General features: G+C 60.5%; 53 protein-coding genes (1 of these 53 running past the window's edge). 15 read left to right on the top strand and 38 right to left on the bottom strand.

Annotated elements, in window-relative coordinates; translation table 11 throughout:
* Positions 1-123 precede the first annotated feature (123 nt).
* Positions 124-1,086, bottom strand: coding sequence for a LysR family transcriptional regulator (locus HB676_RS15045; protein ID WP_213738617.1), 963 nt, complete (start codon positions 1,084-1,086; stop codon positions 124-126).
* Between the two features lie 181 nt (positions 1,087-1,267).
* Between HB676_RS15045 and HB676_RS15050 the strand changes: the two genes are divergently transcribed.
* Genes HB676_RS15050 through HB676_RS15065 form a run of 4 tightly spaced genes read left to right on the top strand, consistent with a single transcriptional unit; the run spans position 1,268 to position 5,939 of the window.
* Positions 1,268-2,983 carry an FAD-binding protein gene (locus HB676_RS15050; protein ID WP_213738618.1) on the top strand — a complete coding sequence of 572 codons (1,716 nt, stop codon included), beginning with the start codon at positions 1,268-1,270 and terminating at the stop codon, positions 2,981-2,983.
* Entirely contained in the window at positions 2,983-4,011 is a 1,029-nt protein-coding gene (locus HB676_RS15055; RefSeq protein WP_213738619.1) for a 2Fe-2S iron-sulfur cluster-binding protein, read from the top strand. The genes HB676_RS15050 and HB676_RS15055 overlap by 1 nt, the downstream gene beginning before the upstream one ends.
* Positions 4,008-4,886, top strand: coding sequence for a CoB--CoM heterodisulfide reductase iron-sulfur subunit B family protein (locus tag HB676_RS15060; RefSeq protein WP_213738620.1), 879 nt, complete (start codon positions 4,008-4,010; stop codon positions 4,884-4,886). The genes HB676_RS15055 and HB676_RS15060 overlap by 4 nt, the downstream gene beginning before the upstream one ends.
* A 27-nt stretch (positions 4,887-4,913) precedes the next feature.
* A complete protein-coding gene (locus HB676_RS15065; RefSeq protein WP_213738621.1) occupies positions 4,914-5,939 on the top strand; it encodes a carbon-nitrogen hydrolase family protein in 1,026 nt (341 codons plus the stop codon).
* Between the two features lie 134 nt (positions 5,940-6,073).
* Here HB676_RS15065 and HB676_RS15070 read toward each other — a convergent pair whose 3' ends face one another.
* Positions 6,074-6,361 carry a DUF1330 domain-containing protein gene (locus HB676_RS15070; protein WP_213738622.1) on the bottom strand — a complete coding sequence of 96 codons (288 nt, stop codon included), beginning with the start codon at positions 6,359-6,361 and terminating at the stop codon, positions 6,074-6,076.
* A gap of 75 nt (positions 6,362-6,436) precedes the next feature.
* On the bottom strand, positions 6,437-6,736 hold the full coding sequence (locus HB676_RS15075) for an HU family DNA-binding protein (protein WP_213738623.1): 300 nt from the start codon (positions 6,734-6,736) through the stop codon (positions 6,437-6,439).
* Positions 6,737-7,114: 378 nt separating this feature from the next.
* Here HB676_RS15075 and HB676_RS15080 point away from each other — a divergent pair, with 378 nt between their 5' ends.
* Positions 7,115-7,648 (top strand): MarR family winged helix-turn-helix transcriptional regulator, encoded by a 534-nt coding sequence (locus tag HB676_RS15080; protein WP_213738624.1) that lies wholly within the window; start codon positions 7,115-7,117, stop codon positions 7,646-7,648.
* A gap of 57 nt (positions 7,649-7,705) precedes the next feature.
* Here the strand turns inward: HB676_RS15080 and HB676_RS15085 are convergent, their stop codons facing one another.
* From HB676_RS15085 to HB676_RS15135, 11 genes are all read right to left on the bottom strand, one after another.
* Entirely contained in the window at positions 7,706-9,430 is a 1,725-nt protein-coding gene (locus HB676_RS15085; RefSeq protein WP_213738625.1) for a GMC family oxidoreductase N-terminal domain-containing protein, read from the bottom strand.
* The gene (locus tag HB676_RS15090) at positions 9,430-10,761 is read right to left on the bottom strand and encodes an MFS transporter (RefSeq protein WP_213738626.1); all 1,332 of its coding nucleotides are present in this window, start codon (positions 10,759-10,761) and stop codon (positions 9,430-9,432) included. Before HB676_RS15090 ends, HB676_RS15085 begins: the two co-directional genes overlap by 1 nt.
* Positions 10,762-10,794: 33 nt before the next feature.
* Positions 10,795-11,601, bottom strand: coding sequence for an enoyl-CoA hydratase/isomerase family protein (locus tag HB676_RS15095; protein ID WP_213738627.1), 807 nt, complete (start codon positions 11,599-11,601; stop codon positions 10,795-10,797).
* Between the two features lie 29 nt (positions 11,602-11,630).
* On the bottom strand, positions 11,631-13,178 hold the full coding sequence (locus HB676_RS15100; RefSeq protein WP_213738628.1) for an AMP-binding protein: 1,548 nt from the start codon (positions 13,176-13,178) through the stop codon (positions 11,631-11,633).
* Complete coding sequence (locus tag HB676_RS15105; RefSeq protein ID WP_213738629.1) at positions 13,171-13,689, bottom strand: (2Fe-2S)-binding protein; 519 nt, start codon at positions 13,687-13,689, stop codon at positions 13,171-13,173. The genes HB676_RS15100 and HB676_RS15105 overlap by 8 nt, the downstream gene beginning before the upstream one ends.
* Positions 13,686-14,498 (bottom strand): FAD binding domain-containing protein, encoded by an 813-nt coding sequence (locus tag HB676_RS15110; protein WP_213738630.1) that lies wholly within the window; start codon positions 14,496-14,498, stop codon positions 13,686-13,688. Before HB676_RS15110 ends, HB676_RS15105 begins: the two co-directional genes overlap by 4 nt.
* Entirely contained in the window at positions 14,495-17,509 is a 3,015-nt protein-coding gene (locus HB676_RS15115) for a molybdopterin cofactor-binding domain-containing protein (protein ID WP_213738631.1), read from the bottom strand. The genes HB676_RS15110 and HB676_RS15115 overlap by 4 nt, the downstream gene beginning before the upstream one ends.
* A 130-nt stretch (positions 17,510-17,639) precedes the next feature.
* Positions 17,640-18,482, bottom strand: coding sequence for an AraC family transcriptional regulator (locus tag HB676_RS15120; protein WP_213738632.1), 843 nt, complete (start codon positions 18,480-18,482; stop codon positions 17,640-17,642).
* Positions 18,483-18,600: 118 nt separating this feature from the next.
* Positions 18,601-20,019: a UbiD family decarboxylase gene (locus HB676_RS15125; protein ID WP_213738633.1), complete on the bottom strand. Its 1,419-nt coding sequence runs from the start codon at positions 20,017-20,019 to the stop codon at positions 18,601-18,603.
* Positions 20,020-20,118: 99 nt separating this feature from the next.
* Positions 20,119-20,958, bottom strand: coding sequence for an AraC family transcriptional regulator (locus HB676_RS34245; protein WP_213738634.1), 840 nt, complete (start codon positions 20,956-20,958; stop codon positions 20,119-20,121).
* Positions 20,959-21,082: 124 nt separating this feature from the next.
* Entirely contained in the window at positions 21,083-21,721 is a 639-nt protein-coding gene (locus tag HB676_RS15135; RefSeq protein ID WP_213738635.1) for a DUF1989 domain-containing protein, read from the bottom strand.
* Between the two features lie 258 nt (positions 21,722-21,979).
* Here HB676_RS15135 and HB676_RS15140 point away from each other — a divergent pair, with 258 nt between their 5' ends.
* Positions 21,980-22,798 (top strand): sterol desaturase family protein, encoded by an 819-nt coding sequence (locus tag HB676_RS15140; protein ID WP_213738636.1) that lies wholly within the window; start codon positions 21,980-21,982, stop codon positions 22,796-22,798.
* A 286-nt stretch (positions 22,799-23,084) separates the two neighbouring features.
* Here the strand turns inward: HB676_RS15140 and HB676_RS15145 are convergent, their stop codons facing one another.
* The 5 genes from HB676_RS15145 to HB676_RS15160 form a co-directional block, all read right to left on the bottom strand.
* Positions 23,085-23,558 carry a VOC family protein gene (locus HB676_RS15145; RefSeq protein WP_213738637.1) on the bottom strand — a complete coding sequence of 158 codons (474 nt, stop codon included), beginning with the start codon at positions 23,556-23,558 and terminating at the stop codon, positions 23,085-23,087.
* A gap of 201 nt (positions 23,559-23,759) precedes the next feature.
* Positions 23,760-23,882 (bottom strand): hypothetical protein, encoded by a 123-nt coding sequence (locus HB676_RS34085; RefSeq protein WP_275944943.1) that lies wholly within the window; start codon positions 23,880-23,882, stop codon positions 23,760-23,762.
* A 206-nt stretch (positions 23,883-24,088) separates the two neighbouring features.
* Complete coding sequence (gene xoxF5, locus HB676_RS15150; protein WP_213738638.1) at positions 24,089-25,909, bottom strand: lanthanide-dependent methanol dehydrogenase XoxF5; 1,821 nt, start codon at positions 25,907-25,909, stop codon at positions 24,089-24,091.
* 222 nt (positions 25,910-26,131) lie between these two features.
* Complete coding sequence (locus HB676_RS15155; RefSeq protein WP_213738927.1) at positions 26,132-26,383, bottom strand: hypothetical protein; 252 nt, start codon at positions 26,381-26,383, stop codon at positions 26,132-26,134.
* Between the two features lie 40 nt (positions 26,384-26,423).
* A complete protein-coding gene (locus HB676_RS15160) occupies positions 26,424-26,690 on the bottom strand; it encodes a hypothetical protein (protein WP_213738639.1) in 267 nt (88 codons plus the stop codon).
* Positions 26,691-26,749: 59 nt separating this feature from the next.
* Here HB676_RS15160 and HB676_RS15165 point away from each other — a divergent pair, with 59 nt between their 5' ends.
* From HB676_RS15165 to HB676_RS15175, 3 genes are all read left to right on the top strand, one after another.
* On the top strand, positions 26,750-26,926 hold the full coding sequence (locus HB676_RS15165; RefSeq protein ID WP_249780260.1) for a DUF3072 domain-containing protein: 177 nt from the start codon (positions 26,750-26,752) through the stop codon (positions 26,924-26,926).
* A 113-nt stretch (positions 26,927-27,039) separates the two neighbouring features.
* Positions 27,040-27,306 (top strand): hypothetical protein, encoded by a 267-nt coding sequence (locus HB676_RS15170; RefSeq protein ID WP_213738640.1) that lies wholly within the window; start codon positions 27,040-27,042, stop codon positions 27,304-27,306.
* Between the two features lie 230 nt (positions 27,307-27,536).
* Complete coding sequence (locus HB676_RS15175; RefSeq protein ID WP_213738641.1) at positions 27,537-28,793, top strand: MFS transporter; 1,257 nt, start codon at positions 27,537-27,539, stop codon at positions 28,791-28,793.
* Between the two features lie 115 nt (positions 28,794-28,908).
* On the opposite strand, the gene HB676_RS15180 is transcribed toward HB676_RS15175, so the two are convergent.
* From HB676_RS15180 to HB676_RS15195, 4 genes are all read right to left on the bottom strand, one after another.
* Entirely contained in the window at positions 28,909-29,595 is a 687-nt protein-coding gene (locus HB676_RS15180) for a hypothetical protein (RefSeq protein WP_213738642.1), read from the bottom strand.
* Positions 29,596-29,794: 199 nt separating this feature from the next.
* A complete protein-coding gene (locus HB676_RS15185) occupies positions 29,795-31,045 on the bottom strand; it encodes a PAS domain-containing sensor histidine kinase (RefSeq protein ID WP_346347341.1) in 1,251 nt (416 codons plus the stop codon).
* Between the two features lie 170 nt (positions 31,046-31,215).
* Positions 31,216-32,205 carry a DUF1254 domain-containing protein gene (locus tag HB676_RS15190; protein ID WP_249780274.1) on the bottom strand — a complete coding sequence of 330 codons (990 nt, stop codon included), beginning with the start codon at positions 32,203-32,205 and terminating at the stop codon, positions 31,216-31,218.
* 67 nt (positions 32,206-32,272) lie between these two features.
* On the bottom strand, positions 32,273-33,562 hold the full coding sequence (locus HB676_RS15195) for a DUF1214 domain-containing protein (RefSeq protein WP_213738644.1): 1,290 nt from the start codon (positions 33,560-33,562) through the stop codon (positions 32,273-32,275).
* Between the two features lie 355 nt (positions 33,563-33,917).
* On the opposite strand from HB676_RS15195, the gene HB676_RS15200 reads away from it, so the two are divergent.
* Positions 33,918-34,280: a hypothetical protein gene (locus HB676_RS15200; RefSeq protein WP_213738645.1), complete on the top strand. Its 363-nt coding sequence runs from the start codon at positions 33,918-33,920 to the stop codon at positions 34,278-34,280.
* 56 nt (positions 34,281-34,336) lie between these two features.
* On the opposite strand, the gene HB676_RS15205 is transcribed toward HB676_RS15200, so the two are convergent.
* The 13 genes from HB676_RS15205 to HB676_RS33660 form a co-directional block, all read right to left on the bottom strand.
* Positions 34,337-35,362 carry an AraC family transcriptional regulator gene (locus HB676_RS15205; protein ID WP_213738646.1) on the bottom strand — a complete coding sequence of 342 codons (1,026 nt, stop codon included), beginning with the start codon at positions 35,360-35,362 and terminating at the stop codon, positions 34,337-34,339.
* A 179-nt stretch (positions 35,363-35,541) separates the two neighbouring features.
* Positions 35,542-36,483 carry an efflux RND transporter periplasmic adaptor subunit gene (locus tag HB676_RS15210; RefSeq protein WP_213738647.1) on the bottom strand — a complete coding sequence of 314 codons (942 nt, stop codon included), beginning with the start codon at positions 36,481-36,483 and terminating at the stop codon, positions 35,542-35,544.
* Entirely contained in the window at positions 36,480-36,725 is a 246-nt protein-coding gene (locus HB676_RS15215) for a DUF3302 domain-containing protein (RefSeq protein ID WP_213738648.1), read from the bottom strand. The genes HB676_RS15210 and HB676_RS15215 overlap by 4 nt, the downstream gene beginning before the upstream one ends.
* Before the next feature lie 11 nt (positions 36,726-36,736).
* A complete protein-coding gene (locus tag HB676_RS15220; protein WP_213738649.1) occupies positions 36,737-37,768 on the bottom strand; it encodes a DUF1254 domain-containing protein in 1,032 nt (343 codons plus the stop codon).
* A gap of 13 nt (positions 37,769-37,781) precedes the next feature.
* Positions 37,782-39,299 carry a DUF1254 domain-containing protein gene (locus tag HB676_RS15225; RefSeq protein WP_213738650.1) on the bottom strand — a complete coding sequence of 506 codons (1,518 nt, stop codon included), beginning with the start codon at positions 39,297-39,299 and terminating at the stop codon, positions 37,782-37,784.
* A 29-nt stretch (positions 39,300-39,328) separates the two neighbouring features.
* The gene (locus HB676_RS15230; RefSeq protein WP_249780261.1) at positions 39,329-40,717 is read right to left on the bottom strand and encodes a DUF1254 domain-containing protein; all 1,389 of its coding nucleotides are present in this window, start codon (positions 40,715-40,717) and stop codon (positions 39,329-39,331) included.
* Positions 40,718-40,750: 33 nt separating this feature from the next.
* Positions 40,751-41,773, bottom strand: a complete 1,023-nt coding sequence (locus HB676_RS15235) for an HAD family hydrolase (RefSeq protein WP_213738652.1) — start codon at positions 41,771-41,773, stop codon at positions 40,751-40,753.
* A 55-nt stretch (positions 41,774-41,828) separates the two neighbouring features.
* Complete coding sequence (locus HB676_RS15240; protein ID WP_213738653.1) at positions 41,829-43,544, bottom strand: arylsulfatase; 1,716 nt, start codon at positions 43,542-43,544, stop codon at positions 41,829-41,831.
* Between the two features lie 75 nt (positions 43,545-43,619).
* The gene (locus tag HB676_RS15245; RefSeq protein ID WP_213738654.1) at positions 43,620-44,627 is read right to left on the bottom strand and encodes a transporter; all 1,008 of its coding nucleotides are present in this window, start codon (positions 44,625-44,627) and stop codon (positions 43,620-43,622) included.
* 94 nt (positions 44,628-44,721) lie between these two features.
* Positions 44,722-46,566, bottom strand: coding sequence for an arylsulfatase (locus HB676_RS15250; protein ID WP_213738655.1), 1,845 nt, complete (start codon positions 46,564-46,566; stop codon positions 44,722-44,724).
* A 133-nt stretch (positions 46,567-46,699) separates the two neighbouring features.
* A complete protein-coding gene (locus tag HB676_RS15255; RefSeq protein WP_213738656.1) occupies positions 46,700-48,388 on the bottom strand; it encodes an arylsulfatase in 1,689 nt (562 codons plus the stop codon).
* A 37-nt stretch (positions 48,389-48,425) separates the two neighbouring features.
* Complete coding sequence (locus HB676_RS15260) at positions 48,426-49,406, bottom strand: formylglycine-generating enzyme family protein (RefSeq protein ID WP_213738912.1); 981 nt, start codon at positions 49,404-49,406, stop codon at positions 48,426-48,428.
* Between the two features lie 52 nt (positions 49,407-49,458).
* Positions 49,459-49,890, bottom strand: coding sequence for a hypothetical protein (locus tag HB676_RS33660; RefSeq protein ID WP_218625763.1), 432 nt, complete (start codon positions 49,888-49,890; stop codon positions 49,459-49,461).
* A 618-nt stretch (positions 49,891-50,508) separates the two neighbouring features.
* On the opposite strand from HB676_RS33660, the gene HB676_RS15270 reads away from it, so the two are divergent.
* Positions 50,509-50,856 (top strand): HdeA/HdeB family chaperone, encoded by a 348-nt coding sequence (locus tag HB676_RS15270; RefSeq protein ID WP_213738657.1) that lies wholly within the window; start codon positions 50,509-50,511, stop codon positions 50,854-50,856.
* Between the two features lie 70 nt (positions 50,857-50,926).
* Here the strand turns inward: HB676_RS15270 and HB676_RS15275 are convergent, their stop codons facing one another.
* A complete protein-coding gene (locus HB676_RS15275) occupies positions 50,927-52,123 on the bottom strand; it encodes a radical SAM protein (RefSeq protein WP_213738658.1) in 1,197 nt (398 codons plus the stop codon).
* Positions 52,124-52,167: 44 nt separating this feature from the next.
* Positions 52,168-52,419 (bottom strand): hypothetical protein, encoded by a 252-nt coding sequence (locus HB676_RS15280; protein ID WP_213738659.1) that lies wholly within the window; start codon positions 52,417-52,419, stop codon positions 52,168-52,170.
* A 447-nt stretch (positions 52,420-52,866) separates the two neighbouring features.
* Here HB676_RS15280 and HB676_RS15285 point away from each other — a divergent pair, with 447 nt between their 5' ends.
* The 4 genes from HB676_RS15285 to HB676_RS15300 form a co-directional block, all read left to right on the top strand.
* A complete protein-coding gene (locus tag HB676_RS15285; protein WP_213738660.1) occupies positions 52,867-53,871 on the top strand; it encodes a transporter in 1,005 nt (334 codons plus the stop codon).
* A 119-nt stretch (positions 53,872-53,990) separates the two neighbouring features.
* Positions 53,991-55,058: a helix-turn-helix domain-containing protein gene (locus HB676_RS15290; protein ID WP_213738661.1), complete on the top strand. Its 1,068-nt coding sequence runs from the start codon at positions 53,991-53,993 to the stop codon at positions 55,056-55,058.
* Positions 55,059-55,391: 333 nt separating this feature from the next.
* Positions 55,392-56,978, top strand: coding sequence for a hypothetical protein (locus tag HB676_RS15295; RefSeq protein ID WP_213738662.1), 1,587 nt, complete (start codon positions 55,392-55,394; stop codon positions 56,976-56,978).
* 62 nt (positions 56,979-57,040) lie between these two features.
* Positions 57,041-57,671 carry the 5' portion of a hypothetical protein gene (locus HB676_RS15300; RefSeq protein ID WP_213738663.1) on the top strand. The gene runs 89 nt beyond the window's last position, so 631 of the gene's 720 nt are visible here — the first part of the coding sequence; its start codon is at positions 57,041-57,043; its stop codon lies off the right edge, out of view.

Here is a 57,671-nt window from a genome sequence, read left to right on the forward strand (position 1 = left end):
GGTCTATCGATAGTCCGTAACCCCTCACCCGAAATTCCCGCTGCGCGCGAATTTCGACCTCTCCCACAAGGGGAGAGGTGAGTGAACCCGTTGACAGGCCGATTCAACCAAAAACCTAACGCTTTAGCTAGGCCTCGTCAGCGCGTGGGCGCGGAGCAAGCGCACATCAGGCGAGTCAGCGCCACCGAGCAGGAATTCGCGGTCGGCTTCAAAGATACGCGCAATCGCCTTGGCGGTCTGCTTGATGGTCTTGAGCAGATGCTGCTCAAGCCCGACCGACATCCACACCGGCCGCAGGATGCGGATATCCTCCGGCATAATGCGAAACAGTGCCGGGCTTTCGTCGCCGACGAAAGCCGGCAGCACAACAAGTCCCGTCCCCGCCACGGCCGCGCTTCGCTGGGCAATCACGCTGTTGCTGCAGAACGTCACATTCGGTTCCGGCACGATCTCTTCCAGCCACCGCACCGAGTCGATCGAGATCATCTCGGGGATATAGCCGACGTAACGATGCGCGGCGAGTTCATCGCGCGATTGCGGCAGGCCGTGCTTGAGACGGTAGGGTTCGGAGCCATAGAGATAGATCGCGATCTCGCCGATCTGTTCACTGACGAGGCCCGCGATCCCGGGATCGAAAAAGCTAAGAAAGATATCGGTCTCCTTTTTCAGGAGGTCCACGATATGGGGATTGCTGAACAGTTCGATCCGCAGCGAGGGGTCGCCGAGCGTCATCTCCTCGACCCGGCGGGCAAGATAGCCGCTCGACAGGCCCTCCATGGTCGCCACGCGCACGGTTCGGGTGCGGTTTTCGGTGCCGAGCCCGATGGCCTCATGCATCGCGGCCGCATGGACTTCCATCATCTGGATATGCTTGAGCAGTTCCTCGGTGTCCGGCCGCGCCCGGATGCCGCGGCTGGAGCGGTCGAACAGCCGGCGCTCGAGCATCAGTTCGACATGCGCGACGCGGCGGGTCACGGTCGAATGATCGACTTTCAGGACCTTCGCCGCGCCATAGATGCTGCCCTGGCGCGCCACTTCCAGCACGACCCGAAGATCGTCCCACGCCAGTTTCGGCCGCTCCGCCATCCCGTTCCTTCCGCCTCATCCGGGTCCAAACACATCCCAGATAAGCACCTGCCTGTGCAAAAACCCCTAGTGCCGACTATACGAGGCCATACTAGGTTGCCGCAAGGTTTCGCGGTGCGTGCACCACGCTTGAAAACCCCTTTAGACACAGGCCTTATTCCGTGAACGGGATGACTGACACATGCGGATCCTGACCACGGATGTCGTGATCGTCGGCGGCGGCGCGGCCGGCTGTTACGCCGCGCTGGAACTGTCGAAGAAGCAAATCAAATCGATCATCGTCTGCAAGGGCCTGGTCGGCAAAAGCGGCGCCTCGATCTTTGCCGGCAATCTCGTGCTCGGCGGCGCCCTGCTTGGCAATACGCCGGAGCAGGCGCGCAACACCGCCGAATATCTCGTCAAATATCACAACCAGTTCCTGATCGATCAGAACTGGGCGCGCCGATGCGGGCAATGGATCGAGAAGGTTTACTACCCCGAGCTTGAAGAGGCCGGGTTGTATTTCCGCAGGGATGACGAAGGCAATGTCGTCACCAGCCCCGGCGCGGTGCGCAGCGTCGCCGCCAACGTGCAGGGTAATTCCGGCGTGCCTTTCATGGACCTGCGCCGCAAGCAGGTGATGAGGGCCGGCATCCAGCGCATCGAAGAGACCGTCGTCACGCGTCTTTTGAAACGCGAAGACGGCAGCGTGTGCGGCGTGTTCGCGATCGACTGCATGAGCGGCGAACACATCGCCTTGCTCGGCCGCGCCGTGATCCTCGCAACCGGATATGCCGACCGGCTGCACACCCGCTCGACCGGCACCCGCGAAATGTCCGGCGACGGCCTCGCGATGGCGTGGCGGGCTGGTGCGACGCTGGTCAATCTGGAAATGCAGTGGTGGCACACCAATGACGTCGCGCATCCGCCGAGCTGGCAGCGGATGCAGATCTATCCCAATCCCGTACTCGGCTCGGAAGCCTCGGCGCGGATGGTGAACGCCGAAGGCAAGGAATTCTTCAACCAGCAGGTTGACGATCCCCTGGCATTCGGACCCTACACCGTGCAACTCAAGGCGCTGGTTAAACAGGTCCGCGCCGGCAAGGCGCGCTACGATGGCGGTTACTTTGCCGGGTTCGACAACATGGACCCCGGAGAAGTCGACGCCTACACGACCTATGGCAAACCCTTCAATCAGCTCGGCATCGATCCCGACAAGCGGCTATTGGAAACCGCGGTTTCTGCGCATTACCGGCAAGGCGGCGTTCTCGTCGACAACACCACGATGCGCTCATCGGTCGCCGGACTTTACGTGGCCGGCGGTCTCGGCGGCCATAGCAACGGCCTGATTGCGCTCGCGACCTTCGACGGCAAGACGGTGGCCGATGGAATTTTGGCCGGCTGGGACAAGCTCAAGCCCGGCGAACTTCCAAAGGATGAAGTCGCGGCCGAGCAAAACCGCCTCGAAGCGCTGCTGGCAATGCGGCAGAAGGGTCCCTCGCCCGCCGAGATCAAGACCAAAATTCGTAGCGTGATGTGGCAAAAGGTCGGCGTCGAAAAAAGTGCGACGAGCCTTTCCAGCGCGCTGGAAGATCTTGCCCATATCCGGACCACGTTATTGCCGACCATGAGCCTGCGCAGCGGGACGCGCACGGCGAATTATGAATGGCTCGATGCGATCGACGTCCACAACATGATCGATTCCGCCGAGCTGATCATTCACTCCTCGATCGAACGCCGCGAAAGCCGCGGCCCCTTCATGCGGCTGGATTTCCCGGAAACCGACAATGACGCCTGGCTCGCCGCCAATATCATGATCAAGACCGACAACGGCTTCCGGTTTGAACGAACCCGCTACGAAACGCCGTTTTTCGAGCCCGGCTTTGCCAGGCGCGACAATCTGTCGGTGGCTTGGTGATGAACGATACCGTGATGAACAAGCCCGTGGACGCCAGAAGCATCGGCAAGGCCGAGAATTTCGACAGTCTCACCGCGCGCAACCACCGGCTCGCTGCCGGCGATCCGGTTCGCCTGCGCATCCGCCGGGCCGGTGGCGATCTCGGCGAAGAAATCCGCTTCGACAGTTTCGAGGTTCCCTACCAGCAATCGATGCGCGTGCTCGATGCATTAATTTATGTCGCGGACAATCTCGCGCCCGATCTCGCCTATCGCTGGTTCTGCGGCTCGAAAATGTGCGGCACCTGCGGCGTCAGAATGAACGGCCGCGAAGTGCTCGCCTGCTGGGAAAGCGTCGAGCCCGAGATGACGCTGGAGCCGCTGCGCAACCTGCCTGTCGTGCGCGATCTCGTCGTCGACCGTGCACCCTATGAGGCGCGGGTGGCGGCGTTCGAGCCATGGCTGGTGCGCGATCATGATTATGTTGGTTTTCCCGAGCCGCTGACCCACAAGGAGATGAAGCACGCCTCCAAGGCGCTGGACTGCATTAGCTGCATGGCGTGCTTTTCGGCATGTCCCGTCATCGGCCTTGGCAATCTGACGGATTTCGCAGGGCCGGCGCCATTGGTCCAACTTGCCCAGACCGCGCTCGATTCCCGCAACGACCCGGACAAAGTGGCAAGCGCGCTGGAGCGCGCCGGAATCTTCAACTGCGTCTCCTGTTACAAATGCGAGGAAGCCTGTCCGGCGAAAATTCCGATCGTATCGCACGTGATCGAGCCGCTGAAGGCGAAGACGGCGGCGCTACGGCCACAGCTCGCAAAACATTCGCTGACCTTCACCTCGATCATCGCCTCGCGGGGCAAGATCGATCCGACCGAACTGGTGCTGCGGGTTCAGGGCCTCAAAGCCGTTCACAACATGGCGCGCGCATTGCGACTATTGATCGCCGGCAAGATCAAGCCGCTGCGGACCCTGTTCAAGAAAAGAACCAGCGCGATCGCCGCGGCGCGACGTCTGCTCAGCCAAAGGGATACAGGACCATCATGAAATTCGCCTATTACCCCGGCTGTTCCGCCAAAAGCTCCTGCGCCGAGCTGAACGAAGCGATGCGCAATGTCGCGCCGAAACTCGATCTCCAGCTTGCCGAAATCGAGTCGGCCACCTGCACCGGCGCCCGCGAAATCAGGGCCGTCGATCCCATCGGCTTCCTCGCGCTCAATGTCAGGATTCTCGCGCTGGCGGAGCGCGACGCGCTGCCGCTGATGACGATCTGCAACACCTGCACGCTCAATCTGATCGACGCCAATGCGCGCTTTCTCGAAGACGAGGACATCGCGCGCCAGGTCAATGAGCGGCTGGCGCCGGAAGGCTTGCACTACAACGGCACCACGCGCGTGACGCATTTCCTGTGGGTGCTGTTCGAAGACGTCGGCATGGACCATCTGCGCACGCTGATCGTGAACCCGCTCAACGGCTTTTCGGTCGCGGCGTTTTACGGCTGCCACATCACGCGGCCGCCCGGCAAATACGGTTTCATCGACTCCCGCAACAACCGCTCGCTCGAACAGCTCTCCGAATTGCTGGGCTGCAAGCCGATCGACTATACCGGCCGCACCGAATGCTGCGGCTTCCACACCGCCGCGCATGACGAGCGGATCGCGATCAAGCTGACGGGGCAGCACATCGAGTCTGCCAAGACCAACGGCGCACAGGCTTTGGTGACGCCCTGCCCGCTGTGCCACACCGTGCTCGACAGTTTCCAGAAGGAAATCGAAGTCGACATCGGCCGAAAGCTCGACATGCCCGTGCTGCATCTGCCGCAGCTCGTTGGCCTCGCTTTGGGGATGTCACGCGCGGAATTACGCCTCGACAAGCATCTGGTCTCGACGGCCTCGATCAGACAACACGAGGCACACGTGTAACATATCGATAATCTTCAGGGTTCGCCGATGTCTTCCTCCGTTAAAGTAGCGGCCGTGCATGCCGCGCCGATTTTTCTGGATCGGGCCGCCACGACCGCGAAAGCGATCTCGATCGTCCGGGAAGCCGCGAAGGCCGGAGCGGGCCTGATCGCCTTCCCCGAGACCTACATCCCGGCCTTTCCGGTCTGGGCGGCGCTGTGGGCGCCGATCGAGAACCACGACCTGTTCGTGCGGATGGCCGAGCAGTCGGTTTTACTACAGGGGCCAGAGATCGCGCTGCTGCGCGACGAAGCCAAAACGCTCGGCGTCACGATTTCGATGGGGATCAGCGAAAGCTCGCCGGCCAGCGTCGGGCTGATCTGGAACAGCAACGTCCTGATCGGTCCCACCGGCGAAATTCTCAACCATCACCGCAAGCTGGTGCCGACCTTCTACGAAAAGCTGGTCTGGGCCGCGGGCGATGGCGCCGGGCTTCAGGTCGTCGATACGCCGGTCGGGCGTGTCGGCAATCTGATTTGCGGCGAGAACACCAATCCGCTGGCGCGTTACGCGCTGATGGCGCAGGCGGAACAGATCCATATCTCGAGCTGGCCGCCGATGTGGCCGACACGACGGCCCGATGCCGGCGGCAATTTCAATAACGTCGCGGCGAACCGCATCCGCGCCAGCGCTCATTCGTTCGAGGCGAAGGCGTTCGGCATCGTCACCGCCGGCTATATGGATAAGGCGATGCGCGACTTTTTGATTGCGCGCGATTCTTCGGTGACTGAGGTGATCGACCGCACTCCACGCGCCGCGAGCTTCTTTGTCGACCCCACCGGCGAAACAATCGGCGATGCGTTGCAGGATGAAGAAGGCATCGCCTATGCCGAATTCGATTTGCAGCGCTGTATCGAGCCCAAGCAGTTTCACGACGTCGTCGGCTATTACAACCGCTTCGATGTGTTCGAGCTGACCGTCAATCGGAAACGTCTGGTACCGGCGATCTTTGTCGATACGGATGCAGCGCCTCAGGCCTTTATGGGCGCCTCATCTGGCGAGCAGAGTCCGTAGGATGGGTTGAGCCCTTCGCGAAACCCATCACTTCCGGCAATGATGGGTATCGCTTCGCTCCACCCATCCTACAGGATGTCGTCCCTGCGTTCGCAGGGACGATATCGAGGATAACAACATTTGGAACGTCGAGATCACACCCCATCCAGCATGATCATCACATCCGTCGCCGCACTTTGGCGCAGCGCGATCAGCGGCTGGTATTCGGGCGCCTCGTACCACCTGCGGATCGAGGCCTTGTCGGGAAATTCGACGATCACCACCCGGTTGGGTTTCCAGTCGCCTTCGAGGACTTCATGGCTGCCGCGCCTGGTCAGGTAGCGCCCGCCGAAGCGCTCGATCATCGGCATCACCTTCGCGAGGTAGTCTTCAAACACCGCCGCGTTCGTGATCACGTGCTCGCCGATATAGTAGGCCGGCATAGCCACTTCCTTTCCCACGGGCAGAAAGCAACATGTGCCCAAAAGCAAAAAGGCCCCCGAAGGGGCCTTTTAAACTTAAACCGCGTCTTTGGCTGCCTTGACCGGCCGTGCCCTGACGATCTTGCGGGCCGGCTTGGCCTTGAAGGTCATCGGCTCACCGGTGAACGGATTGGTGCCGGCACGGGCCTTGGTGGCGGGCTTCTTGATGACGACGAATTTGGCAAAACCAGGAACGAGGAAGATGCCGGTCTTCTTCAGCTCCTTGTAGCCGACGGTCGCCAGCGTCTCCAGAACACCCTTTACATCCTTCTTTGCGATTTCGTTTTCCGCAGCGATCTTCTCGATCAGTTGCGATTTCGTCATCTGTACTGCCATTTTGCGTCCTCTTGGTTTGATTCGCCTCACGCACACTATTGGGAATCAAGCCACCCGCCAATGCGCAAACCCCTATTTTAAACCACTATCTGACGATTCCTGTGGTTTTACGGCCGAATTCAGGCCCTCATTGAGAGCAAGGCACGCTTATCCCTGCCTGTGCAGGGCGTCATTTTAGACTCGTTTGATTCGATGCAAGGGATAGAGCGATTGCAAACGGGCAGCAAAGTAGCCAGTTTAGTCGCAGATGGAATCCAATGCTGCCCCGGATACGACGTGGTCAAATCAACGCCTCAGCCCAAAAATAACAAGACTAAAAAGCCTTCCGCGAGCGGGGCACCCAAAGCTGCCCTCACGATCTCCCGGCCCGAGATGCTCGTGAACGGCTCGGATCAGGAGTTCCGGCGGCTAGTCCACAGCCTGTTTGGCTTCTTTTCCCGCCATCAGACCATTCGCGAAGGCCACGCCGCCGTCATCGGGCTGGCCGGCATTGAATACACGACGCTGATTTCGATCCGGCATCTGGCCGCTCTGGGAGATGTTCACGTCCGCGCGGTCGCCGATCATCTGTATCTGAGCGGGGCGTTCGTGACCGCCGTCACCAACAAGCTGATGGCCAAAGGCCTGATCGAGAAGGCTTCCCATCCCGTCGACCGGCGCCGGCTCAGCCTGACGGTCACCGCGCGGGGCGCCGAATTGCTGGAGCGGCTGGCGCCTACGCAGACCATGGTCAATGACGTCCAGTTCGACTGCCTGTCGGCAAAGGAATTCCATCAATTGCTGGATATGGCCCAGCGCCTGGTCGATTCCAGCGACCGCGCCATTGCGCTGCAGCGCTACCTCGCGGACGTGAATGTGACGCCGTTGCGCGACAAGTCCTCGGCGAAGCCGACAGTTCCCCGCAAGCGTTGAAGTTCGACGGCAAGACGTGGTCGCGGTTTAGCGACGTGCTGTCGAGCAACCAGAAAATCACGCAGTTGCTATCAACGCGTCGCTGATCTTCTCGGCGATCATGATGGTCGGAATGTTGGTATTGGCCGTAGGCAGGCGCGGCATCACAGAGGCATCGGCCACATAAAGATTCTCGCTGCCGATCACCCGGCCGGTGGGATCGACCACAGCGTGAGAGTCCGAAGGATCACCCATCCGGCAAGTGCCGGTCGGGTGCCAGACACCGAATGCATTGCGGCGCACGAAATCCGCCAACTTGCCTTCGTCCGCCGCGACATCGCCAAACGCTTTCCCGTTCAGCAGGAAGCGCTTGATCACGAGGTGACGAAGCCCCGCCGGCACATCAAGCATCGCGCCCAGCACCGAAGCAGCCAAGCTGTTGGCGCGATTGAACTGGCTCAATTTCTTGATCCGCGGCGAGAATGACGCTGGAAAGAAATCGCCGGCGGCCGCGTTAAGCGCGGGATGAACCGCGAGCGCGAACAGTTTTCGCGTTGCCGCCATCATCCGGGCGAGATCGCGCGGATCGTCCAGCAGATTGAGATCGACCGCGGGATAGTCGCGCGGGTCGGAAGACCGCAGCGACAACCGCCCGGCGGAAAACGGCCGGTTGCACCACAGAAAATAAAGCCCCAGCCGTGCGCCGAGCGCGTGCCAGCCGGCGCGGGCAGACGCGGTGATGTACATGTCCGAGCGGTCGCAGCCTTCGATGGCGGATGAATAGCGCATCGCGACGAAACTCGCCCGGCGTTGCGCGATCGGCAGGCGCAGGGGGCGCGGCAGAAACTGGCAGAAGGTCAGTGCGGGATGGTCGCGTAAATTGTTGCCCACGCCTGCCCGGTCGATGGCGACTTCGATTCCCAGCGCATGCAGCGCCGCGGCCGGCCCAACACCAGCCCGCATCAGGATCGCCGGCGACAGAATGGCGCCCGCCGTCACGATGACGCGCCGGGCACGAACCAGGACGCTCTCCCCATCCCTCGTGACGCGAACGCCGTCGGCACGGCGGCCATCCATCACCAGCGCGTCGACCTTCGTGCCGGTCCAGACAGTCAGATTGCTGCGCCGGCGCGTCGCCTGATCCAGATAGGCTATCGCAGCGGAAACGCGGCGATCGTTCCGGTTGGAGAAAGCCGGCGGGAAGATTCCGTCCTCGAATTCGGCGTTCTGGTCCTGCCGAAACGGGATGCCGCTAGCTGCGAAGGCCTCGCCCACCGCCGCTCCAAACGGCGGCCAGTGTGGTTTGGCCACCCGCCGGATCGGAACCGGTCCATCCTTGCCGTGCAGCGGCCCGTCGAAATCGAGATCGGTTTCCAGCTTGCGGAAATACGGCAGCACATCGTCCCAGCCCCAGCCTTTTGCGCCGAGATCGCGCCACTCGTCATAATCGCGCGGCAGCCCGCGATTGGCCGACTGCACGTTGATGCTGGAACCGCCGCCAAGCACGCGGCCCTGTTCATAGGCGCGCGACAGGATCTGCCCGTCCCTGTCCTTGCCCGTGGAAGCGGTCAGACCGGGCCAGACATAACGATCGCCGAAGAACACCGGCATCGGATAGCTGTCGAGAATTTCGGCCGGCTCCGCGCCCGGCGGCGTATCCTGCCCGGCCTCGATCAGCAGCACGCGGCGATGGCCATCCGCCGACAGACGATTGGCCATCACGCAACCGGCGGACCCGCCGCCGATAATGATCTCGTCAAAGGACGGCGGCGACCGCGTTGTCCCGGCCGCCGCCTCCGCCATCAGCGGAAATCTCCCTTGGTCTCCGGGATCAGCAACGCCCCGATCAGGTAGATCACGAAGATCACGCCGATGAAAATCGACAGTGACATCGGGATCTGTGCCGGACTGGCGCTCGCGAGTGATACGAAGGTAGGCATCATGCCGCCCAGCGCGAACCCGATATTCCAGGACAGGCCGGTGCCGCTGGCACGGATTTCGGTCGGAAACCGCTCATTGAGAAAGATCAATACCGGCGCGTAACCGGCATTGCCAAGGAAAGCGATCGCAAACGCGTACAGCGTGATGGAGGTCGTATCCGTCGCTTTGGCCATGCCGAGATAGCACAGCGGCAACAGGATCAGCATGCAGACGCCGACCACAAGAAACGTCTTCTTGCGGCCGATCATGTCGCTGAGCCCGCCGATCAAAACAGCGGATATCAGCGCCACCACACTCGCGCCCATCAAGATCAGGGACGACGTGCTGTTGGGAACCGCGTTCACGACTTTAAGAAATGATGGCAGATAGCCTGATGTCAGGTAGTAACCCGCGCCACCGCCGAACGTCACCAGCAGATTGAGCAGCAGCACGCCGCGAAAGCGGTTTGAGAACAGCAGCTTCACCGGCGACTGCGTCGCCGTGATGGTACCGGCGGCCTTCTGCTTCTGCTGCTCCTTGAAGAACGGCGATTCCTCGAGATTGGTGAAGATGAACCAGCCGAGCAGCGAACTCAAAAGCCCCGAGAAGAACATGCAGCGCCATCCCCACACCGCGAAGGCATCGCCGGGAAACAGCGATGACATCACCAGGAAGACGAACGACGCCATCAACGCGCCGATGCCGGCGCCGCCGCCCCCGACCAGACCCGACATCGCGCCACGACGATTGGGCGCCGCCCATTCGGTGCCGATGGTGTGGGTCGAAGCGACCACGCCGCCGACGAAGATGCCCTGAACGAGACGAAGGAGCAGGAAAATCACCGGCGCGATGACACCGGCCTGCGCGATGGTCGGCAGCACGCCGAACGCCGCGGTGCTGATGCCGACGCCGACAATGGCGACAAACATCGCGTTCTTGCGGCCATGCACGTCGGCATAGTGACCGAAGATCGCCGAGCCGACCGGGCGCATCAACAGCGTCACCGCGAAAGATGCGTAGACCGCCGCCAGCGACAGCGTCGGCACGTTGGACGGAAAGAACAGCGCGCCGACGACCGGGGCCACGTAGAGAAGAATAAACAAATCGAACAGATCGAGCGACCATCCCAGCACCGACGCGATGATCGCATTCCTCATTTGCTTGCTTGCAGCGCCGGGGACGGCCTCGGTCCCCTCTACATTCGCGATGGTCATTTTATTCCTCCCTGTTTGCCCCAAAATGAATTTTCAACGCCCGATAAATTTCGGTGGACGCTTAGCGTTAAAGGCTTCGACACCTTCCTTGAAGTCTTCCGATTGTCGCAGGCGGCTGTAGCAATGGCCTTCCAACTCGATCGCCACCGTCAAAGTCGAGTCTTCGGTGTCGTTGAGCAGCTTCTTGGCGGTGCGCTGCGCCAGCGGCGCGAAGGTACGCAGTTCGTCGACCAGCTTGTCGGTGACTTTCTCCAGTTCGGCATCGGGCACGCACTCGGTCGCAATGCCCCAATCGAACGCCTGCTTGGCCGGAATGCGCTTCGAGCGCATCACGATATCCTTGGTGCGGGTGATGCCGATCATCTTCTGCAGGCGCGCCGAGCCGCCCGATCCCGGGATCTGGCCGAGCTTCTGCTCCGGCAATGCATACAGCGTGGTTTCCGACGCGATGCGGAAATCGCAGGCCAGCGACAGTTCAAAACCGACCCCGAAGCAATAGCCGCGGTTGGCGACGATCACCGGCTTGGCGCAGCGTGTCGGCGAGGCGATGTTCCAGGCGAGTTTGGAGACCTTCTCAGGCGTCGCTTCCATGAAGCCGCCGATATTGCCGCCGCTGGAGAAATGCTCGCCGACCGAGCGGACCACGATGATGCGCACGCGGTCGTCTTCATCCAGCGTCTCGAACACCAGCCGCAACTGATCGCGCTGCGGCATCGAGACGACGTTGAACGGCGGCCGGTTGAGGATGATATCGGCGCGCTCATGCGCTTCATCGATTTCGACCTGAAAACCGTCGAGCTTGGCGAGGCGTTGATCTGCGAAACTATAGGGAGCGGGCATATTCGTTACCTTTCTTGTTACGTATGTTGTCAGGCCGCGTTGGATGGCGGCGCGTCTTCGCGCTGGTAGTCGCCGGCGACAAGCAGGCGGCGCAGCAATTTTCCGACCGGAGATTTTGGCAAGGCATCGACAAACACAAAGCGCCGCGGGCGCTTGAAGTTGGCGAGGCCCGACGTCCTGCAGAACAATTCGAGATCCTGTTCGCTGACAGGTCCCTTGCGCTTGACAAACGCCGTGACGATCTGGCCCCATTTTTCGTCGGCGAGACCGACCACGGCCACTTCGTGCACTGCCGGGTGCAGCGACAGCGCGCTTTCGATCTCGACCGGCGAAACATTCTCGCCGCCGGTAATGATCATGTCGTCGACGCGGCCGGTGACGAACAGGTCGCCGTCGGCATCGACAAAACCGGTATCGCCGGTGAAGTACCAGCCATCCCGCAGCGATTTGGCGTTCGCCTCGGGCCGCCGCCAATAGCCTTCAAAGGACTCGTCGCCGGCCAGGAGCGCGATGATCTCGCCCTCCTCATTGGGAGACGCCACGTCCGCCGCCGACCGCGCGTTGAGCCAGACTACCCTGATCTGCTGATTGATACCGGCCTTGCCGGCTGAGCCGGGTTTTGCGGGCGCATTCTGATCGATCGTGAACGTGTAGATTTCCGAACTGCCGTAATGGTTGACGAACAGTTCGGGCCGGAACGCCTCGTTCAGCGTCTTCAGCAACCCGTCCGTCATCGACGCGCCGGCAAAACCAAGCTTGCGCACGCTCGATACGTCGGTCGATTTGAATTCCTTATTGTGCACGAGATCATGATAGAGCGTCGGCACCAGATAGAGATTGCTAACCTTTTCGCGCGCGATCAGCGCCAACGCCCGGCTGGTGTCGTAGCGCGGCAGGCACACAAAAGTGCCGCCGATCAGCGACATCGCGATCAGCGAACGCACCCCCATGGTGTGATAGAGCGGCATCACGCCCAAGGTGCGCTCGCCGCGCCGGTATAAATTCTGCGCGACATGCGCAATCCCCGCGGAGCGTTCGGCGCGGTGACGCCGCGGCACGCCTTTCGGCCGCGACGTGGTGCCGGACGTATAGAGCATGATCGACCATGCTTCGGCGCTAACACGGGGTGTCACGTCAGCCGCGAGTTCGGCCACCATGCGGTCGAACAGGAAGGCGTCCCCCGCGTCGCCGCTGCCGACGAAGATGCGCGGCAAGGCGCAAGCCCGTTTCGATTCGGCGACCGCCTGTGCGGAGACATCCTGGTACACGAGCGCACAGGATTCGGAATCTTCAAGGCAGTAATCCAGTTCGTCCGCCTTGGCGCGCCAGTTGACCGGAGTGATGACAATGCCGGCCAATTGGCAGGCCCAATGCAGCGTCGCTGCCGCCTCGCAGTTCTGCAGCATGGTGGCGAGATGATCGCCCGGTTTCAGGCCGATGCGGTCGAACGACGCCACCAGCGACGATATCCGCGCGTACCATTGCCCATAGGTCAGGCGAATGCCGTCATCGACGATTGCCAGTGCGTGAGGATCGCGCGCCACGCTCGCAACAAAGCTTGTTCCAAGGTCAAGCATCTGTCTTCTCTCTGTTTTGGTCCGCTAATTCCGCCGCCGCCTCGAGCGCCGCGCGCACGATCGGCGCATAACCCGTGCAACGACACAAATGTCCGCTCAACACATCGCGGATTTTCTCCTCGTCCGGCTGCGGATGTTCGCGCAGGAACGTATCCAGCGACATCAGGATGCCGGCCGTGCAAAACCCACATTGCAGCGCGTGGTTTCGCTTGAACGCGGCCTGCAACACGCCAAGACGGCCCGCCGCCGGTGCAAGGCTTTCCACGGTGCGCAGTTCGCAGCCGTCGATCTGCACCGCCAGCGTCAGGCACGCCCGCGCCGGCTGGCCGTCGATATCGATAGTGCAGGCGCCGCATACGCCGTGCTCGCAGCCGACATGGGTGCCGGTCACGCCGATCCTGTGCCGCAGGAAATCCGTCAGCAGCAGGCGCGGCTCGGCCTCGCCAGCGCACGGTTTGCCGTTCAGTGTAAAGCGGACATCGTGGCGATGCTTGGCCTGCAATCGGCTCATTGCAGCACCTCCCGCACCAGATCGCGGCCGATCATCCGCACGAGATCGCGGCGATAGCGCGCGGTGGCATGGACATCGTCGCGGGCATCGAGCTCGTAAGCAAAGGCATTCAGCGCATCATCCAGCGCGCTACCCTCAAGACGCGGCAAATCGCGGATCGCCGGCATGTCCGCGACGCCGCCAACCGCAAGGCGAACGCCATTGTCCGTCGCCACGGCCGCGCAGGCGACGATGGCGAAATCGCCATGGCGGCGCGCCACTTCGCGAAATGCGCAGCGCTTCTCAATGACCGGCAGCGATACCGCTTCGATCAATTCGTCATCGGCGCGCGTCGTCGCCATCATGCCCGCGAAGAATTCTTTCGCCGCGACGCGCCGGCGCTTTTTGGCGTTGCGCAGATGCACCTCGCCGCCGAGCGCCTGCAGCATCAGCGGCAATTCGGCGCTGGGGTCTGCATGCGCGATCGATCCGCAGACGGTTCCGCGGCTTCGGGTCTGCACATGACCGGTCCACGGCAATGCCAGCGCGACCAGCGGCAGGCTCGCACGCAAATCAGGCCATGCCAGCAGCGCGGCCTGCCGCACACCGGCCCCGATCATGATCGAGCTTCCCTTGCGCTCGATCCGCGCCAGATCCTTCAGCCGCATGATGTCGATCAGCGTCTTGGGCCGCGCGAGGCGCATGTTGAGCATCGCCATTAGCGATTGGCCGCCCGCGATAATGCGCGCGTCGCCGCCATCCTTCTTGAGCGCGTCGAGCGCTTCATCGAGATGCTCGGCCCTAACATAATCAAATGCGGCGGGCTTCATCGTTGCCCCCCGAACAGACCGCGCAGCTTCGCAAACAGGGACGGCCCTGATCCGGCGGAACCGCCACCGGCCTGGCGTGCGAGCGCTGCAAAGAATTGCCCAATGATCACCCGCGTCGCGCCGTCGAGCAGACGGCCGCCGATGCTCGCGACCTTGCCGCCGATCGCGGCCTCATAGACGTAATGGATCGACGTACCGCCGCCTTCGGTCGGCGTCAGCGTGATGCGTCCTTCGCCACCGCCGAATCCAAGCGCCCCCTCGGCCGTGCCGCCGAGCGTGACGGCGTGCGGCGGATCGAGGTCCGACAATTTCACGTTGGCGCGATAGAGCCCTTTGACCGGGCCGATGCCGATGGTCACATCGGCGCGGAAATGCGTGTCAGAGACTTTCTGGACGCTGTGACAGCCGGGGATCACGGCCTTCAACGTCTCGGGATCGAGCAGCATCGCCCAGACCTGTTCGGCCGGCGCGCCAACCTTGGCTTCGCCCTCGCCGCGCAGCTTGCGGTCGCCGCCCTGCTTCTGGATATCATCGCCCGCACGGCCTGCCGGTGCCACGCGCTCGGCACCATGCACGGCGTCGGCAAGTTTCGCTGGCACCAGCGGCAACGTAATGTCTCTCAAGCCAAGCGCATCGGTGACGGCATTGGCGATGCAGACCGGGGTCGACATACAATTGCCCTCACCGACACCCTTTGAGCCCAAAGGCGTGACCGGTGACGGCGTCTGCATGTGGATGATGAACGGCTCCGGCGTCTCTATGACTGTCGGCAGCAGATAGTCAGCGAGCGTACCCGTGAGAAAACTGCCATCGGCCCCGTAGGCGTATTCTTCATACAGCGCCGCGCCGACCGCCTGCGCGAAGCCGCCGCGAATCTGGCCATCGACCATCGCGGGGTGCAGGATGGTGCCGCAGTCGTGCATCGTGACGTAGCGGTCAATCCGCGTTTGTAACGTGGTGCGATCGACCTCGACGCCGCAGAAGTCAAAGATAAAACCGTGACAGAGCGACGAGTTGATATGGTCGTCATCGTCGGGCGGGGTTAGTTCCGGCGGCGTCCAGAACACGGTTTCGCGAATGGTCTGCCCAACGCCGTCCGGCAACGCACCCGGCGACCAGTGGCTTAAGCCCGCGACACGCGAGAACGAGACTTTATTGTCAGGATTGCGTTTCGACCGGACCTGGCCGCCGGCGAAAATGATGTCGTCGGCTTCGGTGTTCAACTGGCTCGCCGCGACGCGCGCCAATCGACCCGCGATGCGCTCAGCCGCCAGCTTGGCAGTCCCGGCCACAGCCGGCGCGAAGCGGCTGGCGTAATTGCCTGACGCAATCGACCACGCGTCCTTCGCGGTATCGATTTCGGTATTGACCCTGACATCGCCGGGCGTGAGCCCAAAGACATCGGCGACCACCTGTGACAGCACCGTGCGATGGCCCTGCCCCTGCGGCACCGAGGCGACATGCACGCTGACGCTGCCGACCGGATCGATCGCAACGGTCGCGGTGGCCTGCGCGCCGTTCTTCGGGCCCGCTTTCCGTCGCTCCGCCGGGGTCAGCACCGTCGTGATGTAGCCCATATTGGACACGCTGGGCTCGACCACCGCGGTGTAACCGATTCCGTAAAGGCGCCCCTCGGTGCGCGCGGCATCCCGGCGCGCTTTCAACTCAGCAAGTTTGCCCTCGACGACGCCGCGCCGGATTGCCTCCTGATAGTTTCCGGAATCGAGCAACGCGCCGCTGGCGGTGCGATAGGGAAACGCATCGGCCGGCACGAGATTGCGCGTGATCACGTCGAGCGGATCGAGATTCAATTCGATCGCGATACGCTGCACCAGACGCTCCAGCGCGAAGTAGACCTGCGGGCCGCCGAAGCCGCGGTTCAATCCGGTCGGCGTCTTGTTGGTGACGACGACACGGTTGCGCACGGCCATATGGCGAATGTCGTATGCGCCGCTCAGATTGCCGTGCATGCGATAGAGCGTCGCCGGCTCAGGCGCGCGCAGATGCGCGCCGCAATCCTCGACCTGGTCCCAGTCGAGCGCGAGAATGCGGCCGTCTTCGGTTACGGCAGCACTGAGCGTCGTCGCGCGGTTGGTCGCGGACACCGAGGCGGTCAGATGTTCGAGCCGGTCTTCGATCCATTTCACCGGACGCCCCGCCGCGCGGGCAGCGGCGGCGATCAGGACGATGTAGGGAAAAATCCCCTGCTTGACGCCAAAGCTGCCGCCGGAATCCGGTGGCGTGCGCAGCCGCAGCCGGTTGCCGGGAACTTTCAGCGCGCGCGACAGCACCGCATGAATGCTGAAGGGTCCCTGGAAATTAGCCAGCACATCGTAAGCGTCTTCGCCGGGATCGTAGTCGGCGACCAGACCATAGGTCTCGATCGGCGTGCAGGAATTGCGCGGATACGTAATGTCGATGCTGATGCGATGCGCCGCCGACGCAAAGGCCTGCTCGGGATCGCCGTAACGAAATACCCGGTCGCTGGCGACGTTGCCGTTGAAGCCGTCATGCAGCACCGGCGCGTCTGGCTTGATAGCCATGAGCGGATCGACCACCGCGGGCCGAGGCTGATATTGCACTTCAATGAGATCAATCGCGTCTTCGGCCAGATAGCGATCGGTTGCGACGACGACGGCGACCGCCTCGCCGACATAGCGCACACGCCCGACTGCGATCGGCCAGCACTCGACCGGCGCCTTGACGCCGACCACGAGGCTCGACGTCAGCGCCTTGATATCCGCGCCGTCGAGCACGGCGACCACGCCCTGGGCGCGTTTTGCCGCAGCAGTATCGATGGAGATGATGTCCGCATGCGCGTGCGGCGAGCGCAGGATCGCGGCATGCAGCGTGCCGGGATGGACGCCGATGTCGTCCATGAAGCGGCCACGGCCGGTCAGCAGCGAGGAATCTTCGACGCGCGGAATCGATTGGCCGACCCAAGGACCGACCGAAGCTGAGCCCGGCACTTTGTCTTTGCTGGCGAGTGCGTGGCTGGCGGCTTCCGCCATCCCTGAAATCCTCCCGCGCATTTTACGATGCGTCGGGAGAAATTATCCGGCGATGGCGCCCATGACTGCCATATCAATCGATCTCAAAACTTACCATCCCGTCTCATTTTCGGGTGCGTGCACTGCAATATCAGCACGCCAGACGGGAGATGTTGCGAAACTCGCGCGGACTAACGCCGGCATGGTTGCGGAAGAACCGCGTGAAGTGCGCCGGTTCGACAAAGCCAAGCTCATGGCTGATGTCCTGCAGGCTCGCCGGCCGATTGAGCACCGCATCGACAGCTTGCTCCATGCGTACGACATTCTGATAAACTTTTGGCGGCACGCCGATGGAAGATTCGAATAAACGAAACAGATGCGAACGCGACAGGCCCGCTTCCTTGGCCACGGTATCGAGCGAAACGCTGCGCCGCATCTCGGTCCGCATCGAGGCCGCGATCTTGCGGATGCGCCAGTCGCTGGAGGCGACATTCATTTCCCGGATCGAGGCCGGGAAACTGCGCCACGGTGTGAAGCGCTCGATCACCGCGATCATCAGGTCGGACAGTGCAGCCTCATGCGCGCCGCGCGCGTCCGGGCGCGCCATCATGTCGGCCGCCAGGTTCATCGCCAGGCCGCGAATGCGCGGCGATACATCGCCGGTCGGATGACTGAAGAATCCGGGCGCGCCGCTCGCTGCCCAGCCCGGCCGGAACGCCATCAGCCATTCCGGCTCGATGTAAAGCGCGAGAATGACCGTGCGTGGCCGCTCGGGATCGTGAACATAAGAGTGCGGCTGCCAGCCATTGACCAGCACGGCCATCTGGTTGGTGAGCGGATAGACCTTGTCGCCGACGACAAATTGGGTGTCGGCGCCCTCGACCTTCAACAGCACATGGCAATGCGGATGCGCATGGCGCACCAGCGACCAGTCCATATCGAGAAGCGCAACCCGGCCAAACGCCCCGTGCGCAATTCGCAACGCCGTCGACATAATCATCTCTCCTAAAACCGGACGTCCGCGCTAACGCATATTGCGCGGCCATCCCATCTCATTTCCCCGTCTTGTGACTTCCTGGCTTGAGCCAGCGTTTGTTGTTTTTATTGAACTCTCAGCCCGTCACGATCCTGGCAAAGGCGGCCTTGGAATCATCCTGAAGTTCGCGCGCCAGATCGACGTTTTCAATGCCCTTGACGTGAATACGCTTGAATTCCATCGGCTCGGTTGCAACCGGCTTGGTGGCGTCGATGCCCATTTTGGCGCTGATGCCCTCATCCGACGACGGATCGAGCTTCGAGCCCTGCGCACCGGAGACCACGACGAGATCGCGATCGGCCTGAAAGCGCGTTGCGATCGCCCATTCGATCTCGTTGGGGTCGTCGATATTCACGTCCATGTCGACCACGACAACTTGCTTGATGTCGTAATGACCGCCAAAGGCGCCCATGATGATGTTCTTCGGCTCGCCCTGGCTCGCCTTGTCGATCTTGACCGCGAGGTGATAGCGGCAGGTGCCCCCGCGCGGCAGGCGCACATCGCGCACCGAGGGGAAGCTGCGCTGCAGATGTTCCAAGAGCGTCGCCTCGCGCGGAATGCCGCCGAGCAGAAGATGCTCGACGCCGCCGCCGACGATGGTGTGGAAGATTGCATTCTTGCGATGCGTGATCGCATCGACATGGATGACCTCGCGGTCGGCGCGCGGCCCATAATATTGCGGGAACTCGCCGAACGGGCCCTCGGGCTCGCGCACCTTCGGCAGGATACGGCCCTCGATCACGATTTCCGCATGCGCCGGCACGCGAACCGAATTAGTCCGGCACTTGACCATCTCGATGGGCTGGCCGAGCAGCGCGCCGGCGATTTCCATTTCGTCGTCGTCGAGGGCTGCGATGGCCTGCGATGCCAGGATGCAGGCCGGATGCACGCCGATCACCAGCGCGATCTCAAGCGCCGCGCCGGCCTCCTCCGCCATCCGGAAATAATGTTTTGTGTGCCGCGGCAACAACAAAACGCCGATGCGATCGGGGCCGCTGACCTGGCAGCGATGGATCGAGACGTTCTGGATGCCGGTCGCGGGATTACGGGCGATCAACAGCGCGGCCGTAATGTACGGACCGCTGTCATGCTCATTGTGTTTCGGGATCGGCAATTGCCTCAGCAGGTCGACTTCGCGATGGACGACGTCCTGCACCGGCGCCGCCGTCACCTCGACCCATGGCAGCGGATGGCGCACCGCGTTCTGGAATCGAGAGAGCAGTTCATTACTGGCAACGCCGAGCGAATCCGCGATCCAGCTACGGTCGGCGAACAGATTGGCGACCACGGGAATAGCGTGCCCGCTTGGCTTGGGGAACAGGACCGCGTTTTCCAGTTCGAGCTTCTTGGCCACCGCCGCCAGTTCGTCGATCAATGAGATGCCCTCGCGGGCGACCACAAGCCGATCGGTCGCCACCAGCCGCTGCAGCCAGCTCCGTAAATCCGGATGCTGCCAGTTGCGCTCAGTGGCGGGTATCGCCCGGCCTGCTTCCATTACGTCCTCCGTTTGGCTTGGTCCGAGACCAAAGCACTGGAAATCCCCTGATATCAAGCCGGGTTCCGCTCTGCTGCCATGCAGCAACTGTTTGGCTAGTTAACCGACCTGGGCCAAGACGCGGCGGTATTGATTGGGCGATGTGCCCGTGTGCTGCTGAAAAAAGCGCGTGAAATTGCTCTGGGCGCTGAAGCCGAGTTCCTCTGAGATGCTGCCGATCTCGTTATCGTATTGCCGCAGCCGGCCAACCGCGGTTTCAACGCGCAACGCGTTGACGTAGACGCGGGGGCTGACGCCGGTGCAGCTACGGAACAGATGATTGAAATGCGGCCGGGACAGGCCGGATACCCGAGCCACCTGATCGAGGTCCACCGCTTCGGCGGCGGATTCGCGGATATGCCGCAGCGCCCGGCCGATGCGGTAGTCGCTCACACCGCGCGGCCGGTGAAGGCCCGCGGCGCGCTCCCGCCAGTCCGAAAATCCATAGGCCACGTTCAAACAGAGATCGAGGATCAGTTCCTGCAGCTCGTCATGTCCCTGCGACGGATCCGCCATTCGCCGCACCACGCCGGCGCGCAGCCGGTCGATCTCGCCGGTGATCGCAATCCCCGCCTGCGGAAAGAAACCGGGCTCAGCGCAACTGACAAAATGGCGATCGGCCTGCGCGAGCCAGCCGGGCTCTATATAGAGTGCGAGGAACAGCGTCCGCTCGGCGCCACGACTGTGTTCATAGGCATGCTGCTGCCATGAATTGACCGCGACCAGGGTGTCGCTGCGCAACGGAACCGTCTGCCCTTCGACGACGAAATTCTGGTCGGGGCCGCTCGCCTTGAAGATCAGGTGATAATGCGGGTGCGCATGGTCCACCAGCGAGGTGTCCATGTCGAGAAGGGCGACGCGTCCGAAGCGGCCCTGCAGGATGCTCAAAGCCCTGGTCACAGCAGATATCTCCGACCGGGGCTTATCCAAATCCCGGTCACGCTGTCATCAGGATACGCCGAATTGCCCGTGACCGGTATGTGTCATCGGACAAAAAATCATCCGGAATGATAAGCGGCGGCCGCTAGTTCCCAACCGGCGCTGCGGTCACGACCACCTCAACGGGTGTCGGTGCAAAACCCGCCGCCGGATTGTGCTGCTGCGGGCAGTTCGAGATCACCACCAGCACCGGCATCTCGGCCCTCAGCACCACGTAATCGCCGGCCTTGGACACGCCGTCGGCAATCCTGATGTCGCCGTCCGCGGTGAATGGCACGCGCATGAAGAAATTGATGTTGGAGACGATCTGCGAGGGCGACATCGCCCATTTGGCCAGTTCCGCGATGAAATTGGTCCGGCAGCTCTCCGTCTTGACGACGCCGTAGCGCACCTTGTCGATCTCGCAGCTACAGCATCCCGCCAGCGTATCGTGATAGCCGCAGGTATCCTCGACGACCGTCATCATCTCGCGGGCGAGGTCCGAATAGATCTTCGAGCCTTTGGTGATGTAGAGCGACTTGTTCAGCTTGACGGTGTTGGGAAGATTGATGCGATCCAGCGGCAGTTCGGCACTGTAGCACAGGAAGTCGATCGCCTGCTGACCCATCGTGTCGATCAGCGTCAGGGTCTGGCCCGGTTCGAGACGCGCGGACCAACTTGTCTTTGCCGCCACCGTTTCGCGAAGAATGATTTTGCCCTGCTGAGGTTCTGTAGAAGCATTCATGATTTCACCCTATCGATCGAACCGGCGCGTCCATCTCATCATTTTCTTCAAGCCAGCGAAACAGGGATCTGGACGCCTTAGGCCTGCAGGTTCGCCGCGCCTGCGGTCGCGTTTCTCTCCACCGACACACGGCGAAAAAATCATCCGAAATGATAAATCGCCCGCGCTACGGCTAAGCACGCCGGCACGCCACGGCCTATGCTTGCCCTCAAACATAACGGCGGAACCACGCCGGCCGTATAATCGAGGGAGCGAACCATGGACGTTGTATTTCAGGACGCGAGCCGCGATCGCCGCGAGCAGGAACGCCAGCAGATCTTTCGCGACAGGTTCGTCGCGGAAACGCCGCCCTGGTATCACGGCGCGATCCATCTCGGCTTTACGCTTTTGACCACGGGCGTCGCGATGTGGCTGTGCTGGACCCGCATCCATAATGCCGGCCTGGAATGGCTGCTGGTGATTCCGATCGCGCTGTTCGGCAACTGGATCGAATGGGCCGCGCATCGCTACATTCTGCATCGCCCGGTGAAGGGGCTGGAGATGATCTACAAGCGCCACTGCACGGTGCATCACCAGTTCTTCACCCATCACGATCTGACCTATCACGGCCACAAGGAATGGCGCGCGCTATTGTTTCCGCCCTTCGCGCCGCTCGGTTTCGTGCTCGCCGCGCTGCCGCCAGCACTCCTGCTCGGCGTAATCATCTCGGCCAATGCCGGCTACATCACCGTGTTCACGATGGCTGCCTATTATCTGATGTATGAAGGCCTGCACACGCTGTCGCATCTGGACGACGCGCGGCACCCTTATCTGAAATATATTCCGCTCATCAATACCGTGCGCCGGATGCACACCATCCACCACGTGCTCGGCTTCATGCAGACCCGCAATTTCAACCTCACCTTTCCGATTTGCGACGCCTTGTTCGGCACCAGCGATCTCGACCGCGGGCTGGTCGGCACGCTGTTCAACGGAAATTCCAACGCACATATGAGACGGGATTTGCTGCCGCACGACCCCGGCATCGCCGTGCCGCAGCTCGACAGCGGCGGGAGCGAAGCAGCGAAGACGGTTTGAAAACAACGATTCCGTCATTGCGAGCGAAGCGAAGTCCATCGTCCCGCGTAAAGAAAGAATGGATTGCTTCGCTTCGCTCGCAATGACGGTATTCTCCATCGTCGCCCCCAACTCTCCACCCGTCGTCCCGGCGAACGCCGGGACCCATACGCCGTGCCGTTATTGTAAAGAACGGTGTTTATAGACCTTCGCGCAACACCACGTCCTGTGGTTATGGGCTCAAGGCCGGGACGACGGTGTGGAGACACGGGCCCGTCATCCCGCGGCTCATCATGCCGGCAAAAATTCAGCCGCGGCGCGCCGCTTCGATGGCCGCGACGTCTATCTTCTTCATGGTCATCATCGCTTCGAACACGCGCTTGGCTTCGTCGCCGCCGGCCGCCATCGCCTCGGTCAGCGCACGCGGCGTGATCTGCCACGAAATGCCCCATTTGTCCTTGCACCAGCCGCACATATTTTCCTGGCCGCCATTGCCGACGATGGCGCTCCAGTAGCGGTCGGTCTCGGCCTGATCGTCGGTCGCGATCTGAAACGAGAAGGCCTCGCTGTGATTGAACGCAGGACCGCCGTTAAGGCCGATGCAGGAAACACCGGCCACCGTGAATTCGACGACGAGCACATCTCCCTGTTTGCCGGAGGGGTAGTCGCCCGGCGCACGGCGAACGGCGACGACCGCGCTGTCGGGAAAGGTCTCCGCATAAAAGCGGGCAGCGGCTTCGGCACCCCCGTGGTACCAGAGACAAATCGTGTTCTTTGCCATCGCATATCCTTTCGACTGGAACCGGTCGCAAGTTTGCAAGATCGTAGGATGGGTAGAGCATTTGCGAAACCCATCGCTTTGCCGCACGCAAGGGCCGCGCCAAATTTTTACGAGGTTTGGATCGACAGACGATCGATGCGGGTTTCGCGCATGCTTCGACACGACCCGGTCATATGCGACCGCGACAAATCCCGTTCCCGTTTATCGCCGCCGGCCTTCCGCCAGCATGATAATGCCGGTCCCCACCACGACAAAAACGATGATTGCGGCGAGCACTTCCACCGAGACCACGGTCTCGTACCAGTTGCTCCAAAATTCAAGCATGCGCTGACCTCTATTGAAAGCGCGCGCCCGGCACTGAGAAAATCAACGTGCGATCGGTTGGTCGGCCGTGGCGCGATCGTTCCATTTTGGCCGGCCTGCCGGACGGATGGCGTGGCCGGCAGCGTATGGCGCAGCCGGCCTTCTCCATACAACGTCGCTACAACGCGTTACCTTCTGCAACACGCCAGGAGTTAGTTCCCTCTGCGTCAGCCATCGGGCAGCGAGAACACCGTGAGCTGGCCACCCAGCGCCGTGTAACCGTGCAAGCCGGCATAGCCTCCGACGGCGCCCAATCCGGCGGTGGGCTCGGTCAAGCCGGCAGCCAGGCCAATGCCGGCCCAACCACCCACGCCGGAGAGAACGGCAATGTGCTGCTTCCCGTTACGCTCGTAACTCGTCACGTTTCCGATGATGCCGGAAGGTGTTTTGAACTTGAAGAGGTCCTTGCCGGTCTTGGCATCGACAGCCTTGAGATAACCCTCGAGCGTCCCGTAGAACACAACGTTGCCGGCGGTTGCCAGCGCACCCGACCAGACCGAGAATTGCTCTTTCTTCGACCAGACGATCTTGCCGGTGCGGGCGTCCCAGGCAATGAAGTTGCCCATGTGGCTCTCGCCGGGAGGCGGGTACATCGACAAGGTCGCCCCGACATAAGGCTGCCCGGCCGTGTAGTTCACCCTGAACGGCTCGTAATCCATGCAGACATGGTTGGTCGGCACGTAGAACAGGCCGGTGCCGGGAGAGAACGCGGCAGGCTGTTGATCCTTGGTTCCAAGCGCAGCCGGGCAGATCCCCCTCACATTGGTATCCTCGCGCTTGGTGGAGTATTTCGGATCGGCGATAGGACGGCCATAGGTCGGCGAGGCCTTGTCGGTATCGACCTTGATGGCCCAGTTGACTGCCGGATCGTACTTTTCAGCGACGATGAGCTCGCCGTTGGTTCGGTCGAGTGTGTAAGCAAAACCATTTCGATCGAAGTGAACCAGGAGTTTCCGCGCCGTCCCGCCGATGGTCTGGTCGGTCAGGATCATTTCATTGACGCCGTCATAGTCCCACTCGTCGTGTGGCGTCATCTGGTACACCCATTTGGCGATCCCGGTATCGGCATCGCGCGCGAAGATGCTCATCGACCATTTGTTGTCGCCGGGCCGCTGGCTCGGATTCCAGGTACCGGGATTGGCCGAGCCGTAATAGACCAGATTGAGTTCGGGGTCGTAGGAGTACCATCCCCACGTCGTCGACCCGCCAAGCTTCCACTGCTCGGCGTGCCATGTCTTGAGGCTCGAATCGGGGCCGACCGGCTTGCCGAGTTCCGTCGTCTTCTGCGGATCGATCAGCATTTCATTGTCCGGACCGACCGAATAGGCGCGCCATGCCCGCGTGCCGGTTTTCATGTCGTACGCCGTCATCGAACCGCGAACCGCAAACTCGCCGCCGGAGATGCCGACGAAGACCTTGTCCTTGATCACCATCGGTGCCGAAGTCCCGGTCTCGCCCTTCGACGGATCGCCATTCCTGGCCGACCAGGCCACCTTGCCGGTCTTGGCATCGAGTGCGACCAGCGTCGTGTCGGCCTGATACAGGAAGACCTTGCCATCGGCGTAGGCCAAGCCACGATTGACGGTATCGCAGCACATGACCGCGACGACATCGGGGTCTTGCCTGGGTTCGTATTTCCAAAGGATCTTGCCGTCATTGTTCAGATCAAGTGCATAGACAGGATTCGGAAATGGACCATGGACGAACATGACATTGCCGATCACCAACGGGCCGCCTTCGTGCCCGCGCAGAACGCCGGTCGAAAACGTCCAGTTCACCTGCAATTTGGTGGCATTCTCCGAGGTGATCTGATTGAGCCGCGAATAGCGATGGTTGGCGTAGTTACCGGTCGGCATCACCCAGTCCTTCGGGTTTTGCGACATCTTGATGAGTTCTTCGTTTGCATTCGCCGCGCCGGCAACAAGCACGGCGGCTGCGCTGAAGCAGATTTTTGAGCTGAAGCTGATTTTCGAAAAGAGAGGGCGCATCAGAGTTCTCCCTGTTGCACACGTCGCAGAGCGACGGGCCCAGGCGTCGCCGCTGATTCAGCGTGCTGACGCCCGGTGGTGCCGATATCATTTCGGTCACCTGTACTGCCGCCTTTGCTATTCCGATAGTTGCGAGTTTGTCGCGCGACGATTTCACGCAAATTGTTCTTCAACGCGTGTCTATCGATATCGTCTCTGCTTGAGCGGCGAACGCCACCCGCACTATGTACTCGGCTGGCGAACCTGCCTCGCCTGATTCATCAAATCTTCCAGCTCGGCCCGTTTGCGCGAGATCAGGAGTTGCGCTGACGCACTGTCCAGACCGGACTGTTGCAACTGGCGGATGACAGAGCCGAGATCGACGAGCTGCCCGCGCAGTCTTTCGATTTTGCAGGATCTTTCATATGAGGACCGTTCATATGAACAGCTTTCGAAGGAAGATTTTTCAAATGAGGACAGCGGCTCATCGCTCATGCCGGCTATGGCGCTTCGCGCGCTCCCCCAGATTCGAATATCAGGACCACTTCCCCAGCACCTTGCGGGCCGGCCGATAATTCCCGCGGAGTCTTTCCGCGATGTTGGCACCCTGTTCGCTGCCGCCAAGAACGTCCCGCTCCCGGATCAGGCTGATCATTTCCCGGCGCATCGCCATCAGTCCGAGCGAGGTTTCCGCGCAATCCAGGTCACGGTTGATCAGGTCCCGGATGGAACCCTCGGTGTCCAGCATTTTGGCTCTTAGAGTGCTGATTTTACGTCGAATTTCATTGATTTTATTGTCCATGCCTTGATAGAACAAATAAAGAACATAGAGTCAAGTCCGGGATTGGCGAGGTGATAAAAATGAGCATTCAGAAGCGATTGACCGAACAGATGACCCGCGCCCAGGCGTTGAAACTTCGCAGCCTGAGCGAGGAAGCGTATCAACCGAGATTGTTCGAACATCACCTCTCGCAGGCCGAAGCTGCGCGGCGGATCGAAGTGCTGAAACAGGAAATCGCACTCGCCGATTCATTCTGATGTGCAATCGCGCTCAGCCCTCGGGGCTGCGTGACATCAATCACATTCAATCCGTCGCTTAGGTTCTACGGTCGCGTCATTCGAACGGTGAACCTCACAAACGGAGATTAAAGATGTTTCGCAAACTCGCTGTTGCTCTCGTCGCAGTCGCTTCGCTTTCTGCCGCTCCGGCCTTCGCATTCGGTGGTCACTTCGGCGGTGGTCACTTCGGTCACGGTCATTTCGGCGGCCATCATTTTGCCGGTGGCCATTTCCATGGCGGTCACTTTTATCATGGTGGCTTCTACCGCAGCGGCGTCTACGCGGTTGGTTACGGATATTCCTGCTATCGCACGATCTGGACCGACTTCGGGGCCATTCGCATCAACGTCTGCAACTGATTGCTCTCTGCTATAACATTCTTGGCAATTGAAGTTCTCGGCGCCCCAGTCCCCCGGCTGGGGCGCGCCCTCTGATCAGCCGGAGAACGCCGTCCCGCGCGCCTCGGTTTCGTTTGCATCGCCTCAACTTTTCAGTCTAGAAGCCATATGATCATGCCTCTGATCAGACCTCCGATCATGCCTTGGCATGGCAAGCTTCTGCCCGAAAAATAACGAGAAACACGGCGAACGTGACCCGATCCAATACCCGAACGCTCTTCTTCGCGCTGCTGGCGTTGGCCTGTGGCCACACGCTTTCGACCTGTCTGCGGACATTGCCGGGGATCAGCCTCGATCTGATGGCAACTGATTTTGCTACCGCACCGCAAACCCTCGCGAGCCTGATCGCGGTCTATCATTTCTCGTTCGCGGCGATGCAGATACCGGTTGGCGCGGCGATGGACCGGTTCGGGGTACGGCGGGTTTCGCTGATCTTGTTTGCCGGGACGATCCTCGGCGCGCTGGCGAGCGGCTTTGCGACTAACACCGCCAGCTTCGTGTTCGCGCAATTCCTGATCGGCGTTTCGACCTCGGGCATGCTGATGGGTCCGATGACGCTGGCGGCCAAGCAGCTTCCGCCGGAACGGTTTGGCCTCTGGTCCGGCGCCATTCTTTCCGTCGGCAATACCGGCATGCTGCTCTCGGCGAGTCCGCTCGCCTTCGTTATCGAACATTACGGCTGGCGCGCGGGCTTCCTGATCTCGGCGGTGATCGGCGTCGTGATCGCAGCGGCGGTATTTTTCCTGGTCCCGAAAGATCGGATCGAGGAAAAGCAACGCCCCTCTCCGCTCACGCAGATGTCCGAGGTGCTGCGCCTCGGCTTTTCGCGCCCGATGCGCGGCATCATCGCGCTGGCGCTGGTTTCGCTCGCCTCCACGCTGGTGCTGAGGGGGGTGTGGGCCGGCCCATGGCTGATGGACGTCAAAGGCCTGACGCGAATCCAGGCCGGCAACCAGCTCGGCCTTTTCACGCTCTCGCTGATAACAGCGCCGCTATGTGCGGGAATGATCGATCGAAGGTTCGGTCACCGCCGGATGATTCTGGCAGCCGGACATCTCCTGGGGGCGGTCTGCATAGCGCTGATGGCCCTGGGCGGGCCTGATTCCATTCTTCCGCATCTGTTTCATGTGCAAATGCTGCCGCCGCAATTCGATCTGGTCATGCTGGTCACGATGGGCTTCACCGTCTCGACCCAATCATTGCTGTTCGGCATGACGACGCAATTGATGGGCCCGGAAATGGCCGGCAGGGCGCTGGCAGCGACCAATCTGGCCGTGTTTCTGGGCACCGCGTTGCTGCAATCCGCCACCGGCGTGGTGGCGGCGAAATATGGCCTCGCGGCCGTGCTGATGTTCGTCGCCGCGGCGCTGGCTGTCGGTGCGCTGACTTTCTTTTTCTATACGCGGCCGGCACCTAACCCGCAGCCGGAGCCACCCGCGGCAGGATGATCCTGATTGTCGTTCCCTCGTCGGGCTCGCCGTCGAGCCGCGATCGGATTTCCACAGCGTCGAGCGCATCGGTTTATCGGACATGGCGCCGCTTTTTGTCCGGCACGGGATTTACTCACCAATAAACGTTTAGCCGCAGTTGCGTCTTCAAGTCATACACCGGGTAATCCCTGAGCAAGGGAACGCCGACCTCGAGCGACAGCGCAACCGTATCGGAGAGTTTCTTGCCGACACGGACATCAAAGGGAATGAACCATCGGCCGGTCTGTCCCGTGATGGGATCTCCAAAATTGACGCGGATATCCGGACTTGGAAACAAGGTAAGCGACCATCGATCCGGCAACCCGATATTGAACATCGGCGCGAACTGAAGGTTGCTGATGTTCCTCTTGGTTGGATCGCCGGCCACGCTGACGTCATAGCGCAAGAGCGGCTCGAAATAACTTGACGCACTGATCTCCGGCAGGCCAAGCCGGGCGCCGACGATCGGCATGACCTGCCACTTTCCCGAACCGAGCGCGTCGTCACCCGTCGGCGCGATCAACCGCATGCCAAAGCCGAACGCCAGGCGCGAACTGACATTGCGAATGAGCGCAGCCTGCGCATCGATGTCGCCGTTGCCATACAAATAATCGCCATTCGGATTATTCGAGTTAATTGGATTCCTGGCCAGCAATGGCAAATCCCAACGCGTCGCCACAATCCACCCTGACGGGAGATCGAAGGCATGATCGTAGCGTAAATTCAACGTCTCGGTCGTAACTTCACGCGTCGAACCCGGCGCCGTCTTGTACTCCGTCATGGCTTGAAACATGTTCGGCGGCGGCTTGAAAAAATCGGGCGCTCCGGTGTCTTCAAGAAAATTTTGCGCAGTGGTCTGCGATGCGGCTGGTGTCGGGAGCAGCAGACAAGGCGCAAGGATACAGGCGGCCAAGCCGCAAAATCGCCGTCCATGTCGCAACCGGCGATTGCCCATCATCGCTACTCATACAGCAGCCGCCCTAATCCGCCGCCGGAGCCACCCGCGGCAGGATGATCCTGATTGTCGTTCCCTCATCGGGTTCGCTGTCGAGATTGATCCGGCCGCCGAGGCAATTGGTCACGACGGTGTGGACGATGTGCAGGCCCAAACCCGTACAGCCGCGATCGCGGCGCGTCGTGAAGAACGGATCGAACGCCTTGCGCCTGACATCGAGGTCCATGCCGCAGCCATCGTCGGAAAAAGCAATTTCGACATTGTTCTTTCCCGAAGCCCGCACCCCGATATCGACGACACCTCCCTTGCCATCGACAAACGCATGCGTCACCGCGTTGAGAAAAAGATTGGTCAGCACCTGCCCATAGGGGCCGGGATAGCTGTTCATCGCCAGCCCCGGCTGGCAGTCGACACGCAGCGTCACGTTTTTCTCGCTGAGACCCGGCCGCAAACTTTTGATCACCTGTTCGGTGAGCTCGCCGAGATCGAAGATACGCTGATTGGCGTAACTGCGGTCGGTCGCGACCTGCTTGAACGACTGGATCATCTCGGCCGCTTGATGGAGATTGGCGACCAGTTGCGATGACGCCGCACGGCTGATTTCGAAGAACTCCTTCAATGTGGACCGCTTGAGCCTGTCTTGCGCCAGTTCCGCCGCGATCAAACTGATTTTCCGCTCCAGCGATGACGCCACGGTCAGGCTGGTGCCGACGGGATTGTTGATTTCGTGCGCGACACCCGCCACCAGCCGGCCGAGCGCGGCGAGCTTTTCCGATTCAATCAGGAAGTTCTGGGTCTCCTGCATGTGGCGCAATGCCGCTTCGGCCGCATCCCTGGCGATACGCAGCGCCTGTTCGCTGGCATGAAGCGCCGCCTCGGCGCGCTTGCGCTCGGTGACTTCTTCGGCCGCGACATTGATTCCGACGATATCGCCGGCCGCATTGCGCAGCGGATGCCAATACGTGACCCAAAAGCGCTCCTCGGCCTGGTCGGCGCGCTGGCCGGCGACCTCGATGCCGGTGACGGGATCGCCCGTTCTCATGATCGAACGGACGATGTCTTCGACCGCATCCGCCAAACCCGGCACACAATCCCGCACGGTCCGCCCCAGATGATCTTCAACCGAGATCCCGCAGAGATCGGTCAGGCGCTGGTTAATTTGCAGATAGCGGCAGTCCGGCGACAGCACGGCGAGCCCGATCGGCGCGGTGTCATAGATCAACTGCAGCGCCGGTTGTTGCGGAATCGGCCCACGGACCCTCGGCGGCGGTTTCACCGAGCTACCCCCACGCTCCACGCTCGTTCGCACCAAACGCTCCCCCGTTACGCACACCCTTCACGGTTGGCCATCAGCAGCCGCCAGCATATACCATTTCTCACCCGCCATGACCGCCTTCAAAGCGGATTGACGTAATTTGTGATCGCGACCCTGGCGCAGCCGCCCCCTCAGGGCGCGGCCTGCGCCCCGGGGAAACTCCATTGTCCGTTCAAAATCTCCGGTTGCGCCCGATAGAGGCGCACCATGTAATTCCAGCCATTTACGATCGGCAGGCAATTAGCGATCTTGCCATCGCAACCGCCGAATTGAACGGCAATTGAATCTTCCTTTCCCTTCTTTGCCGTGATGCTGTTGAGCGTGTAGGCGTTGTCGGGATTCTTTTCGAAATAGCCTTTTGCGTTGTAGACGCTGATAGACCAGAAGCCATCGACCGGCACTTTGCCGACATCGAGCTTGTAGACCGTGCTGCCATCGTTTTTGGCTGGTGTAACGCTCAAATAGAGAGCGTCCTTGTCCGGATTGCCACCCCATGCCGCCGCGGCCTGGATGAGGCGTCGCACCGGATCGACCTGTCCTCGTGCACCGAACGATCGACGCGTATCCGGAATCGTGGAGGCAAGAACCAGAAGAGCATCGCGTACCTTCTTCTGGCTGACCAAATCCCAATTGGGTACCTCGAAACGACCCGGACCGGCCTGCTTGACTGTGATCGCGTCCTGCAGCGCAACCGCCTGTTTGATATCTTCCGGATTGTTGGGATCGGCCAATGTCCGGACCGCCAATCCGAGGTAGCGGGTGCCAATCCGCTCACGCGTGAAGGTATGTGATCCCGAGCCATAATATACAGCGGGCACATATTGATCCTCGTCGATCACCTGCAACGACATGAAACGATTGCCGGCGTCAGGCATACCGATCGTCACAGCTCCGGCATCGAGATCGAAGATCGCGACGGAATAGAGTGTGTCGCGATTGCCGCGCACGACGAACTGGTCATCGATTCCCATCGGAGTGCGGCGGTGGTTAAACTTGCCCAAGGCGCCGTCCTTGACCGACAGGCCGAAGAACATGTCGGTCTCGGCGCGAATGAAGTTGTCGGCGGTGACGGGTAAGGCCCCTCCGGAGGTCTGCGCGTCAGCGCCGGGAGCGAACATCATAATTGACAGCATCGCTGTCGCGCATTGTTTGGTGATCGACATGGCAATCCTCCTGATTTTTGTTGTGCTATTTCACCAGTGCCAAAGCGGGTGGCTGCCATCCGCCCTGCTTCACGACCTCCTTCGGCACATAGGTCCGAAAGGTCAGCGAGAAAGGCTTGCCGTCCGGCGCCGGCAGCCAGTTTGACTCCGCTACGCCGTTGACCGGCTTTGGCCCGATCGTGATCTTCAGCGAACCGTCGGGCTCGTATCTCAACGGCGAATATGTATTGAAATTGAATCGATTGAGCGGATTGGGAACCACGCGATAGTCAGGCACACCGACCAGGATCACCGACCAGTACGCATTCACCGCGGCTTTCGGCAGCCCATCGGCAGCGAAGTGCATGACGTAGCTGTTGCCGCCATTGAGAGGCTTTTCATCGCTATCGCGCGTAGCGATGAAATAGACGACCTCGTCAACCGTGTTTGCCCAGATGCCGGCGAAATTGACCGCGGCTCGAAGCCGGAAGTCCTTGCCAAAATTTCCAACCGGACTTTCGCCTCCCATCCAATGGTTGCGATAGGGCATGGCCTTTGTCAGCGCATAGTCCTGAAATTCGGGAACGACCTTCTTGAGTTGAGCAGCGACTTTGGTGCGCGCGGCCTCACTTGACCCCACATAGGCCGCCACGGCTCGCACCTTTTGCTGCAGCTCTGCGGCGTTGGGGGCGACATCGAGCGCACTCGCAAGCCTGGCATCGACGTCATCGAAAATCTCCGGTCCGATCAAGTCCTTGTTGCCAAACATCGGTACCGCCGGCGGGACCGCGATGGTCGGCGTGCCAAGGGCGGTCAGGGTGAATTGCTTCTGCAGGCGAACAGCTCCATCGCGATCCGTCTTCAGTTCCACCCGGCCCAACAATTTGGCTTTGCTGGAATGAAGCTCGATGCGAGATGCATCCGCAGGAATCCGCGCGCTCGATCCAGGCTTGACCAGCGCAAATTTTCCGAACGGCTTCGACGGGAACGTACGCTCGTTGATATTGGCGATCACCTCGCCCCATTCATCCAGAATCTGTGCCGTGTAGTAGCGATCCCTGACTTCCGGGACTTCCAGGATGACCGGTATGCTGTCGTCGGCCGCAATCCAGGCTTCGAGATAGGCCACGTCAAAATTGGGATTGACGAAATCGGCTGAGCCAAGCGGATTGTATTTGATCGTATTATACGCAAAGCCGGGATCGCTGCGATCCATGTGCTCCTGCCTGATGGCCAGCACGCGGCCCAGCAGATAGATATAGGCATCGGCGATGGTCCGCTCATCGGGGGCCGGCGGCACAGAAGACTGCGCTCTCGCCGAATCTATCAACGCCATGGATTGAAATGCACCGGATTGAAAGGCATGTGCACCGATTGAGCCCAATGCCAGAAGTCCCAGCGACTCTCTACGACTGATTGTCATGGACCAATGTCCTCCAGATTTATACGTCCGGCATCGGCAGGTTCGCGGCCGCTGCGCAGTGACGCAATTAATTCAGTGCAATAAACACAATGCGATCAGACCGGCGCTTGATATGAACTGCCGGCAGGCGGCGCTACACTGGAAGTGCAATCACTGACCGGAAAATGCCGGGCTCGAAAAAATTTGTGCGTTTCCTGCGCTGCACAATCGCAGCAGGGATTGCGGTGATAGAGTAGCGGCTGATGCGCGCGGATCTCATGATCCCGCCATGATCGAGACCGACACGTCGGACGCGCGCATACTCATCGTGTGCCTTCGAGGACTTGTGCTGACGCGGGAATTTTCCGGCATGGCCAGGCTTATGGAGGGCAAACAGATGAGCCATTTCCAGATGCTTCAGGATTGGCGTTTACTCAAGCAGTGGAATATGGAGGGCTGGTCAGTTGCCGCACTGCAGCCCTGGAGCGCGGCTGCCCCACATTTCAAATCTGTTGCGATCATCCATGACGGCGTCTGGAACCGCCAGGCGGCTCTGTTCGCTGCAATCTTGCGCCGTGAAAATGTGCTGGTGCGGTCCTGGAGGCCTGGAAGCCTGTCGAACGCCAGCCAGTGGTTACTGAACCTGGCGTGAGTGAGTCCCGCGAGAGACGTGCTGGCGGCCCGACACGGCACGCCAAAGCCTGGAGGTCAGCGGCCGATCCGCTCGCTCCGTCGGGGCGTCGACCTTGAACCTCTACTGGCATTCAAGGTTTCTGACGGGCGTTCTCCGAATGACTGTGCGTACTCCTTTGCAAAATTACTGAGGTTGCCGAACCCACAGGTGTACGCAACGTCGGTCACGGAAGTGCCCTCCACTGGTCTGCACAACAATGCCCTGGCGTGACGCAGGCGGATCATCTTTGCAAATGCCATCGGCGAATAACCCCGGTGCTCCCTGAACGCGTGAAAAATACTCCTCGCGCTCGAATGGGTTGCCGCAACCAGCGCCTCGATTGTGATCGGCTGGTCCCAATTTGCCTCGACATATTCCTCCACCAATCGCACCTGCCAAGGCGCGGCACTGCGCGGCGTATCATTCAGCAGATGGCTGAAATTATGGGGGTTCGATTGGACGAAGGTGACGAGCAGCGCCTGCTCCATTTCGACCATCGCTGTTGCCGCCGGGAAACTGGACCCATGCGAATCGGCCTCGGTGATCACAAAATCAATGAGGCGCTTCCAGAACGCATTGGCAGGCCGTTGAAAATCAAACACCGGCTCGAATTCCAGATCCGGCTTCGGCTGGAATCCGAGAAGACTGCCGAGTTTGCGTGACACTGCCTTGCGATCGAGCTGGACGTTTATCGTTTCAAAGGTATCGTCATAAAGGAGAGTCAGCGGTTTTCCCGGAGCATAGATAGCGGTCCGTTCTCCTCCCACCGAGACCCGGTGGCCGCCGGTGATCGCTTCTCCGCTTCCGGAATATGCGATCGGCACCGTATATCCGATAGGGAAATCGGGAAAATGGAATTCGACCGCGGCCCCGAAGCTGCCAAACGAGAGGCCCAGAGATTCGAGCTGCAGGTAATTGCCGCGCGCTCTGAAATTCCTGTGTCCCCTGGAGGCGATAAGTTTATTCTCACCAAAGTAGCGCCCAACGGCGTTCCTCATCTCATCAATGTCTTTGGTACGGATAATCCCGAAGCGATCCAGAGGTCTCGGTCGGAGTGACATCGCATCATTCCTGGCGGGCGGAAAGTGAAGCTTTACCCATTCGAATGGAATGTTTCCCAAGGATTTTATAATGTATTTTATCGAGACGCATCAAGAATCCGCAGGTGATCTGCGCGGCAATTCGCTTCGCGCAAGGAGGCCCGGTTGCATCTAACTTGCGCGTCGGCGGTTCGCGGTCCTCAAAACGGATTGATGTAATTCGTGATCGCGATCTGGCGCAGCAAGACCTTGCGGATGACATGCGCGGCCTTGACGCGATCGGTGAAGATCGCGGCGGTCCCGGTGCTGCCGGCCGGCAGGCTATCCGCCAGCCCGGTGTCGTCGAGCCGGATGCGCGCGACAAACGGCGCGGCTTCGATGCCCTTCGATTGCACCGCCGTACCCGAGGTCTGCACCTGCCCGGTCGCGATCGCCTGCAGCACGCTCTCTACCTCGCCGGAAAACACCCGCCCGGGCAGATATTTGAAGGTGACTTCGACCGCCTGCCCCGGCGCGACATAGCGCGCATCGATCTGGGCGAGCTCGACGCCGATCAGTGTGTTCGATGTATCGATGAAGGCCATCACTGGCGCCAGCGGCAGATTGGCGACGCGCGCGCCCTTGCGCAGCGCGAGATTGGTGACGTAGCCGTCGATCGGCGCACGCACCGTGGTCTTGTCGAGATTCCATTTGGCGCCTTCGAGCTGTGCGGCGAGCTGGTCGACTTCGGATTGGCGCTGCTCGACATCGAAGCCGCGGCCGGAATCGCGTTCGAACAATTGCGTCATCTGCGCGAGACGCGTCGCGGAGAATTTCAGTTGCGCCTCAATCGCCTTGACTTGCGCATGATAAGGAGTGGGATCGATTCGAAACAGTACGTCGCCGGTCTTCAGCGGCACATTGGCTGTCACGGGAACGTCGATCACCTCGCCGGCCACGTCGGGAACGATCGCGACGGAATTGCGCACCACGACAGCGGTTCCCTGTGGCGCGCCCCACCCCATCGGGACGAACAATCCGATCAGCAGCAGCAGGAAGACGATGACGGGCGAGACTTTCCAGAACAGGTTGAAACGGACGATGTGCAATTTCACCAGCAGGAAGAGAATGACGAGATAGACGTTGAGCAGGACGACGATCATGGCGCCGCCCCCGGCTGCCGCCGCGCCGGCACATCGACATAGGCCCAGATCAGCGCGACCGGCCACAGCGCAAAGCCGCAGATCAATGTGATCCATCCGGCCGCAGTCACTGCTTCCGCCCAAGGATGCCCGCGCGTCTTCGCGATGTGCCCGGGCAGCCAGCCGAGGATGCAGAACACTCCGACGGCGCTCGCGACGAGGACAATGAGGACGATCCAGGCGAAGATATCGAGACCGGACATGTACGAATTCCTCAGCTAGCCGGCTGCGGCTCGGGGAATTTCCATTTGCCGCTCAGTACTTCCGGGCGCGGCCGATACAGCCGGACCGTGTAGTTCCAGCCCTTCATGATCGGCAGACAGTTTGGAATCTTGCCGTCGCAGCCGCCAAACTGGATCGCGATCGATCCATCGGCGCTTCGCTTGCCCGTGACGCTATTGATCGAATAGGCATCGTACGGATTCTTCTCGTAATAGCCTTGAGCATTGTAGAGGCTGACAGACCAGAACGCGTCGACAGGCACGTCCTTGACGGCAAGCTTGTAAATGGTCGTGCCGTCATTGTTGGCCGGGGTGATGTTGAGATAGGTCGCATCCTTGTCCGGGTTGCCGCCCCAGCCTGCGGCGGTTCCGATCAAATGCCTGACAGGATCGACCTGCGCTCTGGTGCCGAATGCCTTTGAAAAATTGGGTATCGTGCTGGCAAGCACCAGCAATGCATCGCGCACCTTCTTCTGGCTGGCTTGATCCCAGTTCGGCACCTCGAACTTGCCGCCTGCTTTCTGCTCGGCCTTGATCGCGTCCTGCAGCCGATGGACGTCGGCGACATCTTTCGCATCCACCGGATCGACCAGGGTGCGGACGCCCACGACCATGTAGCGCGTGCCGATCTTTTCCCGGGCGAAAGTGTGCGGCCCTGCATCATACGTCACGGAGGGCACGTAATGGTCTTCATTGATGATCATCAATGACATGAAGCGCTTGCCGGCGTCCGGCATGGTGATGGTGACCGGTCCGGCGTCAAGATCGAACACGGCGGACGAATACAGCGTGTCGCGATTGAGGCGAATGACCGTCTGGTTGTCGATCCCGGCCGGCTCGCGGCGATGCAGGAATTTTCCGAAGGCGCCGTCCTTTACCATGCTGCCAAAATACAAATCCGACTCGGCGCGGATGAAGTTATCGACGGTGACGGGAACGGAGCCGACCGTCTGGGACTGCGCCTGAACCGCGCTCGTTGCCGCCAACGAAATGGCCAGCGCGGCGATCTTCAATTTATTGTTCATGCGTTCTCCTGACTCACGCGCGCTGCACCGGCGGCGGCGTCCAGGAGCCGTCGACGACTTCCGCCTTGGGCCAGTAGGCGCGGACATAAAGCGAAAAATCGCCTTTCGGCGCGGGCAGCCAGTTGGCGCGCTGGACCGGGTCGGCCGGCGCATCCGTCTGCACGTAGATGGTGAGCGAACCGTCGGCGTTCGGCTTGAGATCCTTGTTCTTGGTGCCGACCGAAAAGCGGTTGATCGCGTTGGCGATGAAAAAATGGTGCTCGTTGTAGATCGAGAGCGACCAGAAACCATTCACTGGCGGTGTGCCGTCCTTTGCGAAGGTCACGGTGTAACGGCTGGCGTTGTTGAGGCGCGCCCCCGACGCATCGAGGTCCTGATAGAAATATTTCGTTTCGTTCGGAGAGTTGACCAGGATGTTCGATTTCGCCACCGCCGTGCGGGTGAAGTAGTCCGCCCCGAAGGCAGATTCGTTGGAAATGGTGCTCCAATTATACGATAGCTGCTGGCCGTAGTTGCGGAACTGAAACAGAGGCGTCACAAGCTTTTCATCAGCATCTTTCGCGGCCTCGATCATTGCCTGCTTTATTTTTGCATTGTCTTTCGCAGCGGCGAGTACCGCGAGCACCTGCGAATAGCGTGCTTCTTCGCCGGCCAGCGGTGGCGCATCGGCGAGTACCGCCGGAAGCTCATCGAAAAATTTTTCGGGGATCACCCATCGGGTTTCTTCTTCGCCGGGCGGGCCGCCGGGTATCCTTGGCAATTTGCTCCACTCGTTGATCTTCATTCGCCCGTCATACTCCGCAAGCGGATACATCGAGATGCCGGTCAGCACGCCCTGAATCGCCTGCTTGTCCTGCGGCGTATCGTCCTGGAAGATGCGCGGCGCGACAAGGCCGGTATTGCTCGACGCGCGGAATACGCGGGTGATCCCCTTCGGCACCTCGCCATTCCAGCGGGGGCCGACAAGGAGGTAAAAACCGGGCATGGTGCGGTACATCTTGCCGAGCTGAACGAAGCTGTCCGTACGCAGATCGACAATCTGATAAACCCAGAAACGATCGCCGAAATCCGGCACTTGAACCACCACGGGCGAAACATCGAGCGCGGCTATGCCGAGACCGTAGACAACATCCTGGTTCGGGCACGCGACGTTGCGCTCTTCGGGATTGACATAGTCCGTGAGCATGGTCAGCCGGTTGAGCGGCGCCTCGAGCAGCGGGCCGGCGTACCTCTGTTCCGTCATCTTTGAGAACGCGAGCCGCCGGTTGTACATGTTGACCAGCGGCCAAGCCCAGAAGAAGGAGTCGCGGGCGACGTGGGCAGCATAAGCCTCTGTGATCCTTACGCGCGCATCCGGACCGGGCGGCAGCGCGCGCGCCCATTCAGGCGATGGCGGCAAAGGCTGCGGATTGAGCGAAGACGTCTCGGCGTTTGCGACAGACGGCACTCCGCCCGCGAGCACTGAGGCGATTGCAAGCGTGGTTCCGGTGAGCAGGATATTTCTGCGATCAGTATCTACGTCGGTGGTCATGGCCTACCCTTCCGGTTAACAAGTGCGGATTACTGTGCTGCAATCTTCTCCACGTCCGGCAGCTTCCACACCTTGTCGAAGAACTCCTTCTTCGGCCCGTAAAGACGGAACATCAGCTCGAATTTGCGGGCAGGGTCGGTTGGTATCCAGTTGGACTCCTGGCCAGCCGGCGGCCTCGCGCCGAGATAGAGGTCAACCGTCCCATCGGCATTCTTCTTCACTTCGGGATTGTTGGAAGCCCGGCTGGCGCGATCAACGTTCTTGATCAGCGCGTGGGTATCGCGGTCATAGGCTGTCAACGACCAGTACTGCTCGATCGGGACATCGGCAGCGACGCGGAGATGATAGGTCTTCGCGCCTTCGTAGTCCGCACCGTCCTTGTCCTTAATGTTGATGATGTAGAACTGGCCGGCGCCCAGCCGCTTGATCCCGATATAGGCGTAATGATACGTGATCCCACGCCAGTCCACGGGATAGTCGTTCGCGCCCTCAAAACTCTCGCTCGCTCCCTTGAGCATTTCCGGATGCGTGGGAAACGTCCAATGGGTGCCTTCGAAAAACACAGGTGGGGCGGCGTCGTATTTGGCGGCCATCCACGCATGCGCGTCGGCGATACTATCCTTCAAGACCTGCTTCATTTTTGTATCGGGCGCGAAAGGCTTGCCTTTCTCGATCCCGATCGAGCGCAATTGGTCGATCATAGCGCGGTCACGACCCAGCCAAGGTTCGCTCTGCACCATGCGGTCGAGGTTCACGAAAAAACTCTCGTCGTAACGAATGGTCGTGTCGAACAGGATATCCTTGACGTCGGTGAACACGGTCGCCGGCGGGTTCGACGCCTGCGAGAGCGGATAGACTTTCAACTGCCTGGCATAGGCGATCGACTTCGCAACATCAGCCTCGGCGTGACTCCTGAGGTTTGATCTGATCAGGGCATAGCTACCCCAGGTGTTTGGCTGCAGCGCCTCGTAGCCCGCTGGCACCTGCCCCTTGTAGTCCGGCGGCAGCATCACCAATTTGACGCCCGCGCCCTTGTCGACACCGAGCAATCCGCCATCCTCCAGCGGCTCCTGCCAGACATTGACGATGTTGGCGTTAAGCGAACCGTTTGCATCCGCCGGCGGAATTTCGATCACGATCGGCCCGACGTCCTTGGTATTGAGGAACGTCATCAAATAGAGCGTGTCGGGATTGGGCGTCAGCGTCTGGTTCTTCCAGTCGAGCGGTTTGCCCCAATAGATCACCTGGTTCACCTTGCCCGGCGTCTTGGTCAGCATCTCCTGAAGCATCAGGTCATAATTGACGACGGGCATGCCCCAGATAACAGCCTCGACGGCGCGGCTTCGGACCAGCCGCTCTTGTGGTGTCGTCTGCGCGGTCGCAACTTCCCCCGCGAGACAGGAAAGGACGAGTGCCATAAACAATTTTTTGCACATGTGCGCGATATCCTCTCACGGCTCGAACGCGAACACCTTCTTCCAGTCCTGCTTCATGTCGACGACGCTCCAGCCCTTCGCCTTGGCTTCTTCCCATGCCTTGTCGAGCTTGCCGATTTTGGAATTGCGGTCGTAGGCGTATTCACGCACCGCGTCGGTGTGGTGGACCAAACCGGCAAAGCGTGCCCCGCTTCCGGCCATGGTCCATTGCAGCATCTGCAAGTCTCCATCGGAATTTCCAAACGCGAAGATCGGCCGGCGGCCGATGAAGCGATTGATGCCGACGGGCTTGCCGGGTCCGTCGTCGACAAATTCGATCTTGGCAATCTTCAACAGCTCCGGCTTGCCGCCGGCGCCGAACTCGAATTTTACCTCGCCGGACGAGCCGACCACCTGCTCCGGCGGAATGCCGTAGACACGCTCGGTCCACGGCCGCATGAACTCGATGCCGCCGCCGGACACGATGAAAGTCTTGAAACCGTTGGCGCGCAGATAGGCCAGCAGTTCGAGCATCGGCTGGAACACGAGTTCGGTGTAGGGCCGGTTGAAGCGCGGATGCCGCGCTGTCGCGGTCCAGTCGATTACGGTCTTGCTGAAATCCTCGACGGTCATGCCGGAATGCGTCGCCGATATCAACGGCAGCAAGCCGGCTTCACCGGCCGCCGCCAGCGTCTTCTTGTCGCCTTCCAGCAGGGCCTTGAACGGCTGCTTGGTTTTCCATTCCGGGTGTTGCGGCGCCATTGCCTTGATCCGGTCAATCGCAAAGGCGAGCTGGAAATAAAATGGCTGCTCGGTCCACAGCGTGCCGTCATTGTCGAAAGTCGCGATGCGCTCAGGCGCCGGGACGAAATCGGGGCCACCTTCCTTCGTCACCCGGCCGACAAAATCGACAATGGCCGATTTGACCGCGCCATCATTCCAGGACGCCAAGGCATCGGACTGCGCGAATGCCCCACGTCCTGGCAGACAGCAAACGGCGATGACTGCAATGGCGCCAAACACCGCACGCCGGCTCACATATCGGGTTTCGCTTTTCATGGCGACGTCCTCGAGCAAACCAACCAAATTCTTGAACCGGCGCATGGTCTTCGCATCACCCCGCATTTGGACGCTTCAATGTTTCCATGATCTGATCGACGCTGAAGCTGGATGGCGTCTGTCGTGGCGGAAACTCCTTGAACGTATCGATGAACTGCGCGACCAGGGCTTGGGCGGGAACAGCCAGGAACGACAGCTTGAACACCCAGTCGTTGTAGGTGTTCGACGTGATGTCCGCGCGTTCGTATGGATCCATCCGCAAATTATACATTTTAGGTGCACGCATGCAGACGAACGGTTCGCGCCAGATCTGGATGGTGCCGGCTTCGCGTTGTTCGCAGAATACCAGCTTCATGTTGTCGTATCGCATCGAGACGAGTTGGCCGTCATCGTTGAAGTAGAAGAACTCCTTCCGCGCCGACTTCGGTTCAGCCCCGGTCAGGTACGGAAGCTGATTGTAGCCGTCGAGATGTACTTTGTAGGTGCGTCCGCCCGACTGCGGCTGCCAGCCGGAGAGCAGGCGTTCCTTCACGCCGGTATCGCCGGCCGCCGCGAGCAGCGTCGGGAACCAGTCCAAGCCCGAGAAGATTTCATTGGACACGCTTCCGGGCTGGATGCGGCCTGGCCAGCGCACGAACGCCGGCACGCGGAACGCGCCCTCCCAGTTGGAATTCTTTTCATTGCGGAACGGCGTATAGCCGCCGTCAGGCCAGGTGTTCATGTGCGGGCCATTGTCGGTCGAGTAGATGACGATGGTGTCATTGGCAATGCCGAGATCATCGAGGGCTTTGAGAATTTGCCCGACATGTCCATCGTGCTCGATCATGCCGTCGAAATATTCACTGATCCCGCTCTGGCCCAGCATCGATGGACGCACATGGGTGATGGCGTGCATGCGGGTCGAATTGAACCAGCAGAAGAACGGACGATTGGCTTGGGTTTGACGTTTGATAAAGTCGATGGCGGCGGACGACGTTTCATCGTCGACCGTTTCCATGCGCTTTTTGGTCAATGCGCCGGTGTCTTCGATGGTCTGCTTGCCGACACGGCCAAAGCGCGGATCGACGGTTGGGTCGTCGCGGTCGGTCGCCCGGCACTTGAGCACGCCGCGTGGACCGAAACGCTCCTTGAAACGGGGATCCTTCGGATAAGCGGGGTTCTCCGGCTCCTCTTCGGCGTTGAGATGATAGAGGTTGCCGAAGAACTCGTCGAAGCCATGGACTGTCGGCAAAAACTCGTTTTTATCACCGAGGTGGTTCTTGCCGAATTGGCCGGTCGCGTAGCCGAGCGGCTTGAGAGCTTCTGCGATCGTTATGTCTTCTGCACGCAGGCCCGCGTCCGCGCCGGGTAGCCCGACCTTTGAAAGGCCGGTGCGCAAGGTCGCCTGCCCCGTGATGAACGAGGAGCGGCCAGCGGTGCAGCTTTGCTCGGCATAATAGTCGGTAAACATCATGCCTTCGCGGGCGAGGCGATCGATGTTCGGCGTGCGATACCCCATCACGCCAAAGGAATAGGCGCTGACATTGGTCTGTCCGATGTCGTCGCCCATGATGAAAAGGATATTCGGTTTGCGGCCGGACGCGGCCGGGGATGGAGCCGGCGTCGCGGCCGGCGCGGCCTTTTGTGCCTGTGCCAGGGCACTCGACGTCAGCGCCGCTGCCGCGACCAGGCTGGAGCTTCCCAGCAGGATGTTGCGACGGCTGAGGGCGCGGTCGTCGGCATCGTTCGCCGAGACATCGGGATGCTTGCTGGTGTTCGCTTCGCTCGACATTCTATCCTCCGTTCTTGATTTTTCTCTGGTCCTAAAACGACCGGCTTGGGCGGCAACGGCAACGCGACGAAAAACCTATTTGTGGTACATTGGCTTTGCGGAGGACGGCTCTGGTGCCAATGGCGATAATGCAAAGGTCAGCCACGCATTCCATCCTTCGGGTCTGTTTTGAGCTGCGAACTCCTTATAGGCTTTCACGTTGACGTAGCCCTGCATGCTTCCGACCGGAAACAGGAAGCCGACCTGCGGGCCGATGCCCGCGATCTGCGAGCGGAAGCCGTCGAGCGCAGGAGGAGCGCCGAAGTCGTCGGTTACCTGTTGCAGGAAATAGCCGACGACGCCCAGTTGAAACTTGTTGTCGAAGAAGCGGGAAGCACCCCAATCGAAATGGAAATCGATCCCGTTCTGGTAATTGGTATCGGTGTTCTTGAAGTTGTAGGTCAGCCCCATGACCCAGGAAAATTCATTGCCGGACTTGGGATTGAAATAAGTGTAGCCGCCGCCAAGATCGATGGCGCCATGACCGATGCCGAGATTGGCGAGACGGTTGGGATCGTAGTCCCCGACCGGGATGTCGCCGGTGCCATAGACCATGAAGTTGTTGACGCCCTGATTCCATTTCAGCGAAACTTGCGGCAGCACGTCTCCGTACGACGTCAGATCCTGCGTTCGGTTGAGCGCGATGGTGTTACCAAGCGGCCCGGTGAGAGAGAGTGCTGCCGACGCTTCGCTCCGTCCGGCGATGCCGAGCACGCTGACCGATAGCTGGGCGCCGAGTACCGGTGTCGCGAACACGTAGGTTGGCCCGTATCCGACGAGGTCACCCCGCCCGCTGATTCCGACATCGAGCCGGCCGCCGCGCGGGAATTGAGCACCCGCACCCGACGCGACGTCGGTATGAATATAGAATGTCGCCCATGACCATCCGGGCGTAGAGGGCGCCGCCGCGAGGCTGCCGAAGGTGCCCGGCAGCCAGAAGCTGAGACCTCCTTCGTCGGCGAAGGCGGGCGCAAGGCTTCCCGCACAAAGCAGCGCGCAGAAGCCGGCGCCTACCGTTACAGCCTGGAACTTCTGTCGCTTCATCACGCCCCCTCTCTTCGTTCGAACATTCGCCGAGACTTTCGGACAAGAACATCCGGCCCACCCGAAGGTGGGCCGGATGAGCGTGGCGCCACGGCTACTTGATGCCACGCTGCTGGAGCTGCTGATCGATCATCCTGTTGAGGTTGCCGCGGACCCGGTCGAGATCCAGTCCCTCGGTCAGAGCCTTCTTCTGCTTCATGGTATCCAGGGTGCTTTCCATGATGTTCGCCGGATTGAAGCTCGGCGGGAACGAGCGCGGCGGGAAGTCCTTGAACGTCGCCACGAACTGGAAGACCTCGTCCATTACGCCGTACATCGTTTGAACGTGATTCATTTGCCAGTCCCAGAAAGTGTTGGACGTGATGTCGGCGCGCTCGAACGGATCCTGCATCAGATTGAATATCTTCTGCAGGCGCAGCGTCGTGAAGGGCTCCGCCCACACCTGCATCGTTCCCGGCGAGCGCTGTTCGGAAAAAACGTACTTGTAGTCGCCGTGCCGGTAGCAGACGAGCGTGCCGTCATCGTCAGAATAGAAGAACCTGTCGCGCGCGCTTTTGGTACCGTCATTGTTGGCCGCCGATCCGCTGACAGTGCGCAGGAATTGTGACTGGTCGTAACCGTCGAGATGCACCTTGTAGGCGATGCCATTGGCCGTGTAGCCCGCCTTCAGCTTGTTGACGATATCCGGCTCGCCCGCGATGGAGCAAAGTGTCGGTATCCAGTCGTTGTGGCTCATGAGCTCGTTGCTCACCGTGCCGGGCTTGATCGTGCCGGGCCAGCGCACCAGGCACGGCACCCGGAAGGCGCCTTCCCAGTTGGTGTTCTTCTCGGAACGGAACCAGGTCATGGCGCCATCGGGCCAGGTATTCATGTGCGGTCCGTTGTCGCTGGAGTAGACGACGATGGTGTCGTTGGCGACGCCCATATCGTCGAGCGCCTTGAGCAAGGTGCCGATAGTATCGTCGTGCTCCATCATGCCATCGACATACTCGCTGTCGCCATGGGTGTAGCGGCCGCGATGACCTGCGCGAACGTGGGTGCGCAGATGCATTCGGGTCGCGTTGAACCAGCAGAAGAACGGCTTGCCCGCGGCTTGTTGCCGCTTCATGAAGTCGATCGCCGCGGCCGAGGTCTCGTCATCGACCGTCTCCATGCGCTTCTTGGTGAGCGCACCGGTGTCTTCGATGGTCTGCTTGCCGATCTTGCCGAAGCGCGGATCGACTGTGGGATCGTCGCGATCGGTCGCCTTGCATCGGAGCACGCCGCGCGGACCGAACTTGGCGAGATAGGCCGGGTCCTTGGGATAATCCGGCAGTTCCGGCTCTTCCTCGGCGTTGAGATGATAGAGATTGCCGAAAAATTCGTCGAAGCCGTTCACGGTCGGCAGCGATTCGTTGCGATCGCCGACATGGTTCTTGCCGAATTGCCCGGTGGCGTAGCCGAGATTTTTCAGCAACCCGCCGACCGAGGGATCGAGCTGGCTCATGCCCATGGGCGCGCCGGGGAAGCCGACCTTGGTCAACCCGGTGCGAATGCCATGCTGGCCGGTGAGGAAGGCCGCGCGGCCGGCGGTGCACGACTGCTCGCCGTAATAATGCTGGAGCTTGATGCCTTCGCGGGCGATGCGGTCGATGTTCGGCGTCTCGTAGCCCATCAACCCGTTCGAATAGGCGCTGATATTGGCGATACCGATATCGTCGCCCCAGAGGATGAGGATGTTCGGCTTGCGGCCGGACGGGGCCGTCGATGGTGCTGGAAGCGGCGTCGCGGCCGGCGCCGGCGCGGTTTTCTGCGCTTGCGCCAGCGCGCCGGAGGTCAGCGTCGCCGCCGCCACCAGAGTGGACGTACCCAGCAATATATTGCGGCGGCTGAGGGCACGATCGTCGATCTCGTTAGCCGAGACATCCGGATGGTTGTTGGTGTTCGCTTCGCTCGACATTCCACTCTCCGCTCTTCACAAGAAAGCTGAAATCATGATGTACATGGCGTCGGCCGGACGATACCGGCCGACGGATGACTGGATGCGCAGATGGCTGGTCCTTGCGAACCGAACATCTCAAACCTTGGTGCGTCTACTTGGCATGCGCCGCGATGGCCTTCTCGATTTGCGCCTTGACGGCCTCCAGATTGAAACTGGCGCCCTTTTGCATCGGCGGGTACTCGATCGCGGTCTGGGCCAGCTTGCCAATTTCCTTCTGTACAAACTGGAAGCGCCAGAACTCATAGGCGAACCAGTTGTAGAACCCCAGCGAGCCGTTCGCGCCGTTGGGGAGGTTCATCCGTTCGAACGGATCAAGACGAATATTGGTCAGGATCGGCCAATCGACCTTGACCGTGCCACCAAGCCAGCCGCCCGGCTGATCGGTGAACCGGTACTTGTAGTCGTCGATGCGTATCGCGGAGAGCGTGCCTTCGGTAAAGTAAAGGATCTCGTGACGAGTCGATGGACCTTTGCCCGTGATCAGCGCCGTCTGGTCGTAACCGTCCAGATGGACCTTGTAGTTCTGACCATCGATCTGCTTGCCCTTGAGGAGTTCGGCAGTGATGTTTGGATTACCTGCTGCCGCGACGAAGGTCGGGAACCAGTCCATACCCGAGAAGATACCGTTTTCGACTTTGCCCGCCGGCACCTTGCCCGGCCAGCGCAGCAGCGCCGGCACACGGAAGCCGCCTTCCATAGCGGTGCCCTTGCCTCCGGCGAACGGAGTATTGCCGCCATCAGGCCAAGTGAAGTTCTCCGCGCCGTTGTCAGTGGTGAAGACGACGATCGTATTGTCGTCGACGCCCATGTCCTTCAGCTTCGCCATCAGCGCACCCACGATGTCGTCGATTTGCGCCATGCCAGCTTCCTGGATGGACCAGCCGTTCTCCGAATTGCGCATGGACTCATACTTTTCGGAGAGATGCGTGACCACGTGCATGCGCGTCGGGTTAAGCCAGAGGAAAAACGGCTTGCCATCGGCCTTCGCCTTATCGAGGAACTTGAAGGCATTGTCGCGGATCTCGTCATCTACGGTTTCCATCCGCTTGGGATAGAGTTCGCCGGCATCCTCGATCTTCTGCTTGCCGATCTTGCCCCAGCGCGGCATCTCCGTCGTGTCATCCGTGTCGGTGGCGTAGCTGTGGACCATGTTGCGCGGCCCGACACTGGCGATGAGGTCTTTCGGATAGTTCCGGTGTGATGGATCCTCCATCGCATCAAGGTGGTATAGATAGCCGAAGAACTCGTCGAAGCCGTGGACGGTAGGCAGGAACTGGTTCAAGTCACCCAAATGGTTCTTGCCGAACTGGCCGGTCGCATAGCCCATCGACTTGAGCACCGTGGCAATGGTCGGTGCCTCCGCCGGGATGCCGATCGGCGAACCGGCCTGGCCAACGGTGGTAAGGCCAGTGCGGATCGGTAGCTCGCCGGTGATGAAGTTAGCGCGACCCGCGGTACAGGAAGCCTCAGCGTAGTAGTCAGTGAAACGCATCCCCTCGGCGGCAAGTTTGTCGAGGTTCGGCGTTTTGCCGGACATGATGCCTTGATGATAGGCGCCAATATTGAACCAGCCAATGTCGTCGCCCATGACGACGACAATGTTCGGCTTTTGCCCGGCGGTGGCTGGCGCGGGCGCGGCCTTCTGCGCCTGCGCCAGCAGTGTGCCGGATGTCAGCGTCGCCGCCGCGACCAGAGTGGACGTGCCGAGCAGGATATTGCGGCGGCTTAGGGCGCTGTCATGGCGGTTTTCAGTTTCTCGCTCTCTAGTGTCGTCAGGCATGTTGGGCTCCTTTCTTCACTGTGAGGACTGACAACTATTATTCCGCGGCTTGTATTCTCTTCACGCACCGAAACCCGAGATGGCTGGTGGACGTATCGATCGCTTCGGCGTGGCGTGCGGCCGGGCGATAACGCCGGCAATAGTTCGGCGCGCACAGATGCGAGCCGCCCTTGATGACCTTGCGCGGAATCTTGATGTTCGGCTGACAGGGATCGTAACTGGCGTCCTCGCGGCCGCCGCGCGGGTTCTGTGGAATGCAGCAGGCTTTCGCGGCGTCGGGCTCATGCTTCGAAGAAAACCAGTCCGAGGTCCATTCCCAGACATTGCCGATCATGTCGTGGACGCCGTAACCGTTCGCCGGAAAGGCTTCCACCGGCGAGGTGCGGTCGTAGCCGTCGAGATGAAGGTTGTGCAGCGGAAAATCGCCCTGCCAGGTGTTGGCCATATATGCGCCACCGGGCGTGAATTCGTCGCCCCATGCGAATTCGGCGCCGTCCAGTCCGCCGCGCGCCGCGAATTCCCATTCGGCTTCGGTCGGCAGATCCTTGCCGGCCCATTTGGCATACGCGAGTGCATCGGAATGCGAGACGTGCACCACCGGATGATTATCGGATGTATTGATGTTGCTCTTTGGGCCGTAGGGATGCCGCCAGTCGGCGCCCTTCATAAAAGTCCACCACTGGCTCCAGTCGCGCAGATCGAAGGTCGACGGCGGGTGTACGAATACGAGCGAGCCGGCATAGAGCATATCAGGCAACGCACCGGGATAATCTTTGGGGTCGGGTGGTATCTCGGCGTAGGTCTTGTGGCCGGTCGCGAACACAAACCGTTTGAACTGACGGTTGGTGATCGGCGTACGATCGATCCAGAAGCCGTCGACCGAGACCCGGTGCGCCGGCGCCTCCTCCGGGTAATGATGGTCCGATCCCATGCGGAAGGTGCCGCCGGGAATCCAGACCATATTGTCGGGCTGACGATCCCCCATCCGATCGCCGCGTTCGACATCGGGGCCCAGCATGGTCATGATTTACTCCCGGCCTGTGCCGTTACTGGCAAACGTCCCAGAATCCCTAGGTCCGGCTCGGATCGGTGTAATACCAGCAGGAACCGGGAGCAGGCGGAGCACCGGCCCATGCCGCAGCCGTCGCCGCCGTGACGAAACCGATCGCGGCGCCCGCCGCGATCGCGCCGCCTGGACGCCAATAATAATTCGTCGGCCGCACCCAACGCCCAGGGCGATAACCCGGGCCGGCCACCGCGCCGCGTCGCACCACCGTCCGGCTCGCTGCGCCGCCGCGCGGACCGACCACCGTGGTCCGGTGCGCCGCGCCGCCGCGCCGCGCATTGACCTGAACGATCTGGCTATCTTGGGCGCTATCTTGCTTGAGCTGCTGCGGAACCGCGCTACCGGCAGCGCCGACCAAAACCGAAGCGGGAGAGATCGAAGCCGGCGAAATCATTGTCGCGGTGACACTCAGTCCCAGAACCGCTGCCAGCGTCACAGAGCGATAAGACTTCGAGCGATAAGACTTGGATGCACGATTACTTTGTAAAACGAAATCAATCGGTAAGCGCATTTGCTAAGCCCTCATTTGCGACTTCACGGCGCAGTTGATCCGCGCCGCGGCAGCAATTGGTCAGCCCCTCTTCCCTATTCGCCGCGTGCCTAAGACACGCAAGCTATCATGGCGCTCGATCATTCAATTCCGGCGCTTGGCGCGCGAACGCCGGTGAAACGCAACGGTAGACGAACTTTGGCCCGATGTGATGTACAGTTTGTGCCAATCTGCAGCGACGACGTTTCCAGCCTTAACGTAGAATGTCGTCCATCGATCAATAGATCGATCCAATGCGTTTCGTTGTATTTGAAAATGCAACGGAAATTCTTCGGCGGCGTTTGAGACGATTGCAGCGAGATTTGTCGCAGCATCATCGCGCGCTTTTTGCCGCAGGGACCAAAGCGGTTGTTGCCGTTCCGAACTTGTGCCTAGACTGAGAAGGCAGTGAGGTAAAATCACGCTCGATCGTTCGGGCTGGTTTGACCGCACGACAATCAACTGGGAAACATCGCAACTGGAAAGCATCGCAACTCGAAAGCATCGCAACTGGAGAGCAACGCCATGACTATCGCGAAAAACACATCCAGCATTGGCGTCGTCACCGCAACACTTATGCTCGCTCTGATGTCGAGCAGCCAGGCGCAGGTACCGCTATCGGCCTATACGGACGCAAATGGTTATATCGATGTTCAAGCCCTCACCTGCGCGCAGCTTGCGGGCACGTTCCAGGAAGACGCGGACTATCTCGCCTCGTGGTACAGCGGCTGGTATAACGGACTGGCGAAGAAACATTTTGCGCATATTACGCGCGCCAAATCCGGCGAGCATCAGGTGATCGTCTATTGCAAGCAACACCCGGAAGTTAAGGTTATTCAAGCCATCGATGTGTTGCTGAAAAACGAAAAATAGAACTTTCGGCCGCCGCAAAATTTGCAAGCGCGCCAATTTGGCGGCGGCCAGCAAGCCGGCGGCGATCTCTTCAGCCTCCTCCACCCGCCGACGCCGCGCGCGCGGAACGCACATCGAGGCGCTCTCCGTCCGGCTTGCTGATGTAGAGATGGCCCTCCAGCACGGATTGCATGTTCTCGAACATCGCATAGAGATCGTCGCAATAGACCGAGGGATTGTCGTAACCGTTAGCCTTGGAAAAACGATGCGGAAGATAGCCGCCGCCGCAGGCGTTCATGAATTTGCACTGCCGGCAGGTTTCGCAAAGACGGATCGAGGCATCGCGGGCGGCTTGCCAGCGCGGCTCGTTCCTGACCTCGTCGATTGCATGCTCGAAAATATTGAATTTCGTATGCGTGGAGCCGTCGCCGGCAATCCGCAGCACATCATGGGCCTCCACCGAGCCGTCGGTCATGACGGTGCAGAGCTCGATCGGCTTGTGACCGACGCCCTCGGTCGGTGAATTATTGCCGAGCAGAGCGGTGATCATGTCGCCGATGATGCGGATGTTGGCGGTGGGCTCGCTGCGGTTGGCCGCCAGCCACAGATCGAACAGGCCATTATAGAACGCGGCGACCGATGGCGGGGTCTCATCCACCGTCGCGTCGGGGATCATGATGTCGTAATTGGCAATGCCGCATTTGGCGAAGAACGCGACATATTGCTCGGGCGAAAAAGCTGGATTGCAGACCGCCAGGGCGCTGACGCCGATATCGCGCGATACCAGCATGCGGGCGGCCTTTTCCGCCGCAGCGTGGGTGCCGGTGCCCTGAAACGTCCGGCGGTTGATATCGTGGATATGCGCCGGCCCATCCAGGCTGATCGCGACCGAAATGTGGCGCGACTCGAAACAATCGAGCCATTCCTCATCGATCAAGACCCCATTGGTGGTCACCGCGATCGGGATGTCGCAGCCGGTTCGAAACGATATGGCTTCGCAGGCTTCGGCTATCAGGTGGAAATTCTCTACTCCCCAAAGCAGCGGCTCGCCGCCGTGCAGAATGATGGGAAAATCGACCAGGCCATGCTGGATGACGTGCTCCTCGATGCGCTGCAACAGCCGATGCAGCACGTCGGCGCCCATGAGCTTGGGCTTGTTATATACGGCGGCGTCGCGGAACCAATAACAATAGGAGCAATCGATATTGCATCGCGCGGCGACCTTCACGAGCAACTGCGAGATCGGCTGATCCTGGAAGGCCAAAACGTTGGGATCGTCAGCCGGCATGCCGATACCTGATGATATCCGAGGGATGACCGAACGATGTAAAGCTAATACGCCCGGACGAAGCCTCCCCTGCGGAATCCGCCGCCGCCGCCATAATACCCGGCTTTGCGAAAGCCGCCGCCATATCCGCCGCGCACAAATCCGCCGCGCCGGAAATAGACCTGCGTTATTGCGTCATCTTGTCCGCGCAGATCGCTCAGCAACGCGTTGATCCCTTGATGATCGCTCTGAAGCGAGGCGCCAGGCCCATGCAGTTGCAGGACGCTCGCTAAAACCTTCAGCGTGGTGATCGGCATGATTATGCTCCTTTTGACGCAGAAACAGAGCTGTACGATGCGATGTTGCGTCGCGGTAAGCGTGCAAACATTCTCAGGGCGCGCGATAGCTAAGTCCCGACGCTGTGCGCGCGAACGTCAGGGATGTCGGATCGTAGACCAACTCGGCGCCGATGTGATGTGCAGTTTGTGCCAATCTGCATGACCTGCTTTGCCACAATTGTGAGCCGTAACGGACGATGTCTTCAATCGATCAATAGATCGATCCGGAAAATCCTTGCGCTCGCAATTCGACACAAATACTTCGATACCGATTTTGGAAATCGAAAAGATGTTTTGCAGCAACAACATCGCGCGCATTTTGCCGCAGGGGACAAAACGGGTTGGTGTCGCCTCAAAGTTGTGGCTAGACTGGCTGGGCTGTTGATTGCGATTTGCGTGTGATCGCTTCCTTAGGGAAGATCGACGATGCGTCATGGTGTGAATGCAGCCCTTGTCGCCGGTGCGATATTTTTGTCGCCCGGAGGAGTTGCGCTCGCGGCCGAAGGCGGCATCGGCGATTACCTGCTGGGTTCGCGCGGTCCGGGCGCCGGCATCACGCCGCCCCCCGGCCTCTACTTCCAGGACGACACGTATTTCTATGACGGCAAGCTCAGCGGCGGACGCTCGCTGCCGACCGGGGGATTGCTGGTCGCAAACCTCTCTTCGCAGACCTGGCTCAACCTGCCGACCACGCTCTGGATAACCCCTGCCAAAGTATTCGGCGGCGATGTCGGCGTGTCCCTGACCACGCCGTTCGGTGCGCCGCGCATCAATGCCAGTCTGCTGGTGAACTCGCCGCGGTTCGGGCCGATCGGCGTCAGCGCCACCGACGACCAGACCAACGTCAGCGATTTCTTTCTGAATTCGTTTATCGGCTGGCATGCCGGCAATTTTCACTGGCAGGTTGGCGTCGGCGGGATCATTCCGTCCGGCACCTATGTCCCCGGTCAATTGTCCAACGCATCTTTGAACCGGCCCGCGATCGATGTGTTCAGCACCTTCACCTGGCTTGACCCCCGCATCGGCTGGGACCTCTCGGCTGCGGTGGGCGTGACCCTCAATCAGACCAATACCGCCACCAACTACACGACCGGCGACGAATTCCACCTCGAATGGGCCGCGACCAAATACATCACCAAGCAATTCACCATTGGTCTCGTCGGTTACTACTATCAGCAATTCACGCCCGACAGCGGGTCCGGCGCCACGCTCGGCCCTTTCGAGGGACGCGTCGTCGCGCTCGGCGGATCGCTCGGCTACACGTTCGAGGCCGGCAAGCTGCCGATCTCGACACGCATCAAGGTCTTCAGGGAATTTGACGCAGTGAACCGCCAGGAAGGCACCGTGAGCTATTTTACCGTGTCGCTACCGCTGGCGATCGACGCCAGCAGCCAGCCTATGCCCGACAAGCCGATCAAGACAAAATTCTAGGAGACATTAAAAAAATACCCGCAGCTCGACGTCGTTGTGAGGGCATCTCGCTAGATACCGGACCATCGCCCGTTCTCACAACTCTGCCGAAGTGACCGCATCACGGGGGGGTCTGTTCGATGAGCGAACATATTTCGGTGCAAACGCGCAGCATCGACAGTTTTGAGGAAATCGACGATTCGATTCGCGGCGCGCACATCGAGACCGTGCAGCTCGAGCGCGGACGCCTGCGCGGACATCTCACCCATATGTCGGTCGGGGGTTTACCGGTCGCAGCCGGCGCGTTTTCCATCGGCCTGCGGGCCAGGGGCGTGTTGAGCGACGATCGGGTCACGATCGCCGTGCTGACGGGCGCAACCGGACGCGTGACGCAATGGTCCTACGAAACGCGTCCCGCGGATGTCCTGGTCATGCCGGCGGGCGTCGATCACGATGCACGGTTCTATAGCGGCGCGTCCTATGCCGTCATTTCGCTCGATCAGGCCGACATCGACGCGGCCTTTGCGACCGAGCCACGGCTACGGGAGCTCGGCACTTGGCCGAAGCGGCATTTCCGCGCCGAGAAGCATGGCGGCGAGTATGTCATTCGTCGCCTGCGTGACATTATCGCGCGCCTCGCGGCTCCTGACGTGAAATGGAATGCCGACGCCGCCGAATTCTGGAAGCAATCGATCATCGGGACAATGACGACGACAATTCTCGCCAGCACGCCGTCGGAGCTCGATGGACCCCTGCTGTCGGCAAAGCGGATCGTGCGCAAGGTCGAGGACTACATTGAAGCGGCCGGATCGAAACCGGTCCACATTTCCGAACTGTGCAGGGAGGTTCACGTGTCTCGCCGGACGCTGCACCGCGCTTTCTATGAGGCTGTTGGCATCGGGCCGGTCGCCTTTCTGCGCTGCCGGCGGCTGTGTTCTGTCCATTCAATCTTGCGCGCCAGCGATCCGGCGACGACAACGATCGCAGATGTGGCGATGCAGCAAGGCTTCCTGAATCTCGGCAGGTTTTCCGGCTACTACCGGTCGCTGTTCGACGAATCCCCGTCCCGGACCCTGGCGGGATTCGACCGCCCGACGCCCCGGTGCGGCGATAGCCCGCAAATTCAGCGCGCGCTTCCCGATAGCGCAGAGATCAGGCCGGAGTGGCGGCAGGCCCTCACCCACATCGGCGCTCCAGAGCAGCCTTGACGTCAAGAATACTCGCTTTGGTTGCAAATCAGACCGTACTGTTGTGAGCGTATTCATCCGGAATTGAAAATGATCCGTCCGGATCGGCCTGGCTACGGCAATAGTACGCACGACTGTCGTATTCAGGAGCCGCCTGCGCAGCGCCGGGTTTTCCAATTGACAATTTATAGTTGTAAGTTCTAATTCAGTCTAAAATCGTCGCTTTGGTATTTACCCGAATATTACCGAGATAAATTTTTTGCTCGCTTTGTGAAACAGATCGCAATCTGGATTCACCAAGCCCCTTATTGATGAGCTGCAGATTCCGCTGGCACCCGAAACGGGATAACGATCATGCGCGATGTCAATCTGTTCGCCCTTGGACTCACAACTGCAATCAGCCTGATGGTGCTGGCTGATATGCCGACCCCGGCACTGGCGCAAACGCCGGCCGCATCGCCCCCTCCGAAAATAACACCGCTCACGCCGAGCCTGAAATGCGATCCCGTCCCCCTGACGGATCCGTTCAAGGGCAAGCTCGCCGGCCCGGAGCTTCCCCCGGGGATCATCCCGGTGAGCGAAACAGACAAAGCCAATATCCTGTCGCTCGATCTACCCTGCCAGGACAGAGCCGTCCCGAGCGGACTTGAGGATATCGGGCTGGATAATTTGCAGCGCACCTTCGATTTCTATTCGTGGCGCACATTCCTGGCGCTGAATTCACCCGCCGATGGCACGACTACCATTGATCATTCGCAGCCCGACACGCCGACGCGTTGGGAGGCGATGGATAATTTCAAGCAACTGCTCGATGTCATGCTGCCCGCCAACATGCAGCCGCCGAAATGGCCGGCCGACAAGGCGGGAATGGCAGCCGAACGCGAGCGGCTGATCCCGGAGGAGTGCCGCGCGCTGCATCAGCAGATGCCGGACCGGATGATCGTCAAGATGATCGAGGAGAGTTTCAACGAGCCGTTCAAGACCGGCCCCTTGATCGACCAGCAGGGACATTACGCCATCTTCGACATCCTGATGAACCGGCAGATGTTCGACTACATCATGCTGCATCATCTCAACACCAAGGCCGGGCAGATGAGCGCGGCCAATCTGGTCGTCGATTTCCCGCCCGGCGACAATGCCAGCAGTGCTCTTGGCGCCTTCATGCTCAAGGTGTCCTGGAAGATTCTGGTGCCGCAGGAGATCGACGCGAAGAACTTCCACATGGTGAAAGCGCTGGTGTTGATGCCGCCGGGCGATCCGAAGGTAAAGCGGCCGTGCCTGCCGGAGACCCTGGGGCTGATCGGCTATCATGCCGTACATAAGACCACGAGCCGCCCGCAATGGATATGGACCTCGTTCGAACACGAGAAGAATGTGCCGGACAAGGATGAAGTCGCGGCCAAGGCATTCAACGGCCCCTACAATTTCTTCAGCATCAGTTGCAAGGATTGCCCGGCCGCGAACGCCACGCCGCCGCGACCATGGGATCCCGATCCGGCGCTGCAGCTCAAATTCCGAAAGGACGACTCGTTCAAGAGCCAGATCGTTCGCGAGACCCCGCTGACCGATGCGGCCAGGCACATGAACGCGATCTTTCACGACATCATCAAGGGCACGGTGTGGGAGCATTACATCCTGCTCAGCACGCAATGGCCGAGCAACTTTGGATGCACATCGCTTCATTCCGCCAATTTCGGCACACCGGCGCCCAAGACCGATTTCGTCAAGCAGCCGGACATGACCTGCTCGCCGGCACCGACGTTCTTCGCCAACTCCACATTGGAAACCTACAGCCAGGGAAATATCCCGCTGGCTTCATCGAGCTGCATCGCCTGTCACGGCAATGCGGTGAGCTTCCAGACCGGCGCATCCAATCAAAGACTGGGGCAAATGCGTCTCAACCAGTCGGATTTCACTTTCATCCTGGAAAAGGCGCAGTAGGCCCGAGTTTCACAAGGCCGAATTGAACAGGAATCGCCAAGGGAATCGCTGAGGAGATCGTCATGAGCACGTCAACGTATCACGAGCGCAGTTCAGCCACATCAAACGCGACCAGTCCTGAACAGGCCGGTGATGTATCCCGGCGCACACTGCTCGCCGGAACCGCCGCGGCGACGGCGGTGGCCGCCGTCGGTCCGATCGCCGGCACCGCCCACGCACAGGGCGCAGACATCAATTCGAAAAAAGACATGATGGCGTTTCTCGCACTTTCGTCCGCGCTCACAGGCGTTCGCCTCGCGGTGCTGGCGCCGGAATTCACACAAAACAAAACCAGTTTCCTGGACTCCGATCCCGGCGTCGACCCGATCCAGGTCAAGAACAACTACTTCGCGTTTGTGAATAACAAGGACGCCGCGACATTCGGCAAATTGCTGCAGATCGCCAGGGATCACGACCAATCGCCGCAGGATATCATCGCCGGCGTGAACGCCGCGGACGATACCAAATTCCTGGCGCGCAGCATCGTTTTGATGTGGTACCTCGGCTCCTGGTACGATCCAAAGCTGTTGCAAGGCAACGCCGCGCCGGGAACCGCAGCCTTCATCCCTTCCGAAGTCGTCTCCGCGACGGGCTATACGCAAGGGCTGGTCTGGCAAATCGCGCGGGCCCATCCGATGGGCTACAGCAATTTGC

It is taken from the genome of Bradyrhizobium sp. dw_411 (genome assembly GCF_018449695.1).
In the GTDB taxonomy this organism is placed as follows: Bacteria; Pseudomonadota; Alphaproteobacteria; order Rhizobiales; family Xanthobacteraceae; genus Bradyrhizobium.

What these genes read in the sequence shown, in the direction of transcription:
- HB676_RS15045 (WP_213738617.1), bottom strand. Translation starts at nt 1,086, where the DNA reads ATGGCGGAGCGGCCGAAACTGGCGTGGGACGATCTTCGGGTCGTGCTG.
- HB676_RS15050 (WP_213738618.1), top strand. Translation starts at nt 1,268, where the DNA reads ATGCGGATCCTGACCACGGATGTCGTGATCGTCGGCGGCGGCGCGGCC.
- HB676_RS15055 (WP_213738619.1), top strand. Translation starts at nt 2,983, where the DNA reads ATGAACGATACCGTGATGAACAAGCCCGTGGACGCCAGAAGCATCGGC.
- HB676_RS15060 (WP_213738620.1), top strand. Translation starts at nt 4,008, where the DNA reads ATGAAATTCGCCTATTACCCCGGCTGTTCCGCCAAAAGCTCCTGCGCC.
- HB676_RS15065 (WP_213738621.1), top strand. Translation starts at nt 4,914, where the DNA reads ATGTCTTCCTCCGTTAAAGTAGCGGCCGTGCATGCCGCGCCGATTTTT.
- HB676_RS15070 (WP_213738622.1), bottom strand. Translation starts at nt 6,361, where the DNA reads ATGCCGGCCTACTATATCGGCGAGCACGTGATCACGAACGCGGCGGTG.
- HB676_RS15075 (WP_213738623.1), bottom strand. Translation starts at nt 6,736, where the DNA reads ATGGCAGTACAGATGACGAAATCGCAACTGATCGAGAAGATCGCTGCG.
- HB676_RS15085 (WP_213738625.1), bottom strand. Translation starts at nt 9,430, where the DNA reads ATGGCGGAGGCGGCGGCCGGGACAACGCGGTCGCCGCCGTCCTTTGAC.
- HB676_RS15090 (WP_213738626.1), bottom strand. Translation starts at nt 10,761, where the DNA reads ATGACCATCGCGAATGTAGAGGGGACCGAGGCCGTCCCCGGCGCTGCA.
- HB676_RS15095 (WP_213738627.1), bottom strand. Translation starts at nt 11,601, where the DNA reads ATGCCCGCTCCCTATAGTTTCGCAGATCAACGCCTCGCCAAGCTCGAC.
- HB676_RS15100 (WP_213738628.1), bottom strand. Translation starts at nt 13,178, where the DNA reads ATGCTTGACCTTGGAACAAGCTTTGTTGCGAGCGTGGCGCGCGATCCT.
- HB676_RS15105 (WP_213738629.1), bottom strand. Translation starts at nt 13,689, where the DNA reads ATGAGCCGATTGCAGGCCAAGCATCGCCACGATGTCCGCTTTACACTG.
- HB676_RS15110 (WP_213738630.1), bottom strand. Translation starts at nt 14,498, where the DNA reads ATGAAGCCCGCCGCATTTGATTATGTTAGGGCCGAGCATCTCGATGAA.
- HB676_RS15115 (WP_213738631.1), bottom strand. Translation starts at nt 17,509, where the DNA reads ATGGCGGAAGCCGCCAGCCACGCACTCGCCAGCAAAGACAAAGTGCCG.
- HB676_RS15120 (WP_213738632.1), bottom strand. Translation starts at nt 18,482, where the DNA reads ATGTCGACGGCGTTGCGAATTGCGCACGGGGCGTTTGGCCGGGTTGCG.
- HB676_RS15125 (WP_213738633.1), bottom strand. Translation starts at nt 20,019, where the DNA reads ATGGAAGCAGGCCGGGCGATACCCGCCACTGAGCGCAACTGGCAGCAT.
- HB676_RS15135 (WP_213738635.1), bottom strand. Translation starts at nt 21,721, where the DNA reads ATGAATGCTTCTACAGAACCTCAGCAGGGCAAAATCATTCTTCGCGAA.
- HB676_RS15140 (WP_213738636.1), top strand. Translation starts at nt 21,980, where the DNA reads ATGGACGTTGTATTTCAGGACGCGAGCCGCGATCGCCGCGAGCAGGAA.
- HB676_RS15145 (WP_213738637.1), bottom strand. Translation starts at nt 23,558, where the DNA reads ATGGCAAAGAACACGATTTGTCTCTGGTACCACGGGGGTGCCGAAGCC.
- HB676_RS34085 (WP_275944943.1), bottom strand. Translation starts at nt 23,882, where the DNA reads ATGCTTGAATTTTGGAGCAACTGGTACGAGACCGTGGTCTCGGTGGAA.
- xoxF5 (WP_213738638.1), bottom strand. Translation starts at nt 25,909, where the DNA reads ATGCGCCCTCTCTTTTCGAAAATCAGCTTCAGCTCAAAAATCTGCTTC.
- HB676_RS15155 (WP_213738927.1), bottom strand. Translation starts at nt 26,383, where the DNA reads ATGAGCGATGAGCCGCTGTCCTCATTTGAAAAATCTTCCTTCGAAAGC.
- HB676_RS15160 (WP_213738639.1), bottom strand. Translation starts at nt 26,690, where the DNA reads ATGGACAATAAAATCAATGAAATTCGACGTAAAATCAGCACTCTAAGA.
- HB676_RS15165 (WP_249780260.1), top strand. Translation starts at nt 26,750, where the DNA reads ATGAGCATTCAGAAGCGATTGACCGAACAGATGACCCGCGCCCAGGCG.
- HB676_RS15170 (WP_213738640.1), top strand. Translation starts at nt 27,040, where the DNA reads ATGTTTCGCAAACTCGCTGTTGCTCTCGTCGCAGTCGCTTCGCTTTCT.
- HB676_RS15180 (WP_213738642.1), bottom strand. Translation starts at nt 29,595, where the DNA reads ATGACGGAGTACAAGACGGCGCCGGGTTCGACGCGTGAAGTTACGACC.
- HB676_RS15190 (WP_249780274.1), bottom strand. Translation starts at nt 32,205, where the DNA reads ATGATGTTCGCTCCCGGCGCTGACGCGCAGACCTCCGGAGGGGCCTTA.
- HB676_RS15195 (WP_213738644.1), bottom strand. Translation starts at nt 33,562, where the DNA reads ATGGCGTTGATAGATTCGGCGAGAGCGCAGTCTTCTGTGCCGCCGGCC.
- HB676_RS15200 (WP_213738645.1), top strand. Translation starts at nt 33,918, where the DNA reads ATGATCGAGACCGACACGTCGGACGCGCGCATACTCATCGTGTGCCTT.
- HB676_RS15205 (WP_213738646.1), bottom strand. Translation starts at nt 35,362, where the DNA reads ATGTCACTCCGACCGAGACCTCTGGATCGCTTCGGGATTATCCGTACC.
- HB676_RS15210 (WP_213738647.1), bottom strand. Translation starts at nt 36,483, where the DNA reads ATGATCGTCGTCCTGCTCAACGTCTATCTCGTCATTCTCTTCCTGCTG.
- HB676_RS15215 (WP_213738648.1), bottom strand. Translation starts at nt 36,725, where the DNA reads ATGTCCGGTCTCGATATCTTCGCCTGGATCGTCCTCATTGTCCTCGTC.
- HB676_RS15220 (WP_213738649.1), bottom strand. Translation starts at nt 37,768, where the DNA reads ATGAACAATAAATTGAAGATCGCCGCGCTGGCCATTTCGTTGGCGGCA.
- HB676_RS15225 (WP_213738650.1), bottom strand. Translation starts at nt 39,299, where the DNA reads ATGACCACCGACGTAGATACTGATCGCAGAAATATCCTGCTCACCGGA.
- HB676_RS15230 (WP_249780261.1), bottom strand. Translation starts at nt 40,717, where the DNA reads ATGGCACTCGTCCTTTCCTGTCTCGCGGGGGAAGTTGCGACCGCGCAG.
- HB676_RS15235 (WP_213738652.1), bottom strand. Translation starts at nt 41,773, where the DNA reads ATGAAAAGCGAAACCCGATATGTGAGCCGGCGTGCGGTGTTTGGCGCC.
- HB676_RS15240 (WP_213738653.1), bottom strand. Translation starts at nt 43,544, where the DNA reads ATGTCGAGCGAAGCGAACACCAGCAAGCATCCCGATGTCTCGGCGAAC.
- HB676_RS15245 (WP_213738654.1), bottom strand. Translation starts at nt 44,627, where the DNA reads ATGAAGCGACAGAAGTTCCAGGCTGTAACGGTAGGCGCCGGCTTCTGC.
- HB676_RS15250 (WP_213738655.1), bottom strand. Translation starts at nt 46,566, where the DNA reads ATGTCGAGCGAAGCGAACACCAACAACCATCCGGATGTCTCGGCTAAC.
- HB676_RS15255 (WP_213738656.1), bottom strand. Translation starts at nt 48,388, where the DNA reads ATGCCTGACGACACTAGAGAGCGAGAAACTGAAAACCGCCATGACAGC.
- HB676_RS15260 (WP_213738912.1), bottom strand. Translation starts at nt 49,406, where the DNA reads ATGCTGGGCCCCGATGTCGAACGCGGCGATCGGATGGGGGATCGTCAG.
- HB676_RS15270 (WP_213738657.1), top strand. Translation starts at nt 50,509, where the DNA reads ATGACTATCGCGAAAAACACATCCAGCATTGGCGTCGTCACCGCAACA.
- HB676_RS15275 (WP_213738658.1), bottom strand. Translation starts at nt 52,123, where the DNA reads ATGCCGGCTGACGATCCCAACGTTTTGGCCTTCCAGGATCAGCCGATC.
- HB676_RS15280 (WP_213738659.1), bottom strand. Translation starts at nt 52,419, where the DNA reads ATGCCGATCACCACGCTGAAGGTTTTAGCGAGCGTCCTGCAACTGCAT.
- HB676_RS15285 (WP_213738660.1), top strand. Translation starts at nt 52,867, where the DNA reads ATGCGTCATGGTGTGAATGCAGCCCTTGTCGCCGGTGCGATATTTTTG.
- HB676_RS15290 (WP_213738661.1), top strand. Translation starts at nt 53,991, where the DNA reads ATGAGCGAACATATTTCGGTGCAAACGCGCAGCATCGACAGTTTTGAG.
- HB676_RS15295 (WP_213738662.1), top strand. Translation starts at nt 55,392, where the DNA reads ATGCGCGATGTCAATCTGTTCGCCCTTGGACTCACAACTGCAATCAGC.